The organism is Pedobacter sp. W3I1 (assembly GCF_030816015.1).
Lineage (GTDB): Bacteria > Bacteroidota > Bacteroidia > Sphingobacteriales > Sphingobacteriaceae > Pedobacter.
This window is the reverse complement of record NZ_JAUSXN010000001.1, coordinates 4958284-5015954: the sequence shown is the minus strand read 5'-3', so window position 1 is coordinate 5015954 and position 57671 is coordinate 4958284. Positions and strand designations below refer to the sequence as shown.

General features: G+C 37.2%; 60 protein-coding genes and 1 pseudogene (2 of these 61 only partly in view). 31 read left to right on the top strand and 30 right to left on the bottom strand.

Translation table 11 applies throughout. The annotated features are described in order from the left end of the window. The 3 genes from QF042_RS20485 to QF042_RS20475 all read right to left on the bottom strand — a co-directional run. A protein-coding gene (locus QF042_RS20485; protein ID WP_307531868.1) for a hypothetical protein crosses the window boundary here: on the bottom strand, positions 1-64 show its 5' end (the start). Its footprint begins 410 nt before the window's first position; only the first 64 of its 474 coding nucleotides appear in the window; it begins with the start codon at positions 62-64; its stop codon lies off the left edge, out of view. 133 nt (positions 65-197) lie between these two features. Further along, positions 198-1328 carry a 4-hydroxyphenylpyruvate dioxygenase gene (gene hppD, locus QF042_RS20480; protein ID WP_307531866.1) on the bottom strand — a complete coding sequence of 377 codons (1131 nt, stop codon included), beginning with the start codon at positions 1326-1328 and terminating at the stop codon, positions 198-200. Between the two features lie 177 nt (positions 1329-1505). Next, complete coding sequence (locus tag QF042_RS20475; protein ID WP_307531864.1) at positions 1506-2666, bottom strand: homogentisate 1,2-dioxygenase; 1161 nt, start codon at positions 2664-2666, stop codon at positions 1506-1508. A 280-nt stretch (positions 2667-2946) separates the two neighbouring features. Here QF042_RS20475 and QF042_RS20470 point away from each other — a divergent pair, with 280 nt between their 5' ends. The 5 genes from QF042_RS20470 to QF042_RS20450 all read left to right on the top strand — a co-directional run bounded on the left by QF042_RS20470 (position 2947) and on the right by QF042_RS20450 (position 6684). After that, positions 2947-3402: a hypothetical protein gene (locus QF042_RS20470; RefSeq protein ID WP_307531862.1), complete on the top strand. Its 456-nt coding sequence runs from the start codon at positions 2947-2949 to the stop codon at positions 3400-3402. A gap of 67 nt (positions 3403-3469) precedes the next feature. Further along, entirely contained in the window at positions 3470-4468 is a 999-nt protein-coding gene (locus QF042_RS20465; protein ID WP_307531860.1) for a fumarylacetoacetate hydrolase family protein, read from the top strand. A gap of 146 nt (positions 4469-4614) precedes the next feature. Further along, positions 4615-5013, top strand: a complete 399-nt coding sequence (locus QF042_RS20460; protein ID WP_307531858.1) for a four helix bundle protein — start codon at positions 4615-4617, stop codon at positions 5011-5013. Between the two features lie 153 nt (positions 5014-5166). Then, positions 5167-6054, top strand: coding sequence for a flavin reductase family protein (locus tag QF042_RS20455; RefSeq protein ID WP_307531857.1), 888 nt, complete (start codon positions 5167-5169; stop codon positions 6052-6054). Positions 6055-6078: 24 nt separating this feature from the next. Continuing rightward, positions 6079-6684, top strand: a complete 606-nt coding sequence (locus QF042_RS20450; RefSeq protein ID WP_307531855.1) for a YdeI family protein — start codon at positions 6079-6081, stop codon at positions 6682-6684. A gap of 1 nt (position 6685) precedes the next feature. On the opposite strand, the gene QF042_RS20445 is transcribed toward QF042_RS20450, so the two are convergent. The 6 genes from QF042_RS20445 to QF042_RS20420 form a co-directional block, all read right to left on the bottom strand. Then, a complete protein-coding gene (locus QF042_RS20445) occupies positions 6686-7228 on the bottom strand; it encodes a C40 family peptidase (RefSeq protein WP_307531853.1) in 543 nt (180 codons plus the stop codon). A gap of 115 nt (positions 7229-7343) precedes the next feature. Beyond that, the gene (locus QF042_RS20440; protein WP_307531852.1) at positions 7344-7706 is read right to left on the bottom strand and encodes a DUF4870 domain-containing protein; all 363 of its coding nucleotides are present in this window, start codon (positions 7704-7706) and stop codon (positions 7344-7346) included. 53 nt (positions 7707-7759) lie between these two features. After that, entirely contained in the window at positions 7760-8461 is a 702-nt protein-coding gene (locus tag QF042_RS20435; RefSeq protein ID WP_307531850.1) for an SDR family oxidoreductase, read from the bottom strand. 120 nt (positions 8462-8581) lie between these two features. After that, the gene (locus QF042_RS20430; RefSeq protein WP_307531847.1) at positions 8582-8962 is read right to left on the bottom strand and encodes a type II toxin-antitoxin system VapC family toxin; all 381 of its coding nucleotides are present in this window, start codon (positions 8960-8962) and stop codon (positions 8582-8584) included. Further along, a complete protein-coding gene (locus QF042_RS20425) occupies positions 8940-9194 on the bottom strand; it encodes a hypothetical protein (RefSeq protein WP_307531845.1) in 255 nt (84 codons plus the stop codon). The genes QF042_RS20430 and QF042_RS20425 overlap by 23 nt, the downstream gene beginning before the upstream one ends. Before the next feature lie 31 nt (positions 9195-9225). After that, entirely contained in the window at positions 9226-11004 is a 1779-nt protein-coding gene (locus tag QF042_RS20420) for an aromatic amino acid hydroxylase (RefSeq protein ID WP_307531843.1), read from the bottom strand. Between the two features lie 1504 nt (positions 11005-12508). Here QF042_RS20420 and QF042_RS20415 point away from each other — a divergent pair. Beyond that, positions 12509-13531 carry an IS110 family transposase gene (locus QF042_RS20415; protein ID WP_307525625.1) on the top strand — a complete coding sequence of 341 codons (1023 nt, stop codon included), beginning with the start codon at positions 12509-12511 and terminating at the stop codon, positions 13529-13531. 195 nt (positions 13532-13726) lie between these two features. Here QF042_RS20415 and QF042_RS20410 read toward each other — a convergent pair whose 3' ends face one another. The 7 genes from QF042_RS20410 to QF042_RS20380 form a co-directional block, all read right to left on the bottom strand. Continuing rightward, on the bottom strand, positions 13727-14236 hold the full coding sequence (locus QF042_RS20410) for a GtrA family protein (RefSeq protein WP_307531842.1): 510 nt from the start codon (positions 14234-14236) through the stop codon (positions 13727-13729). A 233-nt stretch (positions 14237-14469) separates the two neighbouring features. Beyond that, a complete protein-coding gene (locus QF042_RS20405; protein ID WP_307531840.1) occupies positions 14470-15159 on the bottom strand; it encodes a CAP domain-containing protein in 690 nt (229 codons plus the stop codon). 191 nt (positions 15160-15350) lie between these two features. Beyond that, a complete protein-coding gene (locus QF042_RS20400) occupies positions 15351-16115 on the bottom strand; it encodes an SDR family oxidoreductase (RefSeq protein ID WP_307531838.1) in 765 nt (254 codons plus the stop codon). 86 nt (positions 16116-16201) lie between these two features. After that, the gene (locus QF042_RS20395) at positions 16202-16609 is read right to left on the bottom strand and encodes an AraC family transcriptional regulator (protein WP_057932418.1); all 408 of its coding nucleotides are present in this window, start codon (positions 16607-16609) and stop codon (positions 16202-16204) included. Between the two features lie 119 nt (positions 16610-16728). After that, positions 16729-17571: a ThuA domain-containing protein gene (locus tag QF042_RS20390; RefSeq protein WP_307531836.1), complete on the bottom strand. Its 843-nt coding sequence runs from the start codon at positions 17569-17571 to the stop codon at positions 16729-16731. A 106-nt stretch (positions 17572-17677) separates the two neighbouring features. Then, on the bottom strand, positions 17678-18361 hold the full coding sequence (locus QF042_RS20385) for a 2'-5' RNA ligase family protein (RefSeq protein WP_307531834.1): 684 nt from the start codon (positions 18359-18361) through the stop codon (positions 17678-17680). Positions 18362-18547: 186 nt separating this feature from the next. Further along, a complete protein-coding gene (locus tag QF042_RS20380; RefSeq protein WP_307531832.1) occupies positions 18548-20191 on the bottom strand; it encodes a glycine--tRNA ligase in 1644 nt (547 codons plus the stop codon). 362 nt (positions 20192-20553) lie between these two features. On the opposite strand from QF042_RS20380, the gene QF042_RS26405 reads away from it, so the two are divergent. The 12 genes from QF042_RS26405 (at position 20554) to QF042_RS20325 (ending at position 30844) form a co-directional block, all read left to right on the top strand. Then, entirely contained in the window at positions 20554-20706 is a 153-nt protein-coding gene (locus QF042_RS26405) for a LuxR C-terminal-related transcriptional regulator (protein ID WP_373459090.1), read from the top strand. Between the two features lie 87 nt (positions 20707-20793). Next, positions 20794-21714, top strand: a complete 921-nt coding sequence (locus QF042_RS20375) for a glycerophosphodiester phosphodiesterase family protein (RefSeq protein ID WP_307531830.1) — start codon at positions 20794-20796, stop codon at positions 21712-21714. 144 nt (positions 21715-21858) lie between these two features. Beyond that, a complete protein-coding gene (locus tag QF042_RS20370; protein WP_307531828.1) occupies positions 21859-22566 on the top strand; it encodes an ATP-binding cassette domain-containing protein in 708 nt (235 codons plus the stop codon). A gap of 4 nt (positions 22567-22570) precedes the next feature. Then, on the top strand, positions 22571-23113 hold the full coding sequence (locus QF042_RS20365) for a hypothetical protein (RefSeq protein ID WP_307531826.1): 543 nt from the start codon (positions 22571-22573) through the stop codon (positions 23111-23113). Between the two features lie 223 nt (positions 23114-23336). Continuing rightward, on the top strand, positions 23337-23867 hold the full coding sequence (locus tag QF042_RS20360) for a hypothetical protein (RefSeq protein ID WP_307531825.1): 531 nt from the start codon (positions 23337-23339) through the stop codon (positions 23865-23867). Between the two features lie 205 nt (positions 23868-24072). Then, a complete protein-coding gene (locus tag QF042_RS20355) occupies positions 24073-24729 on the top strand; it encodes a porin family protein (RefSeq protein ID WP_307531823.1) in 657 nt (218 codons plus the stop codon). A gap of 271 nt (positions 24730-25000) precedes the next feature. Continuing rightward, positions 25001-25726, top strand: coding sequence for a gliding motility-associated ABC transporter permease subunit GldF (gldF, locus tag QF042_RS20350; RefSeq protein ID WP_307531820.1), 726 nt, complete (start codon positions 25001-25003; stop codon positions 25724-25726). Further along, entirely contained in the window at positions 25726-27411 is a 1686-nt protein-coding gene (gene gldG / locus QF042_RS20345) for a gliding motility-associated ABC transporter substrate-binding protein GldG (RefSeq protein ID WP_307531818.1), read from the top strand. The genes gldF and gldG overlap by 1 nt, the downstream gene beginning before the upstream one ends. Before the next feature lie 33 nt (positions 27412-27444). After that, on the top strand, positions 27445-28569 hold the full coding sequence (gene dnaN / locus QF042_RS20340; protein ID WP_086545224.1) for a DNA polymerase III subunit beta: 1125 nt from the start codon (positions 27445-27447) through the stop codon (positions 28567-28569). A gap of 84 nt (positions 28570-28653) precedes the next feature. Beyond that, complete coding sequence (locus QF042_RS20335) at positions 28654-29331, top strand: DUF4397 domain-containing protein (RefSeq protein WP_307531815.1); 678 nt, start codon at positions 28654-28656, stop codon at positions 29329-29331. Between the two features lie 60 nt (positions 29332-29391). Then, positions 29392-30093, top strand: coding sequence for a DUF4397 domain-containing protein (locus QF042_RS20330; RefSeq protein ID WP_307531813.1), 702 nt, complete (start codon positions 29392-29394; stop codon positions 30091-30093). A gap of 64 nt (positions 30094-30157) precedes the next feature. Next, entirely contained in the window at positions 30158-30844 is a 687-nt protein-coding gene (locus QF042_RS20325; protein ID WP_307531811.1) for a DedA family protein, read from the top strand. Here the strand turns inward: QF042_RS20325 and QF042_RS20320 are convergent, their stop codons facing one another. Next, positions 30845-31801 carry a zinc dependent phospholipase C family protein gene (locus QF042_RS20320; protein ID WP_307531809.1) on the bottom strand — a complete coding sequence of 319 codons (957 nt, stop codon included), beginning with the start codon at positions 31799-31801 and terminating at the stop codon, positions 30845-30847. A 53-nt stretch (positions 31802-31854) separates the two neighbouring features. Continuing rightward, positions 31855-32280 carry a VOC family protein gene (locus tag QF042_RS20315; RefSeq protein ID WP_307531807.1) on the bottom strand — a complete coding sequence of 142 codons (426 nt, stop codon included), beginning with the start codon at positions 32278-32280 and terminating at the stop codon, positions 31855-31857. A 373-nt stretch (positions 32281-32653) separates the two neighbouring features. On the opposite strand from QF042_RS20315, the gene QF042_RS20310 reads away from it, so the two are divergent. Further along, positions 32654-33097 carry a DUF4395 domain-containing protein gene (locus QF042_RS20310; RefSeq protein WP_307531805.1) on the top strand — a complete coding sequence of 148 codons (444 nt, stop codon included), beginning with the start codon at positions 32654-32656 and terminating at the stop codon, positions 33095-33097. A 1-nt stretch (position 33098) separates the two neighbouring features. On the opposite strand, the gene QF042_RS20305 is transcribed toward QF042_RS20310, so the two are convergent. From QF042_RS20305 to QF042_RS20290, 4 genes are all read right to left on the bottom strand, one after another. Beyond that, positions 33099-34130: an LLM class flavin-dependent oxidoreductase gene (locus QF042_RS20305; RefSeq protein ID WP_307531803.1), complete on the bottom strand. Its 1032-nt coding sequence runs from the start codon at positions 34128-34130 to the stop codon at positions 33099-33101. 86 nt (positions 34131-34216) lie between these two features. Beyond that, entirely contained in the window at positions 34217-34657 is a 441-nt protein-coding gene (locus QF042_RS20300; RefSeq protein WP_307531801.1) for a hypothetical protein, read from the bottom strand. A gap of 486 nt (positions 34658-35143) precedes the next feature. Continuing rightward, entirely contained in the window at positions 35144-37000 is a 1857-nt protein-coding gene (gene hscA / locus QF042_RS20295) for a Fe-S protein assembly chaperone HscA (RefSeq protein ID WP_307531799.1), read from the bottom strand. Between the two features lie 164 nt (positions 37001-37164). Continuing rightward, the gene (locus QF042_RS20290; protein ID WP_307531798.1) at positions 37165-38400 is read right to left on the bottom strand and encodes a glycosyltransferase; all 1236 of its coding nucleotides are present in this window, start codon (positions 38398-38400) and stop codon (positions 37165-37167) included. 154 nt (positions 38401-38554) lie between these two features. On the opposite strand from QF042_RS20290, the gene QF042_RS20285 reads away from it, so the two are divergent. Next, entirely contained in the window at positions 38555-39136 is a 582-nt protein-coding gene (locus QF042_RS20285) for a tRNA-(ms[2]io[6]A)-hydroxylase (RefSeq protein ID WP_307531796.1), read from the top strand. Between the two features lie 28 nt (positions 39137-39164). Here QF042_RS20285 and QF042_RS20280 read toward each other — a convergent pair whose 3' ends face one another. The 3 genes from QF042_RS20280 to QF042_RS20270 are packed head-to-tail and all read right to left on the bottom strand — an operon-like array spanning position 39165 to position 41841. Continuing rightward, complete coding sequence (locus tag QF042_RS20280) at positions 39165-40241, bottom strand: DUF3810 domain-containing protein (protein WP_307531793.1); 1077 nt, start codon at positions 40239-40241, stop codon at positions 39165-39167. 33 nt (positions 40242-40274) lie between these two features. Further along, a complete protein-coding gene (locus QF042_RS20275; protein WP_307531792.1) occupies positions 40275-40472 on the bottom strand; it encodes a DUF2683 family protein in 198 nt (65 codons plus the stop codon). 34 nt (positions 40473-40506) lie between these two features. After that, on the bottom strand, positions 40507-41841 hold the full coding sequence (locus QF042_RS20270; protein ID WP_307531790.1) for a dihydroorotase: 1335 nt from the start codon (positions 41839-41841) through the stop codon (positions 40507-40509). A gap of 255 nt (positions 41842-42096) precedes the next feature. Between QF042_RS20270 and QF042_RS20265 the strand changes: the two genes are divergently transcribed. The 4 genes from QF042_RS20265 (at position 42097) to QF042_RS20250 (ending at position 44697) form a co-directional block, all read left to right on the top strand. Next, a complete protein-coding gene (locus QF042_RS20265; RefSeq protein ID WP_307531788.1) occupies positions 42097-43443 on the top strand; it encodes a DEAD/DEAH box helicase in 1347 nt (448 codons plus the stop codon). Then, positions 43443-43715 (top strand): hypothetical protein, encoded by a 273-nt coding sequence (locus QF042_RS20260; protein WP_307531786.1) that lies wholly within the window; start codon positions 43443-43445, stop codon positions 43713-43715. Before QF042_RS20265 ends, QF042_RS20260 begins: the two co-directional genes overlap by 1 nt. A 139-nt stretch (positions 43716-43854) precedes the next feature. Continuing rightward, on the top strand, positions 43855-44190 hold the full coding sequence (gene gldC / locus QF042_RS20255) for a gliding motility protein GldC (protein WP_057932380.1): 336 nt from the start codon (positions 43855-43857) through the stop codon (positions 44188-44190). 108 nt (positions 44191-44298) lie between these two features. Then, the gene (locus QF042_RS20250; protein ID WP_307531782.1) at positions 44299-44697 is read left to right on the top strand and encodes a hypothetical protein; all 399 of its coding nucleotides are present in this window, start codon (positions 44299-44301) and stop codon (positions 44695-44697) included. 41 nt (positions 44698-44738) lie between these two features. Here QF042_RS20250 and QF042_RS20245 read toward each other — a convergent pair whose 3' ends face one another. Then, the gene (locus QF042_RS20245; RefSeq protein ID WP_307531780.1) at positions 44739-45128 is read right to left on the bottom strand and encodes a hypothetical protein; all 390 of its coding nucleotides are present in this window, start codon (positions 45126-45128) and stop codon (positions 44739-44741) included. Between the two features lie 20 nt (positions 45129-45148). Next, positions 45149-45628, bottom strand: coding sequence for a methylated-DNA--[protein]-cysteine S-methyltransferase (locus QF042_RS20240; protein WP_307531778.1), 480 nt, complete (start codon positions 45626-45628; stop codon positions 45149-45151). 233 nt (positions 45629-45861) lie between these two features. On the opposite strand from QF042_RS20240, the gene QF042_RS20235 reads away from it, so the two are divergent. From QF042_RS20235 to QF042_RS20220, 4 genes and pseudogenes are all read left to right on the top strand, one after another. Then, positions 45862-46527, top strand: a complete 666-nt coding sequence (locus QF042_RS20235) for a heme exporter protein CcmB (RefSeq protein WP_307531777.1) — start codon at positions 45862-45864, stop codon at positions 46525-46527. Positions 46528-46677: 150 nt separating this feature from the next. Beyond that, on the top strand, positions 46678-47427 hold the full coding sequence (ccsA, locus tag QF042_RS20230) for a cytochrome c biogenesis protein CcsA (RefSeq protein ID WP_307531776.1): 750 nt from the start codon (positions 46678-46680) through the stop codon (positions 47425-47427). A gap of 2 nt (positions 47428-47429) precedes the next feature. Further along, the gene (locus tag QF042_RS20225) at positions 47430-47648 is read left to right on the top strand and encodes a CcmD family protein (protein WP_307531775.1); all 219 of its coding nucleotides are present in this window, start codon (positions 47430-47432) and stop codon (positions 47646-47648) included. A gap of 438 nt (positions 47649-48086) precedes the next feature. Beyond that, positions 48087-49509 (top strand): annotated as a pseudogene (locus QF042_RS20220) (Glu/Leu/Phe/Val dehydrogenase). A 499-nt stretch (positions 49510-50008) separates the two neighbouring features. Here the strand turns inward: QF042_RS20220 and QF042_RS20215 are convergent. The 3 genes from QF042_RS20215 to QF042_RS20205 form a co-directional block, all read right to left on the bottom strand. Continuing rightward, positions 50009-51409: a hypothetical protein gene (locus tag QF042_RS20215; RefSeq protein WP_307531774.1), complete on the bottom strand. Its 1401-nt coding sequence runs from the start codon at positions 51407-51409 to the stop codon at positions 50009-50011. Between the two features lie 73 nt (positions 51410-51482). Beyond that, positions 51483-53507: a hypothetical protein gene (locus QF042_RS20210; RefSeq protein ID WP_307531773.1), complete on the bottom strand. Its 2025-nt coding sequence runs from the start codon at positions 53505-53507 to the stop codon at positions 51483-51485. 145 nt (positions 53508-53652) lie between these two features. Then, positions 53653-54333 (bottom strand): hypothetical protein, encoded by a 681-nt coding sequence (locus QF042_RS20205; RefSeq protein ID WP_307531772.1) that lies wholly within the window; start codon positions 54331-54333, stop codon positions 53653-53655. Positions 54334-54588: 255 nt separating this feature from the next. On the opposite strand from QF042_RS20205, the gene QF042_RS20200 reads away from it, so the two are divergent. The 3 genes in view from QF042_RS20200 to QF042_RS20190 are tightly spaced (at most 5 nt apart) and all read left to right on the top strand, a layout consistent with a single transcriptional unit that may run on beyond the window. Further along, entirely contained in the window at positions 54589-55023 is a 435-nt protein-coding gene (locus QF042_RS20200; protein WP_307531771.1) for a cytochrome c maturation protein CcmE, read from the top strand. Positions 55024-55028: 5 nt separating this feature from the next. Beyond that, positions 55029-57494 carry a heme lyase CcmF/NrfE family subunit gene (locus QF042_RS20195; RefSeq protein WP_307531770.1) on the top strand — a complete coding sequence of 822 codons (2466 nt, stop codon included), beginning with the start codon at positions 55029-55031 and terminating at the stop codon, positions 57492-57494. Between the two features lie 4 nt (positions 57495-57498). Continuing rightward, on the top strand, positions 57499-57671 hold the start of the coding sequence (locus QF042_RS20190) for a Rossmann-like and DUF2520 domain-containing protein (protein ID WP_307531769.1). It continues 592 nt past the right edge of the window; 173 of the gene's 765 nt are visible here — the first part of the coding sequence; it begins with the start codon at positions 57499-57501; the stop codon falls past the right edge of the window.

Sequence of the window (57671 nt, the reverse complement as noted above, 5' to 3'; positions counted from 1 at the left end):
GTTGCGCGAAACTGCCAAATGATCCAGCCAGTAATAATAATACCAGCATTAGTTGTGTTTTCATAATTCTTTAAGGTTAAATATTTGTGTGTAACTAAATTTAGTTATTTTATTGGTTTAATTATATACCTAAAAATGAGTAAATAAAAAAGGCAACCAGATTTACTGATTGCCTTTAACTTATATCGCTAATAGTATTACAAATTACCTCTCAATTCCTGTTCGCGCTCTAAAGATTCAAATAAGGCTTTAAAGTTACCTGCGCCAAAGCTTTGTGCACCTTTACGTTGAATAATTTCGAAGAAAAGAGTAGGTCGATCTTCTACTGGTTTAGTGAAAATCTGTAATAAATATCCTTCTTCATCGCAGTCGACCAAAATGCCCAGGCTTTCCAGTAGCGAGATTTCCTCATCAATTTTGCCCACACGTTGTGGCATCATATCATAATAAGCCTCTGGTGGGGCACTTAGAAACTCTACACCACGTGCTTTTAATTCTTTAACTGTTTTAACAATATCTTTAGTGGCAACAGCAATGTGCTGAACGCCTTCACCTTCATAATATTCCAGGTATTCTTCAATTTGCGATTTCTTTTTGCCTTCAGCAGGTTCATTAATCGGAAATTTCGAAAAGCCATTCCCATTACTCATCACCTTACTCATCAAAGCCGAATATTCGGTGTTAATCTGCTTATCATCAAAAGATAAAATGTTCACAAAACCCATTACATCCTCATACCATTGCACAGCTTCGTTCATGCGGTTCCAGCCTACATTACCAACACAATGATCGATATATAAAAGGCCGGCATCGGCAGGTTGATAATCGCTTTCCCATACCCGGTAACCTGGCATAAAAGTTCCAGTATAATTTTTACGCTCAATAAACATGTGTACGGTTTCGCCATAAGTATAAATGCCACTCATCCTAACTTCGCCATTTTCATCTGTTAAAGTTTTAGGCTCCATATAAGTTTTCGCACCACGTTTTGTGGTTTCTTCGAAGGCACTGTAAGCATCGTCTACCCAAAGCGCTAATACTTTTACGCCATCGCCATGTTTTTTTACGTGCTCTGCTATTGGATGATCTGATTTTAATGCTGTGGTTAAGATCAATCTGATTTTACCCTGTTGCAATACATATGATGAACGGTCACGTACACCAGTTTCTGGTCCGGCATAAGCCAGGCTTTGAAACCCAAATGCGGTTTTGTAGTAGTGAGCCGCTTGTTTAGCATTGCCTACATAAAATTCGATATAGTCTGTTCCGTTAATAGGCAGAAAATCTGGTGCTTTTGATATTTTTTCTGCAAATGTTTGTGTTTCCATTGTTGTTATTATTGAGTCCGAGGTCGGAAGTCCGAAGTCGGGTGTGATATGTTGTTGTTAAATATTGTAAAGTTTAAATGTTGTAAAGTTTGAATGTTGGATGATTGTTTAACACGTATTTCACCTGCTCTTTATCTTCGGACCTCGGTCTCCGGACTTCCAACTCAAGACTCCAAACTACCCCTCCTGCCAGCTTTTGTGATAATTCTCGTCCTCAATAGCCAGGGCATCCTGTGTAAGCATTAAAGGTTTAAAAGGATCGATCATTACCGCCAGCTCGTCTGTTTTTTCTTTTCCGATTGATTTTTCTACCGTACCGGGATGTGGCCCATGCGGAATGCCTCCAGGGTGTAAGGTAATCTGCCCCTTAACCACGCTCTTACGGCTCATAAAATCACCGTCTACATAATAAAGCACTTCATCGCTATCTACGTTGCTATGGTTATATGGTGCCGGAATAGAATCGGGGTGGTAATCGTATTTGCGGGGAACAAAAGAGCAAACCACAAAATTGTGCCCTTCGAAAGTTTGATGAACCGGAGGTGGTTGGTGCAACCGGCCTGTTATCGGCTCAAAATCGTGGATAGAGAAGGCATATGGATAATGATAACCGTCCCAGCCTACATAATCAAAAGGATGTGTACCATAGGTATATGGATAAATTAATCCCTGTTTTTTAATCAGCACTTTAAAATCGCCGTACTCATCGTTTGTTTGAAGATTTTCAGGCAGTCTTAAATCGCGTTCACAATAAGGTGCATGTTCCATTAACTGTCCAAACTGGTTTAAATATCTTTTTGGTGGCCTTAACGGACTAAAACTTTCTACAATGAACAGCCTATTTTGTTCAGTATCAAACTCCATCTGATAAATGGTTCCTCTTGGGATGATCAGATAATCGCCATATGCAAACTTAATTTCTCCAAAGCCTGTTTTAAGCTTTCCTGAACCTTCATGTACGAAGATCATTTCGTCGGCCTGGCTGTTTTTGTAAAAATAATCGGTCATCGATTTTCTTGGCGCTGCCAAAACGATGTGCAGGTCGCTATTCACCAGCACTGCTTTTCTGCTTTTTAGAAAATCATCTTCGGGTTTAATATTAAAACCGATCAAACTCGTGTGTTTCAGGTGTTTTTCGCGAGCAATTATTGGCTCGACACTATATGGTTCACCTAAATGTTTTACAATGGTTGGTGGATGACAATGATAAACCAATGAATATAAACTCGAAAAACCTTCGGTTGAAACTAATTCTTCGGCATAAAGATTTCCATCAGGTTTACGAAAAACCGTATGACGTTTAGCTGGAACCTGCCCCAATTTATGATAAATAGGCATAATTAAATGATGTTATGGTTAGAAAAGAAAAAATCCTAATGAATTAACAATTAAAACGGTAATGCGTTTCAATTAAAAGAAGGGGTGAATGAAAATTACAGCGAATATTGAGCCATGATCAGCTTGGATAGCATCTTATAACGACGGGCTGCAATAGCGTCGTTTACCAGATTAATATGTAATGCTTTTAAGATCATGGTTTTAATGGTACCAAGGTAAGTATTTTATTTAAAAGTTGAAATTTTAATTATCTTTAATTACTTACTATACAATCATCCCAATGAAATTTATTTTTACATGTTTAACTTTTTTAGCCTTGAGCTATAGCACTTTCGCGCAACAAAGGGCCAGGTACACCATTAGGGTTATAGACCGAAGTGGAAACGCAACAAGAGGTTCTTTTTACGCTGCAACAGATGATGGCTTAACCATTATCAGAAACCGGAAGGATACCATAAAATTAAGCGCCGATAGCATCAGTGCATTATACATACACCGCAAAGGGATTGCTGTACCGCTGGCCATTGCCGGAGGGCTAACATTTTTTGTATTGGCCGCCAAAAGCGATAAGTTGGTAGAATCAGTAGTGCTTATTGCTGCAGGGGTACCTGTTGGGGTATCGGGTGGATTATTTATTGGTGGATTACTCTCCAATAAAAAGCACTATAAGGCACTCCAGGCAAAAGATTTTCCTTTAATTAAATCAAACCTTCAGAAATATACTGTGTTAAAATAATAACGCTTAAGTTTTATTTTGAATAGCCTAATTGCTTAGCTTTACCGCGTATTTAACCAAATTGTATATGAAACTAGTATCTTATAAAACCGAAGACAGGGAGCATCTTGGTATATTTATCAATGGGCATATCTATAATTTAAATAGCTGTGATAAGCTTATTCCTGATAACATGAGCGGATTTTTGCAAGGTGGAGAAGTGTTAATGGAAAGAGCAAAACGGATTGATGATCAAATAAAAGATGGTAGTTTAGCCGCTAAAGAAGAAATTTTTTACGAGATTTTGGCACCTGTTCCACATCCTACCAGTTGTCGCGATGGATACGCTTTCAGGCAGCATGTTGCTGCGGCGCGCAGAAACAGAAAGGTTGATATGATTCCTCAATTTGATGAGTATCCGATCTTTTATTTCACCAATCACAATGCTATTCAGGGTACCGGCGAAATTGAATGTATGCCAGATCATTTTGATAAACTGGATTTCGAATTGGAGCTTGCCATTGTTATTGGTAAAAAAGGTAGAAATATTAAAGCTGCCGAGGCAGATGAATACATTGCCGGTTATATGGTGATGAACGATATGAGTGCTCGTACCTTACAGATGGAAGAAATGCTACTGAATTTAGGCCCTGCAAAAGGAAAAGATTTTTCTACCGTAATTGGTCCGTGGTTGGTAACTCCTGATGAATTACTGCAATATAAAGTTGCGCCTAAAGAAGGGCATGTGGGTAATGCTTACGATCTTAAAATGACCTGTAGAGTAAATGGTATCGAAGTTTCTAAAGGGAATGCTGCTGATATGGACTGGACTTTTGCCGAAATTATCGAACGTTGTGCTTACGGTGTAGATATCCTTCCTGGTGATGTAATTGGCTCAGGAACAGTGGGAACGGGTTGTTTCTTAGAATTAAACGGTACCGGTTTACTTAACGATCCAAATTATAAGGTGCAATGGTTACAACCAGGCGATGTGGTAGAAATGGAAATTACAGGACTAGGGGCGCTAACCAACACGATTACTAAAGCAGATACCGATTTTTCGATCTTGGCGCTGAAGAAATTGTAAAGTAAACTGTTGTAAAGTTCTAAGTTGGAAAGTTGAAATGTTCTGGGCGTATATCGATTATGCGTTAATTACAATAGTTGGAAAGTTGAAATGTTCTGGGTGTAAACCAATAATATTTTAATATTTTCACCTATACAATTTTGATAATGGCAAAAGTAGAGAAGTTTGAAGATTTAGAGATTTGGCAACTAGCTAAACAAGTTGGTGTTGAAGCCTACAGGATCTCTGATTTAGAACCAATGAAATCTGATTTTGGGTTAAAGGATCAATTTAGAAGAGCCGCAATGTCAATGTCTGATAATGTTGCAGAAGGATTTGAATATAACAACAATCCAGATTTCATTCGCTTTTTAGTTTACGCAAAAGGCTCGTCAGGGGAGTTTAGGAATAAAATTATAATATTAGAAGAAGCTAAAAAACTCTCTACAGCAGATTATAAACTTCTTTACGAGAAATGCATAGAATTTTCATCCAAAACAAAAAGATTTATTGATTACTTAAGAGATTTCGAAAAGAAAAAGAAAGCTTTAAAAAAGGGAACATAATTTTTTTACTTTGCACCTAGAACTCCAGCCTGAACAAATCGCTCTATTTTATACCCAAACTTTCCAACTTTTAAGTTTTATATTAGACAGTTTTCTATGTACACCCAAAACTTTACAACATTTCAACTTTCCAATATTTAACCTATCAAAACCTTGCTAACTTTAAAAACTTCCGATTTAACGCCTGTTGAACTGCAAAATTATTTGCAATATGCTATCGCTCCGCGACCGATCTGCTTTGCCTCCACTATTGATACGGAAGGGAATATTAATTTAAGTCCCTTCAGTTTCTTTAATATGTTTAGTACAAATCCACCGATCTGTATTTTTTCTCCGTCGAGGAGGGTGCGTGATAATACTACCAAACATAGCCTGGAAAATGTACTGCAGGTTAAAGAATGTGTCATCAATATTGTAAATTATGATATGGTGCAGCAAATGAGTTTGGCCAGTACCGAATATGCTAAAGGTGTAAACGAGTTCGAGAAAGCGGGATTTACCATGTTAAAATCTGACTTGGTTACACCGCCAAGAGTTGCCGAAGCTCCAGTGCAGTTTGAATGTGTTGTAAATGAGGTGATTTCATTAGGTGATCGTCATGGTGCAGGGAACCTGGTTCTGGCCGAAATAAAAGTGATTCATATTAATGAAGCTATTTTAGATGAGAGTGGTAGGATCGATCAGCATAAGATTGACCTTGTAGCCCGTTTAGGAGGCGATTGGTATTGTAGAGTTACGGGCGACAATTTGTTTAAAGTAGCAAAACCCCTGACTAAATTGGGCATAGGCATAGATCGTTTACCGCATTCTGTCCGGTTTTCTAAAGTGTTGTCTGGAAATGATCTGGGAATGTTAGGAAACGTTGAATATTTACCAAGTGACGAAGAAATCGATTTGATCAGTACCCATGCCGAGGTGAAAGAAGTGCTCGATGCTACTATAGGTGATACAACCAACCGTGAAAGAGAGCTGCACGAACTGGCAAAAAAGTTTCTGAGTAATGGAGATGTAGCGCTTGCTTTAAAGGTTGTTTTGCTTTAAATTTATTAAGCCAATTTTTAAGCTATGCATACAATTGTTCAGGTAGATCAGTACATCATTAATTCGGCAGAATTTGCAATCCCTATTTTAGATCATTTAAGGAATCTGGTACATAAGGCCGATGCGCGCATTGAAGAGAAGATTAAATGGGGAATGCCGTTTTTTGATTTCAAAGGCACGGTTTGCCATATGGCGTCCTTCAAACACCATTGTGCATTCGGCTTTTGGAAAGGTTCGTTAATGCAAGATGAATATGGCATTTTCAAAGAACGTTCTGAAGCAATGGGTTTATTGGGTAAAATAACATCTTTGGAAGATTTGCCTTCAGATGAGATCCTGATTGCTTATATACAACAGGCCATTCAATTAAATGAGGATAATGTAAAATTGCCGGCAAAACCAAAGTCTATAGAAAAGAAAGAACTAATTATCCCAGCATATTTAATAGAAGCCTTGCAGGAAGATCCCGAAGCATTAGCGGTTTTTCAGAATTTTAGCACGTCCAATAAAAAAGATTATGTAATGTGGCTTGAAGAAGCTAAAACGGAAACTACCAGGCAGAAAAGATTGGTAACCACATTGGTATGGCTTGCCGAAGGCAAAACAAGAATGTGGAAGTATAAAAAGTAAATTATATAATACTTACAATTTTCATGAAGCGGGCCTTATAGTGGCCATTAAAATCGGTGATGGTTACCCCATGTGCTTTGCCCGATGAAGCGTGGATAAATTTGATTCCGTTTTCATCAATAGAATAAACAATTCCAACATGGCCGATTCTTCTTATTCTTGAATTACTCCCCGTAAAAATAAGTACGTCTCCAACCTTTGCGTTTTCTAAACTGGTTTCTTTGCCTGTTGCACTAAACTCTCGTGAAGAACGGGGAACTTTAAAACCAAAATTACTGAAGACATAACTTACAAAACCTGAACAGTCGAAACCAACTTTCGGATTGCTAGTGGCGTAACGATAGGGGATACCTAGCATACTTTTGGCAAAATCGATAAGTGAGGTTGAATTTGTGGTATTGTTTTCGTTAACGGTTACCGCTTTCGGAAGGTTGGCAACCAGTTTTTTTACCAGTTCCTGGTATTGCGCGGGTAAGATTGTTTGGGCTTTTCCTGCCGTGGCAGACAAAATGAAAAACAGAATCGGGACTATTATTTTCTTCATATGTAGGAACCAAAGATATAAAAAATATCCAAAGTCGGTTAAAATGTTGAAAATGAGTCAAAACAAAAAAGTCTGGTCAGTTGGCCCAGACTCTGATTAAAATATTTGGTTTTGATTATATACTTGGGAACATGGTTTGTGCTTTATCACCAATGAGTGGCAAAGGTTTCTGCTCGCTATTGTTTGCGCTTACGGCACCCAAAATGATAAAAATAATGTAAAGAATGTAAACCAGATAGCTCAAGTATCCAAAAAGTGCAGTAGGCACAATCATGATAATGATAGTTATAGCCACATTAAGTACAATCATACCTAAATGAAGTAATAAAGACTGCCTTAAATGATAGCTTGATAAAGCTGTTTTGTTGTCTTTGTACATCGCAAAGTACGATACTAACCATCCAATAAGAAAAATGTAACTAACAATTGCTGCATTTTTACCACTGTCGGCTGTCTTGAAAGGGGAATTCGTTTCCATAGATTTTTTTTAGTTTTTCGATTTAGGGCGTAAATTACTAAAAAATGTGAACATTAGGGCGTAGTAACAGCAACAGGTAAAATCTTGCCATTAAAAAATTTATGTCCGGTTTTAGCAAAATCGGCAACATATTTACCCATTTCGAAGGCCATAACCGGGCTTTGGTACCCGGGGAAAGCAGCCTCGAGCATTTCGGTCTGTGCCGATCCCAATGCAAGACAATTGATTTTAATTCCTGTTTCAGCCAATTCAAATGCCAAACACTCGGTTAAGGTATGCAATGCTGCTTTACTTGCTGAGTAAGCGGAAAGGCCCGGGAATTTAACGCTGCCTTGAAAACCGCCCATACTTCCAATGTTTACAATATGGCTTCCAGCTTGCATTAAAGGTAAAACATGCTGGATCATCCTGAAATGTGAAATCACATTGCTCTGTAACATTTCTCCCAGGTCAACTTCTGTGGTTTCTAAAAAAGGTTTATTAATTAAAGCTCCTGCATTGTTAATCAAGATATCAACAGATCCTAACCGTTCCTTTAAAAATGGAATTAATGCAGCGTAATCATCATTTACAATGTCGAATTCTACTGGTAAAAGCGTACAGTTGGGATTAATGCCTTTAGCAATTTCTAAAAGTTTACGCAGTTTATCTGCCGACCGGGCAATGGCTATAACTTTGTTCTCTTTCTGTAAGCTAAACTCTAAAGCAGTTTCGAAACCGATTCCGCTACTTGCACCTGTAATTATAATGTTCATTAAAAAATGTTAAAAATTGTTGTAAAGTTTGAAGTATAAAATAGTCCTCGTTTGTAACGAGGATTGATGAGAAAAGCGATTTCATCGCTTAATTCTTCATCATATTGCAAATCAATCGTCTTATGAAATTAAAGGATTAAATAGTTCAACATTACCGTTTACCTTTTCAAAATCTGAAATATTATTGGTTAAAAGTTTACCATTCATTACTTGTGCAGTAGCATAAACAATAGCATCTGGCAGTTTTATCCTGTTGTTTTTTCTTATCTCAATTGTAGCATGTACTACCTCATCGCTTAATGAGACAATATTTAAAGAATCAATTAATTTGATGATATACTTTTCTTCTACGCTATTTTTAAATGAATAGCCCAATAATTCCATTTTTGAGATAATAGAGATAGAATAAAAAATATTCGAAAAGAATATTTTTTCTGGGGATAAAATTTTCTTGGATAAATAAATAACAATATTCGTATCAAATATTACGTTCCCACTCATCTCTTAAATCACTTTGCCATTTAGACGGATCTTTAATATCTTTAAACATTAGATTGCCTTCGGTATTATCAATTGCCTTTTTTAATTTCTGGTACGATCCTTTTGGCTCTTCCACCATATTTGGCTGATGGTTTTTAATATCAACATCTTCTACAAAAGATAATGCCTTAAGCATCTTTTCCAGAAGCGCAGCATTTTGTTCGTTATCTACTTGTACTGTGATGGTTGTCATAACGTAAAGTTAATGAAATTAAAGAGATAAATCAATCTGTAATCAGTTGGCTTACCGGGTTTTTAATTACATGTAAACCATCGCTGATCAATTTCGTGTGATCTAATTCTCTGCCAGCTTTGATTTCCAGATAGACCTGGATTTCCTTTTCCAGCTGATGATAAATCTTTTTATGGTAAATAATTTCCAGAATTTCCAATGCACAAAGCCAATCCTGCCTGTGGTTCGTTTTAAGCTGTGCAAAGATCTCAGCAAGTTTATCCAACCCTTCACCACTTTCCCTAATCGCTCTAACTGTTTGGTATAAGCTGTGCAGTTTTAACGTTTTATCATCATAAGTAATCTGATGTGTTTTCTCCTTACTAATTAGTGTAATCTCCTCATAAGCGTCTTTATCGGCAGCCCCATTAAAAACTGAAACGATCGTTTCACCTATAGCCATATCGTAAATGCCCCATTCAGGTTTAAACAGGATGTTCCCATTGCTTTCTGTAACCGTACAATCTTTAAAGGCAATTAAAAGGAGTTTATCGTTTTCTGTAATAATATTCTTAACTGTACCAGCTACTTTAATGCCGCTTTCAAATATAAATTCAGCCTTTTCACCTGAGATTATCCCTAAAGTTTGTAAATCAATAGTGTTATAATCTTCTAATGCCTTTACAGCATCTTTTAACCGACCAACCGGAGATGAAAAACCGTCGGCATGGTAATGTTTACCATGGCCTGCCAATTGTTTTCCATTAAATGCCAACGCCGAAGGACCAGTTGTTTTAATAAAGGTTACCTCATCTTTTGTACCAACGCCTACATCGGTAAATACACCACTTACCTGTAAGCCTGAGCTATAAACGGCTGTAGCCACATTTTTACAGGCAATTGCTTTCATAATACTTTCTGTTCCGCCTTTTCTAAAGGCCATGGTATTGGCAAAAGTTTCCAAAACATCAATCAGGTTTTGGAAAGTTTCGGTCACAAAAAGCTGTGGTTGTGGTTTGGTAATATCGTAAGCGTAGTTAATCGTATCGATGTTGTACCAAAGTTTCTGCACATCATTTTGCATGCAGGTTGCACTTTCACCAATCGAAGAAAGCAAACCAGCGCCATAAATTTTTGGGTTTTCTAAAGTACCAATCAAACCATACTCAACTGTCCACCAGTGTAAGCGGCCAAGTAAAGCCATTTCAGAGGGCTCGCCCATATTCTCATTAATGTAGCGCAATTCCTTTTCAGCCTTTGCAATCTGAAATTCATCAGCATCCACAGCTTCTTTTAAAATCGATAGTTTCCTGATGGCTTCGTAAAGCTCAAAATCTTTGGCAGAAAACATGGCTTTTGTGCCAATCGAGCCAAAATAACTTAAATAATTATTGTAATCCGTATCGGCAATAATAGGGGCGTGGCCAGCACTTTCATGTATTATATCTGGTGCTGGTGTATATTCGATGTGGTTAATCTGGCGGATATCGGCAGCAATTACCAGTACACGATAAGCCTGATACTCCATAAATGCAGCTGGCGGAATAAAACCATCAACGGTAACAGCGCCCCAGCCAATCTTGCCCAGGTTATCGTTCATTGTCTGCAGGTCAGGAATGTGTTCGATACTCAAACCCGCTCGCTGTAAGCCTTTTATGTAAGGGTAATAAGCAACATTTTTAAGATAGCTATAATTCTGACGCATCACATAACGCCACACCGCCTGATCGATTGGTGTGTATTTTTCGTAATTCTGGTCAACAATAAATTGCTTTAAATGATTGGGCAATTTTGCTACCTGCGCATTATTAAAATCATTAAAATGGCTCATGGTTAATCTGAAAATAAGTTGGTCGGCAGCTAAGTTAGGGTGTTGTTTTTATCTTATCAAGAAAGCAGCTGCATAAATTAACAGGTTAAAGTAATAAAGGTTTGGTTGAATAAAAAATGTACTTAATTTATTGGAAAAGGTGCAGTGGCATTTTATAGGAAAGGTTCTGTCGGGCTGTTTGCTATATCTTTTGCTGCCCTTCGACTCCGCTCAGGCTGACAGCAAAAGGATACCGCTTCCATTCCGTTTATTTACAAAGGCTCGTGCTGATGAACGTGGTTTTCCTGCATTTTGCTAAATTTCAAAAACTACCTAAATCAGTAAAACTGACTCTTATATTTTGAAAGGTGCTGTAGCATTTTATAGGGAAGGTTCGGCCGGGCTGTTTGCTATATCTTTTGCTGGCCTTCGACTCCGCTCAGGCTGACAGCAAAAGGATACCGCTTCCATTCCGTTTAAGAACAAAAGCTGGTGCTGATGAACTTGATTTTCCTGCATTTTGCTAAAAAAACGAAAATAGTAGCAAAATATTGGCCACCTAAACCCGACTGGAACGGAAAGCCCGGAACGAGGTACGAGTGAGAACTTGAAGTGAGGGCGGGACTAAAGAAACCAAAGTGCTTATGCAATTGCTTTCCCAAAAGAATTCAATAATAAAGGTTTGGTTTACCAAAAAATGTCTTTAATTTATTGGAAAAGGTGCTGTAGTATTTCATCGGTGAGGTTCGGCCGGGCTGTTCGCTATATCTTTTACTGCCCTTCGACTCCGCTCAGGCTGACAGCAAAAAGGATACCGCTTCCATTCCGTTTATTTACAAAGGCTCGTGCTGATGAACGTGGTTTTCCTGCATTTTGCTAAATTTCAAAAACTACCTAAATCAGTAAAACTGACTCTTATTATTTTGAAAGGTGCTGTAGCATTTTATAGGGAAGGTTCGGCCGGGCTGTTTGCTATATCTTTTGCTGGCCTTCGACTCCGCTCAGGCTGACAGCAAAAGGATACCGCTTCCATCCCGTTTATTTACAAAGGCTGGTGCTGATGAACGTGGTTTTCCTGCATGTTGCTAAAAAAAAAACGAAAATAGGAGCAATGTTGTGGCCACCTAAACCCGACTGGAACGGAAAGCCCGGAACGAGGTACGAGTGAGGACTTGATTGAAGGCGGGACTAAAGAAACCAAAGTGCTTGGGCAACTGCTTTCCAAAAATAGATATGATTAAAAGTAATTTATAACAGATCCAGTAGAAAGTCGTCCTTTAGATTTGTTTTGATATTTTATTTAAGGATAATAACTATTTACTTTGCTTAAATTATAAATCAGATTACCTAAAACGGTAGCGGCACATTAAAAGTTCGTCAAGGTTTTTATACCTATGAGATGATGCAATCCGCTACCGTTTTTTCCCTTAGTGACCAGATAACAATTAGGGCAATACCCATTATTAAGGACTAGGATCGATGGGGTAAAAATTAGGTAACCACTACAAACATAAAAAATAACAGGATGATTGGCACTACAAAATTTTTTATCGGGATTGATGTTTCCAAACCTTACTTCGATGTTGCATTGATGGCCGTTGTGAACCATGTAAAACAGGAGATAGCAACCGCACGGTTTGACAACACAGCACCAGGGATAAAGCTATTTGAGAAGTGGTTGAAATCGCAGAAAACCACGTTCAATGAGGACTCCTTGATTGTCATAGAAAATACCGGGATCTATCACCGTTTAATATGGACTTTCTGCAGCAACAGAAATCTGCCCATCCATATTGGCAATGCAGCCCATATCAAATGGAGCTTTGGGATAGCAAGGGGTAAAAATGATAAAATAGACAGCATACGTTTATGCAACTATGCATTTAAGGAAGCGGATGATCTAAAGGCGACAGCTGCCCTGGATCCCGAGCTGATGCTCCTGAAAGATCTGATATCAGCTCGGACAAAGCTGCTCAAACAAAGGTCTGGCATTAGCGTTTCGGTAAAAGAACTTGGTAATGTCAATGGTAAAGAACATCAGAAACTGATTGAAAAAGCACTTAAAAATGCAATTGAGGGTATAGCCAAATCAATCAAGAACCTCGAAGATCAGATCAAAAAAATCATTACAGGAAACCAGGATTTCAAGCAGAACTACAAATTATTGCTCAGTATCCCTGGGATAGGGCATGTTACAGCAGTATACCTGATTGGCTGCACGGGAAATTTTGCAGGGCGGCCCAGCGGAAAAGAACTGGCCTGTTATGCAGGGGTTGCTCCATTTGAACACAGCAGTGGTATAAGTATCAAAGGTAAATCCAAGGTACACCGGATGGCCAATAAAGAACTTAAAAGATTGCTGCATATGTGTGCATTATCTCTAATTCAACACAATCAGGAATTCAAGACATATTACAATAGAAAAAAGGATGAAGGGAAGCACAGCATGAGCATAATTAATGCCGTTAGAAACAAGATAGCATTAAGAGTTGCTGCAGTTATAAAAAATCAAGCTAGCTATAAAAATAATTATAATATAGCTGCTTAAAATTTGTTTTTATCATAACAATCATCTCGACCGAAGCACCGCGGAGTGGAGAGATCATTAAACTATGTTATTGAAATCAAATTTAAAGATTTGCTTCGCAGAGCCTTCGGGTTCTCCACTACGGTCGAAATGACGATACTTCTGATCTACCCAACTCTTTTCATCCGTGTCTCCGTGGCAACAATTACTGGGTTATTAATGTTTCTTTGCTTTTTTTCCTCCGATTTTTTTTACACTAAATGTAAAGTAGTGCTGATATAGGTAACTGAAAAGTGCCATTAAAACCGAAACCAGTATTCTCGAAAGCATTGCCAAAGTTGGATAGTCTCTTAAAAGTTCCAGCAAAAACTTCAATAAAACATAATTGGCCAGTATGTTAATAAACTGAAGGTTTAAAAACCTAAAAAGCTGAACCCTGCCCTTTAATTCGCTATGTGTAAATATTACATATTTGTTGAGTAAGAAACTGGTTGGGATGGCAATGGTATAATCGACCAATAATGATGCGGTTTCTCTCTGAAGCACAATTACTCCAAAATCTACCTCTTCGGTTTTAAAAATGAAAAAGTAAGCAAAATAATAACTTAAGATTCCTAACAGCAAAGTACCGCCACCAGTGGCTAGGTATCTAAAATTATGTAAGGAAATAAACTTTTCAAAAGGAGGGTAAAAAAAATCTATTACGGCTAAAATTATTTTGCGCATTACTTAAAACTGTTCGTTGTTGTTATTTGGCGTACACCAAATTGCATAAGCGGTCGTCATCCTGATCCAATAGCTATTGGATTTATTTCAGGGTCTTTCCTGCAATAAAGATGCTGAAACGAGTTCAGCAGGACTTGATGGCTTTGAAATATGCAATTTATTGTGAATCCGTAGTTATTTGGCGCAATTTACAATTAATTTTTATTGCTGCGGTAATTAGATAATTTAAGCAATTACTCATTGTTGGTGTAAAATGTAGGTTGCGCAACAAAATCAATCACTGCACACCAGGTATAAGAGGGGTGGGGCTGTATGCTTACACCAACGGTATTGAGCTTGTATTTTTGATCGAGTAAATTAAAGCGGTGGCCGAGGGACGGTACGCCACAATCTAACAACAAGTGGCAAACAATATCTAGACTGTTCGAGTAACCGAAATCGATATTTTCGCTCATCGCCTTATTGGGAAAGTACCTGGATAAACGTTTCGAAAATTTATCTCCGTTACTGCTTTCGTGTGTATCGAGATTATTCCTGTTTAAATCTTGTGCATGGCCCCGGCTTAACGAAGCTAATTTATCATCAGGATAAAACATTTGCAGGTTTTTTACGCCACGTAAATGTTTAAGTAAAGAAGTATAGTAAGAATTATTTCTGGTAATCCGGAGTTCATTGTAATTCCTATACTTCCGCACTTTAGCATTGTAGTTATTGATGTAGTCTTCCAGGAAAGTATAATAAAACTTTTCACCATCAATGCGAATCAGGTTTATATACATCACAATGTTTTTTTCCTCATTGCTTAAATAAGAAGCATTTGCTGCGGTATTGGCTTTGCGGAATTCGGCATTAGTCCATTTTTGAGCATTAACCTGACTGGAAAAAATGAAGAGTAAAAGGGTAGGTAGAAGTATTTTAAACATAGGATGATTTTCATGATAACGTCTTTTAAGGCAGATTATTTTTCGGTTAGGGGTTTAGGTAGTATTTTGCACATGGCGTTTAGCGGTTAGCGTTGACGAGCTACAACAAAAAAATAACCACCAAGGCACTAAAAACACAAATAAATTAATCTTTGTGCCTCCGTGTCCTGGTGGTTAAAATTGCGAATGGTTTATAAAAACATACCACCAGATGCTTCAATGCGCTGTGCATTAATCCATCTGGCATCTTCAGTACATAAAAAGGCCACCACGCCACCAATATCATCAGGCACGCCTACGCGGCCCAAAGCTGTTTGCGAAGCAATTCCAGCATTAAGCTGATCGTTATCGCGCACTACACCACCACCAAAATCGGTTTCAATGGCGCCAGGAGCAACAATGTTTGATCTAATTCCCCTTGCACCTAATTCTTTTGCCTGGTATTTGGTTAAAGTTTCCATTGCACCTTTCATCGAGGCATAAGCTGCATAGCCAGGGGTAGCAAAACGCGCCAAACCAGTAGAAAGATTAATAATCCCACTGCCATCATTTAATAAGGTTAAAGCCTTTTGGGTTAAAAAGAAAGCTCCCTTGTAGTGGATGTTTACCAAAGTATCAAATTGTTCTTCAGTTGTTTCTGCAAATGAAGCATGAATGCCGATACCCGCATTATTAATTAAAAAATCGAATTTTTCGGCATTAAAAACAGATTTCAATACAGTTTTAACTGCTGCGAAAAAGGCATCGAAAGTTTTAGTATCGGCTACGTTTAACTGTAATGCTGCAGCCTGTACACCTAGCTGTTTTATTTCGTTAACCGTATCTTCTGCTTCTTCTTTTTTAGATTGATAAGTAACAATTACTCCAATTCCTTTTGCTGCAATTTTTAAAGCAGCATTCTTCCCTAATCCGCGGCTACCACCGGTTACCAGGGCAATTTTATTTTGTGTTTCCATTTTCTTTTAATTTGTTAAACAAAGTTAGCTGGAAACCCGCTGTAAAAATGGTGACAGCTTAAGTAAAAATGGTGACTGTTTAAGTTTTATATGGTGACAATTTCCTTATTTGCAGCTAAAGACTGAAAATAAGCTTCTCTGTACTGTTTTGGTGTTTGGCCAGAGAAATGTTTAAAAAACTTGGTAAAGTTAGATGGATCATAAGTTAGTGTCCTTGCTATTTCTGCAATAGGCATGCTCACATTTTGTAACATCGATTTTGAAATCTCCATTAAACGTTCTTCAAAGAAATAACAAGGCGAATGGCCTGTAGCCGATTTAATGGTATTGCTTAAGTGCGTAGGGTGAACGTGAATAAGCTCGGCAAAATCTCTTACTTCAAACATCTCGGTTGCCCTGCCCGATACCACATCATCCAAATGTTTATCCAGCTCTTTCAAAAAATCGGCTGCGATTTCATGTTGACGGGCAAAAAACTTCTGTGGGATTTTCATATTAAAGTGAGTGCTGTTTAAACAAATATAATATTCACACAAATGAATATGAAATCTGGAACCTATGGTAATCATATTTGTGACCAAAGGATTACGCATTACAAGATAGTTTATGGCGCTTATTTAATTTTTTTCCTTCCTAACCAAAATAAACTATTGATAACCATTTTGTTCTGTGTTTCGTTGTCGAAGGTATAAGAGAGTGTGCTATTGCTTTTGCCGTACTTGTGCTCGTAATCGATATCATTATGACCCATGTTTAAGTAAACCATTTTGAATTTTTTATTACTCCAAACCACTGGGTAATATCCATTATGCCATATTTCGTGTGCTTTTGGCCCGGTACCAAGTGGGAAACTCGAGGGGTCTATTGATAGTAAAATCTGGATGTCTGGATTTTTTCTTAAATCGTTCTGCCAACGGTACCATTCGTTGGGTTGTGTTTTAAAGGTTTTGGGCAGGTTTTTGGTTACCGGATGTTTTTTGTTTTCTACTTTAAGTATTGCCGATGTTGGTCGCCAGGTATTACTGCCATATTCCCCCGACCCCAAAAAAGTATAGTGGTACCAGTCCCAGTTTTGATCGAAAGCTGATTTTGATAGCGCAAAAGCAGAGAAATGAAAACCCATCCATGCACCACCATTTTCCATATATTTTTCAAAAGCTTTGCGTTGTTCGGGTGCTTCTGGCCGGGTATCTAAAAACAAAACAACCTGATATTTAGCTAGAAACTTGGGATTTAAATTACTCCAATTGGCTGTAGAGTCGTAACTGAAGCGATATTTTTCAGCCATTTTAGGGAACCATTTATTCGCCTCATGAACAAAACTGATATGTGCCTGGTCATTTTTCGCGGTGTAAAAAGCAATGACATTAAATTTTGGTTTACCCTGCGCTATAGCGATTGATATGCTGAAAAAAACAGCTAAAATGGTGAGTGTTGATTTTTTTGCGCTATACATTTGGTCAGATTAGCTTACTAAATTAATAAAACGCTGTTTAATTGAATTTCGTTAAGTATACATCAAGTCCAAAATGTGGTTTTACAAACGGTTCAATCGATTGATATTATGATCCCAATTCAAACACCTGTAGTTTTTTCACAAATCTTTCCCGTTGATACCAATCATTATAAACCAGTTCTATTTGTTTCACTTCGAAAGTGCCGAAATCAAAGTCCCTGTACTTTTCGATAAGACTAAGGAAACTGTCTTTATGCTTAAGTTCCGATCTGAAACGGATCACCGTAGCGTGGGCGGTTTGGATGGCATAACGTTTATCGATACTCTGTTGCAGGTCTGAATTTTTAAAGCCTGCACGCAAATCATCTCTGATTTCGTTTAAGGTATCTGTTAAAAAACCTTGAATTAAAATGCAGGATGGTGATGCAGTAAGCCCTTTAAACTGAATCTTGAAACGCTTATGCCTACTTAATATCTGTTGGATAAGCTGAATATAATCCTCAACTTCGATATCCTTTAAATCGAAACCCTCATAACAGGAAATGATAGACATTAAGGTAATGTGAATATCCGGATTTTGATAATAATACTGATCAGGCTCAATCGCTTTTGCTTCAGTTAAAAACTGCTGAATCTTACTGTTCGTTGCAGCATTAGGTCTGATTATCAAAGTGATTCCGAAACGCTGATCGGTATCCGAGTCGATTAAATGATCTATCTCATAATTTCCGGCTAATATCTTTGCGATTGACTCGGTATAAAGTTTATGGTAATGCTCGGCTAAATTCATTATTTATACACAAAAAGAAAGCGTATCACCAATACAGAATTGTCATCCTGAGCCCGTCGAAGGACATACTTAGATTTGTTGTAAAGCGTTTCGACAGGCTCAACGTGACAGATTGAGGGAAAATAAACTTTATGATATGCCCTTAAATATTATAAATCAAATTTAGATGCACTAATATGGTTAAAATTATGCCAACAAAGTTTTCCAGCTTACTGCCGAGCCAATAATATTACTTAAATCAGCAATGGCTACACGTTCTTGTTCCATGCTATCGCGGTGGCGAATGGTAACCGTGTTATCTTCTAAACTCTGGTGGTCAACCGTGATACAGAAAGGCGTACCAACAGCATCCTGGCGACGGTAGCGTTTCCCAATGGCATCTTTCTCTTCATAAATACAGTTGAAATCAAATTTCAAGGTATCCATAATCTCGCGAGCCTTTTCAGGTAAACCATCTTTTTTGGTTAATGGGAAAATCGCAACTTTGTACGGCGCCAATGCAGGGTGTAAACGTAATAAAGTACGGCTATCCTGTTTATCTTCAGTGCTTAAATCCTGCTCTTCAAATGCATTAATCATGGTTAACAAGAACATACGGTCTAAACCGATAGAAGTTTCGATTACATAAGGAACGTAGTTGCCATAGGGTTTGCCTTCTTCATTTAAATCGTTATCGAAATACTGCATTTTCTTGCCAGAAAATTCCTGGTGCTGCGTTAAATCGAAATCGGTACGACTGTGGATCCCTTCAACCTCCTTAAATCCGAATGGGAATTCGAATTCAATGTCAGTAGCCGCATTAGCATAATGTGCTAATTTAACATGGTCGTGGTAACGGTATTTTTCAGGAGCGGTTCCTAAAGCTTTATGCCATTTTAAACGTGCTTCTTTCCAGTATTCGAACCATTTTTTATCTTCACCCGGGCGAACAAAAAATTGCATTTCCATTTGCTCAAACTCACGCATCCGCATAATAAACTGGCGGGCAATTACTTCATTTCTGAAAGCCTTGCCAATCTGCGCAATACCGAAAGGAATTTTCATTCTTCCAGATTTTTGAACATTTAAAAAGTTTACAAAAATACCCTGCGCAGTCTCCGGACGAAGATAAACTTCATCACTTCCTTCAGCCATTGCACCGAATTGGGTGCTAAACATCAGGTTAAACTGGCGTACATCAGTCCAGTTTGAAGTTTTAGAAATCGGGCAAATTACTTTATAATCAACAATTAAATCTTTTAGCTGACCTAAATTCTCAGATTTAAGCGCAAGATTCATTTCTACCTCAAGCGTTAAACCCTTTTTAACAAATCTCCAGCTCGCTTCCTCCACAAAAGGGTATTTATCATGATCTAAAATTGTTTCCTCATCTTTAAATGTTGGCACCCAGCTTGCCTGGCCTTCATCACTTAAACCCAATATTTCCTGTTGAAATTCTTCAAATTTCGCCTTATTGTCTGCGCTGAAATTAGCCAGTTCCGAATATAGCTCATCAATTTTATTCTCCAATAACTGATCGGCACGGTAACGTTTTTTAGAATCTTTGTTGTCAATCATCGGGTCGTTAAAACCATCAACGTGTCCGCTAGCTTTCCAAACCTTAGGGTGCATAAAAATTGCAGAGTCAATCCCCACAATGTTTTCATGCATTTGTACCATAGCTTTCCACCAATAGGTTTTAATGTTGTTTTTTAATTCGGCACCCAATTGGCCATAATCGTAAACAGCACTTAAGCCATCATATATTTCGCTGCTCTGGAATACAAAACCGTATTCTTTAGCGTGTGATATTACATTTTTAAATTGTTCGTCGTTATTCTTTTGAGCCATAATGCAGCAAAGATAATAAAAAGGCGGAGGGTTTAAAGGTATAAGGCTGAAGGTTTTTGATCAATGGCAAAGGAACTGTAGATTTTAGAATTTCTTCCTCCAACTTAGGTGTGCTAAGGTGTCTTAAGTGGTCGAAAACTAACGAAGGTGCCTTGCCAGTCAGCTTATAAGCACTTAAATTTCTTATACAGTTCAAAATGATTTGAAAAGCAATTGCAGTGCTAATCGGTTTAATCAATCCCTGCTTTCCGCTTTACTTCGTTACACTCGTGCCCGCTGCAATCAGGTTTAGGTGGCTAATATAGTGCTGCTATTTTCGTTTTAACAGCAGATTGCAGAAAAAAAGATGATTAGCACCAACCATGGTAACTAACTATAAAGAAATAGTCGATAAAATGTTATGTAGCCCAAGGACTGTCGAAAGCTATCGCGATCAACTATGTGAAAAACTTGAACTTAAAACCCGGGTGGGATTGGCGGTTTTGCCATTAAGAATGGATTTGCATAAAGGCTAATTGTATATAATATTTAGTTAGGTCAACTGATATGATGGCACGATTAACCGATTTCAACAATTAACCAATTAACCTTACTTTTGAAGCATGAAATTTCATCATTTGCTATTCTTGGTTATTGTTACAGTTTTGACCTCATGCAAACCAGAAGAAAAAAGCCATCAATATATTAAGTTTAATACATTAGCGGAGTTGTATCAATTCTTAAAATGGTCGCCAGAAAACCGTTTTCCATTAATTAGTGCCCATCGTGGAGGCCCAATGCCTGGGTTTCCTGAAAACTGCATCGAAACATTCAACAATGCCACTACCTATAATCCAGTAATAATCGAATTCGACATTGCCTATAGTAAAGATTCGGTCATGGTGATTATGCACGATGACAAGCTCGATCGGACTTCGACAGGAAAAGGGCTGATTGGCAATTATACTTACGAGGAGTTGAAAGCCTTTAATCTTAAAGATGATGAGGGTAAAGAAACAAAATTTAAAATCCCGACTTTAGATAGTGTATTAAGCTGGAGCAAAGGAAAAGTTTTATTAACAATCGACTTAAAAAAAGGTGTTTCTTACTCAAAAGTGATTGAAAAGGTAAGGCAGTATAAAGTAGAAAGTAATTCAATTATCATTACCTATACCGCAGATCAGGCTAAGGAGGTACATCGATTGGCACCCGAGTTAATGATTTCAGCCTCTATTCAAAAGAGAGCAGAATTGAAACGTTTAAATAACTTGGGGATTCCTAACAACCGTATTGTAGCTTTTGTTGGTGTTTCTGCTCCAGGTAAAGAATTGTATCAATACCTGCACAACAAAGGTATTACCACTATTTTAGGCACCATGGGAAATATAGATAAAAGTGCAATTACAACTCCTGCAAAGATGGTTTATTACCACTTGGTTAATAATGGTGCAGATATTTTGTCGGGCGATAATTTACCTCAGGCATCAGAAGAACTGGATAAGTTTCGGTATAATAAAAAGTTAAGTTCATCGCATATAAACTAACCTGTTCGTTATTGCGAGGCACGAAGCAATCCTACTATAGTTTATTGCGAACGCTTTAAAATTGCTTCGTGTCTCGCAATGACGATAGTTCTAAACGTTACCTTTGCGAAAACCTTTGTGTTCTTTGCGGTTAAACATACAGATATGAGTATTTCAGTTAAAAATCTTTCTAAACATTACGATAAGCAAAAGGCAGTCGACTCCATTAGTTTTGAAGCCAAACCAGGTCGTATTTTAGGTTTTCTTGGTCCTAATGGAGCTGGTAAATCTACCACTATGCGTATGCTTACCGGTTATTTAGTACCTACATCTGGTGAGGCTGAAATTTCTGGTAAAAGTATTCTTTCAGAAGCTATAGAAGCTAAAAAACATATTGGCTATCTTCCTGAAAATACCCCGCTTTACGCCGATATGTATGTGAAGGAGTTTTTAAATTTTGTTGGTCAAACTTATAAACTCATCAATTTGCCTGCCCGGATTGATGAAGTCATCAAAATGGTCGGTTTAACACCCGAACAGCATAAAAAAATTGGCATGTTATCTAAAGGTTATCGCCAAAGGGTAGGTCTGGCGCAGGCGATAATCCATAACCCAGCGGTTTTAATTTTAGATGAGCCGACGTCTGGTTTAGATCCAAATCAACTGGTCGACATCAGGCAACTGATCAAAACATTAGGAACGGCTAAAACGGTTGTCATTTCTACACACATTATGCAAGAGGTGGAAGCCATTTGTGATGACATCATCATTATTAGCAAAGGCAAAATCGTAGCTAACGACTCGCTTGAAGGTTTGAAAAAAGCTCACCAACAGCAATCACTGGAAGATATTTTTAGAAAACTTACCGCTTAACTTCATGTCTGGCTCAAAAAACGCAATTTTATTCATCGCCCTTTTATTTTCAAGTCCCATACTATTAAAAGCTCAAAACAGCGCTAACATTGGCATAGCTGCAGAACTTGGCTTACCATCAGGCAATTTCTCCGGCATGTCGGGAATTGGGCTGGGCGCATCTGTAAAAGCTGATCTTCCTGTTGCAGAAAATTTTGCATTAACGTTAAATGTAGGCTTTATGAACTTTTTCGGTCGGCGGAATCAACTTTTCAATGTTCAGGATTTAACTTATATACCCGCTAAAGCTGGCTTGAAATATCAACTGGGAGAAAGCTTTTACGCAGAAGGGCAGTTAGGTGCAGCATTGTCATTAAATAACGGACAAAAAACTTTATTTGTTTGGTCGCCTGGCATTGGTAATCAGTTTAAGTTATCTGGCGAAAATAAACTCGATTTAGGCATAAGATATGAAGCATGGACAGGCAAAAATGAGTTTTCCGATTTAAATAAAACAAATACTAAAGGTTTTGTTGGAATCAGATTTGCCTATGTATTTGGGCTGTGAAACAATTTTTGTGTTTAATTGTTTGGTTTATTAGTCAAAAAATACAGTACTTACAAATCTTATAACTTAATACAACGTTTTAGAATAAATTATTTTTTATTTAACCTTCAGTTAATCAGAATGTTATGTTTTATAAATTTTGTTTCTGATTTTATTTGTAACGTTTTTGGCATCATGATTGTCTAAATCCCGAAATAATTAACGAACAATAATTTAAAAAACAATGAAAAAAGTATTACTATCTTTATTAATGGTTGCAGGCCTGGGCTTTGCAGCTTCAGCTCAAACAGAAGGGGCAGTTCAAAAACTAAGCATTGGTGCTGAGTTTGGCTTACCAACAGAAAAAAATTCAAATACATTAATCGTAGGTGGTTCATTACAGTACGAACATCCGGTGGCTAAAGATTTAAATTTAACTGGTTCTGCTGGTTATTTATCATTAATGGCTACAGGAGATGCTAAAGATTTTCTGAAATCTATTGGGGCAAAAACGAGTTATGGTGTTATTCCGTTAAAAGCTGGTGCCAAATATTATTTTGGTGGTAATTTTTATGGCGCTGGTGAACTAGGTGCAGCAATTAGCACTGAAACTGGTGGCAGCACTTTATTTGCAATTGCACCAACTTTAGGCGCATCGTTTTCTGTTGCCGATAAATCTAGTTTAGATTTCGGTTTACGTTATGAAAACTGGTCAGGAAATGGCGGCTCTACAGGCTTTATTGGCTTGCGTGCTGCATTTGCATTCGGTTTATAGTATTAAACCATGATTTTATTTCAAAGCCTCCAAGAAATTGGGGGCTTTTGTTTTTTCTAAGCGATTTAAAATCTATGAGTTAATAAAATAATTTAACGATTACTTTATTAACTATCAAATTAGTTTTTTATCATTGTACGTTTTCTCCTGATAGGTGAAGACACGGAAACTAAAAATAATTTTCAAAAACAACTCTCAAAATCAGATGAAAAAACTAGTATTATCTTTATTAACAGTTGCAGGTTTAGGCTTTGCAGCTTCAGCTCAAACAAGCAAACCTGTAATTTTTGGCGTTAAAGCCGGAATAGCTTTTCCAAACATGACAATCTCATCAGGGAGCGCATCAGTAAGTTTTGATGCAAAAACATCTTATTATGTTGGCGGTACAGCCGAATTTGTATTGTCTGATGTAATCTCAATTCAACCCGGTTTAACCTTTATAAATAAGGGAACAAAACTGACAAGCGGGGACATTGATTTCGAAGGCAATGACATTACAACTACTGATGAAGCAACATTAAATTTTAAATATCTGGAGTTGCCGGTAAATTTATTGGCGAATTTCAAATTAGGAAGCGCTGGTAAGGTATTTCTAGGTGCAGGACCTTATTTCGCGTATGCATTAAGTGCGAATGGCAAATACGGATCGATAAAAGAAGATATTAAATTTGGCGAGGCAGAATCAGAATTTAAACGGACTGATTTTGGATTAAACTTTCTGGCCGGTTATCAATTAAATAATGGCTTTAATATCCACGCTGGTTATGGATTGGGGTTAAGCAGTATTGCAGATACTGATCTCTCGGATGAGATTACCTTTAAAAATAAAGTTTTCTCAGTTGGGGTAGGCTTTTCTTTCTAACCGAACTGAGACATAAAGAAGAGGTTGTATCATAAAAACAATTTCTCCTCAGATTTTGTCATGTTGATCTTCCCGATGAAAACCGGGACTAGTCGTCGAAACACATAAAAGGTTATTTAACTAAGTCCTTCGACAGGCTCAGGATGACAATGCGAATTATGATATGGCCTCTTTTTAAATTTAAATATTGCTGATTTGATAATACATTCATTTAATCAATTCCTTTTAAATTTGCAGGAATAAATGGTTAACTTCGGCGTTTTAATAGCACATGTACGCAGTTTTTAAACGCGAGTTATTCAGTTTCTTAAGTTCGATGGTTGCTTATATTACCATCGGTATTTTTCTATTGGTTTCTGGCCTGTTACTTTGGTTTTTTCCTGATACCTCGATACTTGATTATGGTTATGCCGAACTTGATGGTTTTTTCAGTTTGGTGCCTTATCTTTTTATGTTTCTTATTCCTGCCGTTACCATGAGGTCTTTTGCCGAAGAACGGAGAGAAGGAACGTACGAACTTTTAATCACACGCCCCATCCAGATCTGGCAGATCATCGTAGCAAAGTATCTGGCAAGTTTGGTTTTGGTATTATTTGCCTTAATTCCAACACTAATTTATTACTATAGCATTTCAAAGCTGGGTTTTCCTGAAGGGAATATCGATTCAGGATCGGTAATTGGCTCCTATATCGGTTTATTTTTACTAGGGGCAGCCTTTACCTCCATTGGGATTTTCTCTTCTGCACTAACTAAAAATCAGGTGATTGCCTTTGTGATCGGTGCAGCTTTATGTGCATTCGCTTTTTTAGGCTTCGATTATAGCAGTCAACTTGCTGCATTTCAAAGTATTGGGAATATCATCAGCAGTTTAGGGATTAATCAACATTATACCTCGATAAGCCGTGGTGTTTTAGACACCAGAGATCTCATTTATTTTATTACGTTTTCCGTGCTGTTTTTATTAGTCACCAAATTGATAATAGGAGGGAAACGGTAATGAAGCTGAAGAATAAGTGGATTAATTCTATCGTCGTTATAGCCGCATTAATTATTTTAAATATTGTGGGGCAGTATGCTTTTCATCGCTTTGATTTTACGGCCGATAAACGTTTTACGCTGAGTGAAAAAACAGAAACATTATTACAGCAAAATAAAAAACCGGTAATCATTACTGTGTTTTTAGCGGGAGAGTTGCCACCTGCTTTTAAACGGCTGCAAGCTGCGGTATCTGATATTTTATCCGATTACCAGGCTTATGCCAAAACCGAAGTTAAGGTAGTTTTCGTTGATCCGATAGCAGGGCTTAATCAGGCCGATCAGGATACAGTAATCAATAATTTGTACGAAAGAGGCATAGAAGCAACCAATTTAAGTGTTAAAACTGAAAGTGGATTAACGCAGAAACTCGTATTTCCGATGGCGATGATGGAAAGCGAAGGGAAGGAATTCCCCATTAAACTCTTTCAAAATTTAGATACCCGTGGAAATTACGAAGACAATATAAACCGCTCTATTGAAAATCTGGAATATATTTTTACTTCGAGTTTAAAGAAAGTACTTTCTGGTGATAACCCCCGGATTGGCTTTTCAGAATCAAACGGTGAACTTTCCGATTTACAGCTGGCTGATGCCATTCACACCCTATCGAGCAGTTATTTGGTTGGCCGTATTGATTTAAATAGTATTGATAAAACAGGACTTGATAAATTGAAAATGCTGATTATCGCCAAACCTAAGAAGCCTTTTACAGAAACAGAGAAATACAAAATCAACTATTTTGTAATGAACGGCGGGAGGGTACTTTGGAGCATTGATCAGGTAAATGCCGAATTGGATAGTTTGCGGGGAAAAAGCGGACAGATGGCTGTTAATAGTAATTTAAATCTGGATGATATGCTTTTTATGTATGGTGCTAGGGTTAATTATAATATTATTGCCGATCCGGCAAACAGTGCTGAAATTCCGGTTTCTACAGGTGTGGTAGGCGGGCAGAACCAAATGCAATTGGTACCCTGGATTTATTACCCGATTTTATTACCCGATACTGTAGAAAATGTTGTGAAAAAATTGGATGGTGTAAAATCTGAATTTCCAAGTACAGTAGATACTATTGGTGTTAAAGGCGTAAAGAAATCGTACATTTTAGCTACATCTCCTTATAATAAAGTATATAATGTGCCGAAATTGTTTAGCTTGCAAATGGTAAGCGAACAGTTAGATCCACGATCTTTCCAAAGTAAACCACAGCATGTTGGTTTGATGTTAGAAGGTAATTTTCCATCGGTTTTTGCCGGGCGACCTTTACCAGCTACCATTACGCAACCTTATACCTTAGAAAGTACAAGTAAACCGGCTAAAATGATCGTGATAGGAGATGGCGATATTTTTAAAAACCAGGTATCGGAGCAAAATGGAACGCCCTTTCCCTTAGGTTTCGATCGTTATTCGCAGCGTACCTTTGGAAATAAGGCCTTATTGCTCAATATTGTTGATTATTTTACGGATAATGACAACTTAATTGCGCTGCGAAATAAAGAAGTTAAAATTAGATTGTTGGATAAAGCCAAAATTAAACTCGAAAAAACAAAATGGCAATTTATAAATGTGGTAGCACCCTTGCTATTGTTAATATTCTTTGCGATTTTTCAACATTATTACCGCAAATACAAGTACGCTAAATAATTTTTATATTTTTGAAGAAGACTAAATAATATCATGAGATTTATTGTATCCACATCAACTCTATTAAAACACTTACAAACCGTAAATGGTGCATCAAGCAGCAGTACGGTTTTGCCTATATTAGAAAATTTTCTCTTCGAAATTAAAGATGGAAACTTAACTATCTCTGCTACTGATCTGCAAACCAGCATGACAACTGCTTTGGCTGTAGAATCAAAGGAAGAAGGTAAAGTTGCTGTTCCATCTAAAATTTTATTAGATACACTTAAAACATTGCCAGATCAACCGATCGCATTTAATATCGATGATAGTACTTTTGCAATCGAGATCAGTGCAGGAGATGGTAAATATAAATTGAGTGGTGAAAATGGTGATGATTTTCCGAAGATTCCTGTAGTAGAAAATGCATCTTCTGTAAACTTACCTGCATCAGTTTTAACTGAAGCCATTACGAAAACTATTTTTGCTGTAAGTAACGATGAATTGCGCCCGGCTATGACAGGTGTATTCTGCCAGTTATCTCCTCAGCACATCACCTTTGTGGCTACCGATGCACATAAATTGGTGAGGTATCGCCGTATGGATAGCAAAGCAGATAAAGCAACATCATTTATTCTCCCTAAAAAAGCATTAACCCTTTTAAAAGCCGCTCTACCTTCAACAGATATTAATGTATCAGTTGATTATAATGCAACCAGCGCTTTCTTTAAATTCGAAAATATCAATTTAGTGTGTCGTTTAATAGACGAGCGCTATCCTGATTATGAGGCGGTAATTCCGACCAATAATCCGAATAAATTAATTATCGATAGAAGTTTGTTTTTAAACACCCTTCGTAGGGTTGTAATTTTTGCGAATAAGACGACACATCAGGTAAGATTGAAAATTAGCGGAAGCGAGTTAAATATCTCTTCTGAAGATTTGGATTTTGCTAACGAGGCGCACGAGCGTTTAAGTTGCCAATACGATGGCGAAGACCTTGAAATAGGCTTCAATGCACGCTTTTTGATCGAAATGTTGAGTAATTTAAGTGGTGATGAAGTTACTTTAGAACTTTCGACACCAAATAGAGCAGGACTTTTAATTCCACAAACTAATGATGAAAACGAAGACGTTTTAATGTTAGTGATGCCTGTGATGCTAAACAATAGTTATTAAAAAAAAAACTAACTTATTAGTTTTCATAAGAAAATGGCTTGGTTTTTGACCGAGCCATTTTGTTTTTAGTCAACTAACAAACCAATGAAAATCTATAACAATCTCTCGAAATCACTGATTTTGCTTATCTGCTTATGTAGTATAGGCATATCATCCTGTAAAAAGGATAATCCAGATGAAGTAGTAAAAGGCCAGGCCAAGGTAAAAATGGTCAACGCATCGCAGGCCGGCGTGCATCAGGATGTTTATTTAGATAACGAAAAACTAACTACTGTAGCTTTAGCTTTTGGCGAAACCAGTGATTACGTAAAAATACCTTCTGGTAATAGAAGCGTTTCTTATGCCGGCACAAATAATACAACTACTGATACTTCTTTAAACTTTACGCCATCTATTACCTACACTACTTTTTTAGTCACCAATAAAAAAGGAGAGATGGAAATAGTGAGTTACGAAGATAACCTAAGTAATAATGAGGCAGATAAAGCTAAAATTAAACTGATTAACCTGACACCAAATTTTGCTACAGGCATAAATGTTATGGTACAGGGTGGTGTTCAGTTTGTTAATGGACTGGCTTTTAAAGAAGCATCGAACTATTTTACGGTAGATACTGGTGTAAATTTAAGATATTCGGTGGTAGGCTCTGGCAGCCTTAAAACCATTGATAAAACGAGTTTAGAAGGAGGTAAAATTTACACGATTTGGTTTAGTGGTACTACGGCTGCAACATTAGAAGCGCATATCATTACCGATAATTAATTTCAAAGTTTAATATGCTTTCTGCTATCTTTACGTTTTTATTAGCATCAGCGATTAATTATGAAAAACAAAGTATTGTTTCCTAAAATATTTCTTCTTCTTACACTTACCGTTTTAATCAGCTCCTGCATCAAAAATGATAATTTAATTGAAGGTGATGCTAAAGTGCGGTTTTTTCAAGCCGCTTCAACTGATACAACCCAAACTTTCTATTTAAATGGGGTCCAAATTGGGACACCAGTTGCTCACGGTACAAATACAAGTTATGTGGTAGTTGCTGGCGATGCTGCTTATAATATAGCTTCGCGTAATATAAATACTGGTGTTGATGTAGCTTCGTTAGCAGATCAAACATTTAAAATTGGACAGAATTATTCTGTTTTTTATTATAAAGAAAAAACTGGCGATCCTGCAAAATTGAAAGTTTATACTGATGATGTAAAACCAGATCTTGATTCAGCTAAGCTAACTTTTTTAAACCTTGGTTACACGCTAGGTTCAAGTGTTGTAATTACGGATAGCACGAATACGGCCAAACCTGTCGAATCTACAATTGCATATGGAGCTATTAAAACTTTAAAGGTTAAAGTTAATAAAAACATGAAATTTGCTTTTAAACTAACTAATCCTACTGCAACAAATCCACCGCCTGTGGTACCACGCTTAGATTCTCTTAATATTAATAATGGTAGAGTTTACCTTATCTTATTGGATGGTGATAAAAAGGGAGAACTTAAAAATCGAATCATTTCTGCCAACTAATTTTATTGCATTATACTAGCATTTAATCCCTTTGATATTCATACTTTTGCCCAAAATTAGATAAATGGAACTACTACAGCAGCTCATAGATTTTATTCTTCATATAGACGTACATTTAGCTGAAATTGTTAATGAATATCGTACCTGGACTTACCTCATTTTATTTCTGATCATATTTGCCGAAACAGGTTTTGTGGTTACACCATTTCTTCCCGGCGATTCGCTGCTTTTTGCAATGGGTGCTTTAATTGCAGGCGAACATGAAACTGGTTTAAACATCTGGATCATGCTTGTTATTTTAATTGTTGCAGCAATTTTAGGAAATACCCTTAACTATAAACTCGGGAGTTTTTTAGGTGCAGGGGTGTTTAAGGAAAAGAACAAAATTTTGAAGCTTAAATATTATCATCAATCTCACGAATTTTTTGAGAAACACGGTGGTAAGGCCATTATGTTAAGCAGGTTTCTTCCAATTTTTAGAACCATTGCACCATTTGTAGCAGGAATAGCCAAAATGCCTTTCGGTCGTTTTACTTATTATAACATTGTAGGTGGTGTTGCCTGGATAGTTGCATTATTGTTAGGAGGCTATCTGTTAGGACAAATCCCGGTAATTAAAAATAACTTTGAACTGGTTATTATTTTTATTGCTGTGGTAACGTTTGTTCCTGCCATCTGGGCAGCCATCAGAAGTCGTTTTCAGCCTAAAAAGATTGAGGCAATTATTGAAGGAGAGGACACAAAATCATAATTAAAGTTCCCTGCCAATTAGGGAACCGTTTTGAAATTTCCTTTCTATCTCTTCACTTTCTTTTTTTTCATCAGGTACTATCGCTGTTTTAATCAGGTTTTTGAGCACTGGCTGACCTGCATCAACCCAGGCAGAATACCAGAATGAACCTGTCTCTAAGATAGCCGCACGCATTTGTTTTTCTACCATGTTATTCATTTTAGTATGGTAGGCTTTCGAATAGGCCGTAGCGTATTGTTTAAGCACAGTATTATTCCTTTCAGAAAAACTATACTTTTTGTCGGAAGGAAATGATGCGCTCAGTTCCGCTTCGAAAGTTAATACGGTATCAACCAAACTGTGCGTGTGTTTAAGTATTTTCCAGATTTCTTGCAATGGGTTTTCAATATAATATGCCTTGCCAACAACAAAATTGTATTGAGTGGAAAACAATTCGGGTAAACGGCTTTCCCAAAAAGCGTGGATACCAACCTGATTAGTGAGTTGCCCATTATGGTTAGCCGTAGTATGTAAAGGAACATGTGCATCGCCAATGTAATGGCCCAGATCTGCAGAGTATTTTAAGATTTTTACCGAATCACGCATTTTAAAGGCTTTAACTAAACCATAATAGCTGCGCTGTATTTGCCAGGGGATAATACCATCAGTGTTCAGTTTTTTCAGGCCATATTTAGCCAGGGCATCATCCCATTTTTCGGGAATACTATCTATATTTTTCTCGTAGTTTTCCACATCGAGGTAATGCCGTGGTGCTTCCAAGGTATCGGCATATCTGCGTTTATCTGGGTCAACAGCATGTTCGGTAATGTATTTGATATTCTTTTTATAGAAACCGATCATATCAGAAGGCAAAGTGAAAACAGCAAGGTTATTTATCCTTTGATGTGCAAAGAAACCCCAGGAGGTACAAAGAAATATAGGGATGATTAACGCGGTTAAAATCGTTAATCTTTTCATATACCGAAGATATGCAATTTTCTTTGTAACCCTAAGGGTTTAAAAGCCAAAAATTATGCATTTTCCATTTTTTTCATATCAAGCTTTTTCATCTGCATCACCACATCCATAACTCTTTTTGCTCTTTCGGGATCTGCCATTAGCTCACCGATGTTTGATGGAACAATCTGCCATGAAAGTCCGAATTTATCTTTTAACCATCCGCAAGCACTCTCTGTACCGCCATCATTTATAAAAGTATCCCAGTAATAGTCTATTTCATCCTGACTATCGCAGTTTACCATAAGAGAAATGGCTTCATCGAACTTAAATTGCGGACCGCCGTTAAGGCCCATAAATTTATTTCCATTTAATTCGAAAGTAACTACCATGGGAGTAACCTGCGTAATTTTAGAATCTTTAAATACTGTACAATAGTATTTTGCTGCTGCTTCGGCTTGTCCGTCAAACCAAAGACATGTTACAAGTGGTTTTGTCATTTTATATAAGTCTTTTTGTTGCCACAAGTTAGGCAAGATTTTTAGGCTGCGTAAGGTTTAAAAGTGACGATTTAAGGGGGCGATTTGGACAATAATTTTAATTTAATTTTACTTAGTTTTCCACCCCTTGCCCCTCCTAAAACAGGAGGGGAGTAGGAACTGCTGAGGCAAGATCTGTTCCTGTTATTAGAGTTTATAGTTTGAACCCTTTTGCTATACATTTTACAAGATGAAATAGCTCCCTTCCAAAGATGTGCGGGTTAGTCGTTGGAATGAACATTTTGCTGTATATAATTTACTAGGTGAATCAGCTCCCCTCCTTATTTTCAAGGAGGGGTTGGGGGTGGTTAATAAATTTGTTAAATTTATCCCCATGGAATTATCTTGCCCAATATCTGCAGAAAGAGTAAATGAGAATGTAGTTAGGATTATTGCCTTAATGGTTGCGGTGATCGCAATTACTTGTGTTGTGTTTTCAAATTATTGGGCAATTGTTTTTCTGATATTTGATTTTGCCTTGAGAGCATTTACAACAGGTAAATTTAGTTTGTTGAAATTTATCGCCATTAAAATATCTGCCGGACTTTCGCTTTCACCGAAAATGAAGGATCTGGCCCCAAAAAAGTTCGCGGCAACCTTAGGCTTTATATTTTGCCTTCTAATTACCGCGGTATTTTTATTTGATTTTTATAATGCAGCGCTAATTTTTACCTCCATCATGATCGTTTTCGCTTTGTTAGAGAGCTTATTCGCCGTTTGTGTAGGCTGTTATATCTATTCTTTTTTGCAGATTTTCACTAAAAAGAAAGAGGCTTAATTTATTTATTTAAAGCTTCGCGTACTTTAGGTGCAATCTTGCTACCGAATAACTCAATTGATTTCATCAAAGCTGCATGAGATGGCCCGCCTACGTCCATGTGTGCGGAGAAACGTGTTAAACCAAAAGTTTCTTCCATGGCTAAAATCTTCTCCACCGATTCGTTTACATCGCCAATAATTAACGCACCGCTACTGCTCCGGCCAGTATCGAACTGGTTGCGTTGATAAGGTGCCCAACCGCGCGATTTTCCAATCCTGTTCATCTGGGCTGAATAAAGTGGATAATAATAATCGGCAATTGCATTACTGTCCTCACCAAATAAGGAATGCATGTGAACGCCTACTTCGAACTTTTTCATGTCATGTCCATAAGCTTCATAAACTCTTTTATAGTAATCGAAAAGCGGCTTAAACTGAATGGGCTGACCGCCGATGATGGCAAACATTACAGGTAAGCCTAATCTACCAGCACGTTCTACTGATTCTGGTGTTCCACCAACGGCCACCCATATCTTTAGCTTGTCGTTTATAGCTCTTGGCAATACTTCCTGGTTATTCAACTCTGGTCTGAATTTACCTTTCCAAGTAATTTTGGGCGCTGCGTTTATTTTAAGGAGTAAATCTAACTTCTCTTCGTAAAGCTCGTCGTAATCTTGAAGATTGTAGCCAAACAGGGGAAACGACTCAATAAAACTGCCGCGACCAGCCATTAATTCGGCCCTGCCATTTGAGATTAAATCTATTGTGGCAAAATTTTGATACAATTTAACCGGATCGGATGAACTTAAAACCGAAACCGCACTGCTTAGTTTGATGTTTTTGGTAACAGTAGCTGCGGCAGCCAATATAATTTCAGGACTCGATACGGCGTAATCAGGGCGATGGTGTTCGCCAATGCCATAGAAATCTAAACCAACCTCGTCCATTAGTTTTATTTCTGCTATAATTTCCTGAAGTCTTTGCTGCGCGGGTTGAATTTCTCCTTTTGCATTAATCTGCAAATCGCCAAACATACCGATACCTAATTCCATAATATTAATAATTTCAACAAAGTTAATGGATAAGGGTTTGGTGGTTTTTGATGTATGGTAAGAAAAGAGATGAAAGGATTTATAATTTAATCGCCCAGTTTACCTAAAGTTTTAAAAATGCTTTCAAGTTCATGGTTGGGATAATCGAAATTGGTCGCATTGATCATGAAGTTTTTCCCATTTAATAATGAAATGTCAAGAAATTTGCTCCTATTTTTATCAATTAATAGGTTGTATTCAGTTTTAGCTTTAATACTTCTAATCTCTGACCATTTATAAGTGCCAAGATCTTTAAAAGAGATTTCATGCGCTGTGGCTGTAATCGCATAAACTTCTTCTTGGTTCTTTAGATACTTTAATACAAGGATTAAGTATCCAGTATATAGAATTACCAAGATAATAAGGGTTAAAATATAATTAAAGTCTATCAAAGAGGCTATGCCCATAAAGACTAAGGGGAACACACAAAATGGAATTACTATAAGTGCCAAGTTCGCATTGTCTTTAACTTTTATTGATGTGATCATGTTTGACATAAGGGTTGACTTTTACAGCTTCATAGAAATAAATCCGTTATAAACACCATCAATTACTTTGCTCATCCTTTGAGATTTTAATTTGATTCATAGGTTAAACAGCAGGGGATGCATGGACTGATCCTTAACCGAAGATAATTATTGTTTTTAGTTTATGCACAATGCAACCTCGGTTTTTTATGCCTACCCGGGTTAGCTAAACCCGATTATAGCGAGCATCCCGATCTTTTCATCGGGATAAAGCGGTAAGCGGGGCTTTCGGAGCCAAGGAGCATTGGCATTGCTTTCCAAATAAAAGTTCGGAATGAAGATCTTAAGCTTATTCGAACCATATAAGGAACATAAGATCATTCAGCTTATATCTGGAAAGATTCTGAAACAAGTTCAGAATGACGACTGCTCCTGGAATACTAAGAAAGATCCTGAAACAAATTCAGGATGACGTGTCGAGGTTGAAAACTGACAATTGAAAACTGGCTACTCTATCTTTTTACCTTTCATTGCTGTAGAAATCGCTGCGTCCATTACCCGTTCGGCAAAAGGGCGGGTAAATTCGTTCAGCTCGTCTGCTTTCTTCAAAATGGTATCTTTTTCTTGAGTAGCTAAAGCCGTTTTAAGTGCTTCGATGTGTACTTTGGTTTCTGCAATTTCGGTCGCCGTTAAATGCTCAGCATGTTTTTCGATAAAACGTTCTGCTGTGTAAAGCAATTGTTCGCCCTCGCTTCTCGCTTCAATAAGCATACGTTGTTCTACATCACTTTTAGCATGTTCTATGCTATCAAGGAGCATTTTCTCTACGGTATCGTCACTTAAGCCATAACTTGGCGTAATTTCTATCTCTTGTTTAACACCGGAACGTAACTCAATGGCCTGCACGGTTAAAATTCCATCGGCATTCAGTAAAAAATTGATGTCGACTTTTGGTAAACCAGCAGGCATTGCAGGGATTCCTTTTAAGTCGAACTCAGCCAATTTTCTATTTTCTTTCACTAAATCGCGTTCTCCCTGGTAAACAGAGATCTTCATATTTACCTGTCCATCTACAGAAGTAGTGTATTGGCGACCCGCTTTAGTAGGTACTTTGCTGTTACGGGCAATAATTACATCCATCAGGCCACCCATGGTTTCGATACCTAAAGAAAGTGGTGTAACATCTAACAATAAAATATCAGAACGGTTTCCGGCCAAAACATCGGCCTGAATGGCTGCACCAAGTGCTACTACCTCATCAGGATTAATGTTGTCTTGTGGTTTTTTACCAAAGAAATTTTCTACAGCCTGTTTTACATAAGGTGTACGGGTAGAACCTCCCACTAAAATTACCTCATCTATATCACTGGCAGATAAATCTGCATCCTTTAATGCATTTTTACAGGCGGTGATGGTCTCCTCAACCTTTGCTGAAATTAACTGCTCAAAGGTTTGTTTATCCAATGTACACCAAATCTCGCCAACCTTTTCGTTGTATAAATTCTGGGTTGATAATGCTTTTTTAGCAGCCTCAGCCTGTAGGCGTAAAGTTTGCATCAAAATATTGTCTTGAGCAACTACAGCTACATCAAGGTTGTTTTTCGTAAGCCAATAATTTAAAATGGCGCGGTCGAAATCATCGCCCCCTAAATAAGTATTTCCGTTTGTCGCCAAAACTTCAAAAATTCCATTTTGGATCTGTAGAATAGAAACATCAAATGTTCCTCCGCCTAAGTCGTATACCGCAATTGTTTTTTGTTGCGATGGATCTAAGCCGATTCCATAAGCCAAACTTGCTGCGGTAGGTTCGTTTACAATACGCATGACATCTAAACCGGCCAGTTTTCCAGCATCTCTGGTGGCCTGGCGCTGACTATCATTAAAATATGCCGGAACAGTGATTACAGCTCTGTTAACAGGAGTTTTTAGAGCGTGTTCTGCTCTTGCTTTAAGCTCTTTCAAAATTTCTGCTGATAATTCGATAGGGGTGTAGAAACGATCGCCTGCATGGATTTTCACCAAAGCATCACTATCATCGTCTATAATTTTGTAAGAGAAAATATCCTTATGTTCGGCTACGTCTTTATAAGAACGGCCAAGTAATCTTTTTACCGAAAAAATAGTGTTTGAAGGATCGGTGGTTAAGTATTCTTTAGCCTCGTTACCCACAATGGCTTCGTTCTGGTTGTTAAAATATACCACAGAAGGTACTAATATTCCTTTACCTGCATCGTTAATTACCTGCGGATTCTTATCTGGATTGATAAATGCGACCAAACTATTGGTTGTACCTAAATCTATTCCAACTATAATTTCTTCCTTCTGAAACGAACCTGTAGCAAGGTTAATTGATATTTTTGCCATGGCTGCAAATTTACAATAATGTTGTGCTAAAATTGTTGTTAAGTTGTAAGTTTTAGTTGAAAAAGTCCGGGGTCGGAGGTCAGAAAGTTGGAAGACTAGGGGCTTTATTAGTACTACTATATCTTCGGACTTCCGACTCCCGACTTCGGACTAAAGACTCTGGACTATCTCTTATTCTTCTCTTCAATCCACAAACTCATGTATTTGGTGCTCTGTGCCGTGTGGTGATTTAATATCTGTCCGAAAAAATTATTTTGTCTGTGTGCAATTAAATCTAAAGATAACCTTTCAATTTCTTCTATGAATGGGTCGGCAAAATATTTCGCCGAATACCTTTGGTTAATAATCTGTACGCCATTCTGTTGTGCAATTCTCCAGGCATTTTGATCCTGGTATAACTTCACAGCTTCATCTATAAACAGTTCTAAATCATCTTCGATGCTACCATTCCAATCTAAATTGCCTCTCATGGCTTCTGCACCAACGGATGTGGTAACCGATGGCGTACCAACGCACATGGCATCAATAAATTTACCTTTTACACCTGCGCCAAACTGAATTGGAGCTAGCAATATTTTATGTTTTGAAATGGTTTCCTTTGCGTCTATAGCTCTTCCTTTAATTAAGAATCTTTCACTTTTATTATCCAGTTGCAAAATTTTCTGCGATGCATAAGATCCATATATATTCATACTCGCATTAGGAATTTTTTTGCGAAGTGAAGGCCAGATCTTGGTTTTTAAAACCTGAACGGTATTCCAGTTGGGTTCGTGAAGGAAATTGCCAATGAAAACAAAATCTGTCCGATTTTCAAAGGGAATCCATTTTTCGATAACCTGCTGATCGATTTCTTCTTCGAGAAAGGGTAAATAATAGATCAGTGAAGGATCGATTTTAAATTGATTTTTCAGGATATCTATCTCCACTTCTGAAATCATTATAGATAAATCGCAACGTAAAATTGAAGCAATTTCTCTTTTAGCCGTATCTGAAAATAAATCTAAAACTTGTTTTTTCTTGTCGCTTTGTTGTCGGGCACTTCTCAGGCAATGTAAATCTTCGGTGTCTAAAACCCTAAGTGCATTAGGGCATTCCTGTTGCACCCGCCAGCCATATTGTTCTTCTACCATAAAGCGGTCGAACAGTACCATTTCCGGGTTTAATTCTTTCAGAAATACATTAAAACTTTCATCGTTTAGTTTGATTTGTTGCTCAACAATACTAATCTTACTAAAATCATAACTGAATTCGCTTTTCGATGCTGCCGATGCAAAAGTGATTTGATAATCTTTTGACAGAAATAGATCAACCAATTGGATCATCCTTGTGCCTGCCGCCGATGAAGTGGGTTCGGGCCAGACCAATCCAATTATTAATAATTTCTTAGCACTTGTATTCATTTCCCTGCAAAATAAGTTCTTTTTTTTGGCTCCCGTAGATAAATGTGATTTTCGCGGAGTGAAATGTAAAATCTGCATAATCTTTTAAATCTGCGGGAGATATTAAACGTATCTTAAATATTATTAATTTTGCAGCTCAATTACAAAGCATCAGATGTTAGGATTAAAATTATTGACAGACCCGCGTTGGGCAAATATTGCAGAATCGAATTTAGAAGAAATTTTATCTGACCATGCCTGGTGTGAACAAAAAGCGGCAACCAATGCGATTACATTAATTACTCAAAACTCTGAATACCAGGATCTGGTAGATGAACTAACTGCCATTGCCATAGAAGAAATGCAACATTTCCAGATGGTAATTGAAATTATAAAAAAACGTGGTTATACCTTAAGCCGCGAGCGGAAAGATGATTATGTAGGGCGTTTGGTAAAATTCAGTAAAAAAGACGGAAGCCGGAATATGGCTTTTATTGACAGGTTATTGTTTGCGGCAATGATTGAAGCCAGAAGTTGTGAACGTTTCAGGGTACTTTCGTTAAATATTAAAGATCAGGAACTGGCCAAGTTTTATCACGAACTGATGGTTTCGGAAGCCGGGCATTACACCACATTTTTAAATTTTGCGCGTAAGTATAGTACCGATGTTGATGTAGATAAACGCTGGAAAGAATGGTTAGATTTTGAGGGCGAACTGATCCAGAGTTTCGGAACGAGAGAAGCCATTCACGGCTAGTTCAGTTTGCAGTTTTTATCATTAACTGTTAATTGGCAACTGTCAACTCCTTTTTATGTATATTCCATAACCAAATTACAATGTCCTGATAACTATCGATTCCTTTTTTCTGGTTGTTCAATTTTAAAAAACTATCGAAGGCGGCATCCATATAACCGAACATATTGCCATTATATTTTCGCCAAAATTCCTTTTCGGTTTTAAAATCGGCTAAAACCTGTGGTAAGAGTTTTAAATAAAGTAATTTATAATCGTCAGGAGATTTCATTCTGATCTCGAATAAAATATACCGCAACATTTCATAATTGGCAGAATATTGGTAATTCACATCAGGGCTGTTGCTGGCTGTTAGATAGCCCAAAAGATTAGCTTCGTCTTCATAAGCAATGCCTAGCTGATGTCCAATTTCGTGGCAGCTTACATAAGGTTTTACGAAGTCGGGTAAATTCATATTCATATTGGCTTCACCCGAAAGCGGTGCGTAATAACCTTCGATTCCAATCTTACTAATCATCCAGGCGTTTAAAACCGATTTCAAACAAGGGTTTTGATACCGGAATAATTGATTTTTTCGCGACATAAGCGAATAAGCTGCTGCCGACTTTGATTCCAGTTCATTGATTGTGTAAACTGGGATTTTGCCTTGCTTCAGTTTCAGATTATTGGTTTTTTTAATGAAATAGTCGCCAAGAATAACCAATTCTTTAACGCTATATTTTTCATTGCCTATGCCCAGCGCTTCGCTAACACTAGGCCGACTGTAGTTTAAACCCCATACCATTTTGAATATGACATAGAGAATCAAGAAGAAGTTAATGACCTGTAAAGGAATAAGAATTCTATCCTGTCTTTTTAGCAATTTTCGTTGTTTATAAAATCTCACGATTTTATAAAGTACAAAGCCAATCAATAAGGCATAAATGATATCGCCAATGGCGAAAGGAAAAATAGATGATATAAATCTTAATGCGGAAGAAATGTAAAGATAAAAGCCTGTGGAATAATATTTTTGGACAAGACCAGGGTAAAAGCCAAAGAGGTAAATAAGTATAGCGAGGCTGACTAAAATAATCAGTTTTGTATGTTCAGAATGCTTAATCACCATTAATAATGGCCTCAATTGCCTTTGGAGCAAATATTACTTCCATAAATCTTCGACTGCAATTTTTACGCCTTTTCTTTCTTTCATTTGCTCTTGACTTCTTTTTATCTTAGCAACAAACTCCGGATTATATGGGCTTTTTTCAGTCTCGAAATCAATCTTCAAAACTTTCATAACAGCTTTTAAAGCAGTTGATTGTTCTTCATTTTTTGGATGTACGATTAGTGTTTCCATGTTATTTCATTGTGATAAAACAAATATAACAAATCTATCTTGCAAAAGTTAGGCGTTTTCCAATCTGATCGGTCGTGAATTTGCCATTTTGATAAGCCAGATTGCCTGAAACGAAAGTGTGGGTAATACTTGCCTGGAAGGTATCTCCATCAAAGGGGCTCCAGCCGCATTTGTAGAAATTGTTAAGCTTGGTTACTTTCCAGGAATCTTTCAGGTTTACCAGCACTACATCTGCCCAGTACCCTTCACGAATGAAACCGCGTTTTTCGATATCAAAACAGATAGCCAGGTTATGTGCTGTTTTTTCGACAATTTTCTCCAAAGATATTTTACCCTGTAAATGCATTTCTAACAGTGCTGGTAAGGCATGCTGTACCAACGGACCGCCAGATGGAGCTTGCGAATAAGGTTGCTGTTTTTCTTCCAGTGTATGTGGCGCATGATCTGTTGCAATTACATCAATATAATCTTCAAGAACGCCTTTGAGCACGCCTTTTTGATCATCTTCTGTTTTAACAGCAGGGTTCCATTTTATAAAATTTCCTTTTGAAGCATAATCTTTATCATTAAACCAAAGGTGATGTATGCAAGCTTCAGCAGTTATTTTTTTATCCTTTAAAGGCGTAAGGTTATCAAACAGCGCGATTTCTTTTGCAGTAGAAATATGTAGGATATGCAAACGCGTTTGATAAGTTTTTGCCAGTTCGACCGCTAGTGATGACGATTTATAACAGGCCTCTGCGCTGCGGATCAAAGGATGCATCTCTATGGTTAAATCTTCGCCGTATTTGGCTTTGAATTCAGTCAGGTTTTGGCGGATGGTGGCTTCATCTTCGCAATGTGTAGCAACTAATATTGGTGCTTTGCTAAAGATGTTTTCTAAAGTTTTTTCGTTATCCACCAGCATATTTCCGGTTGATGAACCCATGAAAACCTTAATTCCGCAAACATTTTTAGGATCTGTTTTTAAAACCTCTTCAATATTGTCATTACTGGCCCCCATGTAAAAAGAGTAATTGGCCAATGAAGTTTGAGCTGCAATTTCATATTTATCAGCCAATAAATTCTGGGTTAAAGTGTTGGGTACGGTGTTGGGCATTTCCATAAAAGAGGTAATCCCTCCAGCTACAGCGGCCATACTTTCAGTAAAAATATCGGCTTTATGGGTTAAACCAGGCTCGCGGAAATGGACTTGGTCATCAATCATCCCTGGTAAAAGGTATTGTCCTTCTGCATTAATTTCTTGTGCATCAGGTACAGATAGATTTTGACCGATTTTGGCTATTAATCCATCTTTTATCAATACATCGGCAACAATTTTTTGTCCCTCGTTTACAATTGTGGCGGCTTTTATCAGGTAAGAATTCATGGTTTCAAAGGTAGTAATTTAGTGTTAAGTAGCTAGTATCAAGTAGCAAGATTTTGATGCTGTGGATAGGGGGAATTGAGTTTTATGTTACTGTTTTAGATTAAATAAACCCGACAGTAGCGGACACGAAGTAAAGCGAATGGCGGGGCTTTCGGTAACGAAGAATTACTGGTTTTGCTTTTCTAAATAGCCTTGGCCTTTCTGCTTTAGACTTGCTTTTAAGCTTTCCGCTTAAAAAGCCTATCTTTGTGCGCTATGGCAAAATCGTTCGAAGAATTTAAGTTAAACAGGCAAATTTTAAATGCAGTTGCCGATGCAGGTTATACCGTTGCCACGCCGATACAGGAAAAAGCAATTGCACCAGTATTATCTGGACAGGATATTTTTGGTATCGCCGAAACTGGTACAGGAAAAACCGCGGCTTTTGTTTTGCCCATTTTAATGCAATTAAAATATGCTCAGGGCGATAATCCAAGGGCGCTGATTTTATCTCCAACACGCGAACTGGCCATGCAGATTGCAGAGCAGGTAAAGTTATTTTCTACTTATACTGATTTACGTTCTTTAGTGATTTTTGGCGGAATCGGTCCGAAAACTCAGAAAGAGCAGATTGCAAAAGGCGTTGATATTTTGATTGCTACGCCTGGAAGATTCCTGGATTTATATTTGGCAGGTGATATCAATACACAAAGCCTAAAGTTTTTGGTATTGGATGAAGCCGATAAAATGATGGATATGGGCTTTATTGGCTCTATTCACCGGATTTTAGAAATTGTTCCGCGTAAACGCCAGAATTTGTTATTCTCTGCAACGATGAGCGATTTGGTGCAGAAAATTGCGGGCGATTTCTTGAATAATCCGCTTGTGATTGAGGCATCTACGCAAGCAACCCCTGCTGCAAACGTAACGCAGGCTTTATATTATGTTCCCAACTTCAAAACAAAAATTAATTTACTGCAGCATTTGCTGAAAAATGATGAGGCTTTTAACCGCCTGATCATTTTCTGTAAAACAAAAACCGTTGCAGATAATATTTACAGTTTTATTGAGCGCAGATATGGTGCTGAGAATGTTCGTGTGATCCACGCTAATAAAGGACAAAACACCAGAATTAACTCAATAAATAGTTTCAAAGAAGGTAATATCAGGGTTCTAGTAGCTACAGATGTTGCCAGTAGGGGGATTGATGTGAGTGATGTAAGTCATGTGATCAATTTCGATGTGCCTATCATTATTGAAGATTATGTACACCGTATTGGCCGTACCGGTAGGGCTTTTGCCAAAGGTGATGCGATTACTTTTGCTACGGATGCCGAAAAATATTATATCCGCAAGATCGAAAAATTGATCCGCCAGTATATTCCGGTGGCCGAGATTCCGGAAGGTGTTTTCATCGATGAAACTCCTTACGAAGAGCGCCAGCATATTGCGAAAGAAATTGATATGCAGAAACGCAAGGAAGATCCTGATTTTCAAGGAGCCTTCCACGAGAAAAAACATGCTGCCGCGATAGAGAAAAAGGTGCGGGAAAAAGCCAAAGCAAAGGCCGGAAAGCAGGTAAAGAGTTTTAAAAAAGGTAAAAAATTCGATAAGAAAAAGTAATGAGCTTAAGGATCACGCCTTTAAATATCGTTAGTGCCATCGGTTTAGGTTTGGTAACTGTAAGTCTTCTTTCAGACAAAGCTACAGCACCCCGCCAAGTAAATATGAGTGGTTTTTATCTCCTTATTTTAGGTTGCCTCATTCTGGTAACCTTTATTACCGATTTAGTTTTCCGATTTACGTTGAAAGATATTAAACGGATCTGGGTGATAGAGCTGATATTTATCATTATTGCGGCTGTTTTGATGCTGATACTTCAAAAAGTAGCGTAATTAAATCGTAAAAATTCTCAACAATCCTTATCGGTGCAATCAACCAATCTGTGGAATCAAATTAAATAAGCATCTTTGCATCCGGAAAAATTAACTGGTAAATCCGTGTAATCCTTTTATCGGTGTAATCAATTTAAAAATGAAAAAAGCAGAAATTAAAATAACCGTTGAGTTAGATGAAGGCAATAACCCAGATAATATACTTTGGGAGAGTACAGATGCTGGAAACGCTGATAAAGTACCTGCAAAGGCCATGTTTTTATCGGTTTGGGACCACAATTATAAAAATACATTAAAGATAGATCTTTGGACAAAAGATATGCCCGTTGATGAGATGAAACGTTTTTTCTATGAAACTTTGCAAACCATGGGCGATAGCTTTTTAAAAGCCACAAACGAAACTTTGATTGTTGAAGATTTACGCGATTACTGTGCCCACTTTGCAGATAAGATGGGGATTATTGAGGGACAATAGTTTAGTTAGCAGTTTTCAATTTACAGTTAAACAAATTAACCAAAATCGGTGTAATCTCTAAATCAGTATAATCAAACCGAAGGAAAATCAGTGTAATCATTTTAAACTATGTTAGTATTAAATAAATTCAGGGCCTGGTTAGGCATTTTGTTATGCGTTATTGCAGGTTTCTGTCCCATATTAAAAGTGCCGATTAAAGGCAACTGGAACTTGTATCAATCTGATGCGCGTTTGTTTATGATTACTTATGCCATTATCGCCATTTCTGTACTGTTTCTTTTTATCAGAAAAGTAGGGGCCTTTAGGTTTATGAGTTTTGTAATGGCTATCTGGTATGTTTTAGCAGTAGTTGCTGTTTATTTTACTGCAAATAATTATACTAAATATGGTTTTGCCAATAAACTTATCGGTAAAGTTGTTCATTTTCAGTGGGGCTGGATTGTGCTTTTAGTAGGGGTTATATTTATGCTTTTTAGCGTTAAGCGAGGGGAGAAGATTACAGCTTAAGCCTTTTCATGCCATGAGAGGTTAGCTGGTTATGGTAAATGTTAATCTAGGATGAAATAATCATCCGTATCCTCTTCCAATGGGATATAGATTCTTTCCCACTCATTGCCGTCTACAATTTCCCAGGTGTGCCCTTCTCCGGCTGTATCATTGGCAATGAGGGTAATCCCCGGCTCGATGATGAAAGTTTCACCATTGCTTACCGTAAACTTCAGTTTACCTTTAAGCGTAATTACATATTGCCTCCTCGGTGCAGGGTGGGGAATTTTCTCTAAAGTTGATACATCGGTTTGGGCAAAAAAATAATTCGCATTAATATGCTGGCGGATCGGGATTCTGCCCGTTTCAAAAGCGCATTTGTCGTCTTCAATGTTAATTAAACGGATGGCTTTTAGGTAATTTTTAATTGTTCCGGCTTGATCTGTATTCATCTGCAAAAAAAAAATATAGTTTAAAATTTTAATTCTGTTTGTCCTTTTTGGGCAACTTCTCGTTCATGCTGTAGCAGCCATTGCTTACGCCATAAACCACCTGCATAACCAACCAGTTTACCGTTACTGCCAATTACCCGGTGACATGGCACTACAATGGCAATATTATTTTTTCCGTTTGCAGCAGCAATAGCCCGTATCGCTAGTGGATGGTGTGCAGAAAATTTGGCATACGAAGTGGTTTCGCCAAAAGGTATGGTCAATAAATTCTGCCAAACCTCCTGCTGAAATTCAGTTCCTTTTTGCTTTATTGGAAAATCGAAATCCTTTAGATCGCCTTTGAAATAATCATTTAACTGATTGGCTACCTTTACCGTAAGTGCGTTTTCTGATAATCCAGTAATATCCTTTTCAGCAAAAGTAATTACATGTACAAATTCGTCATCAGCTAAGATGGTTATTGGGCCAACAGGGGATTCTATAACTGATGCGTAGTTCATATTATAATAGCTTTAATCACAGATTGTTGTACGCATTTTTTTAGTTACACATCTAATTTAGACTTTCAGAATATTTGTAAGCTCATTTGTGATGCTACGAAAAAATGCCATCTGTGTTTATCTTCTTCATCTGTGGTTTAAAACTTTTTTCTGCCACCTAAACTTTAAACAAAATTACAACAATACAACAATTTAAGCATGCAATATTTATCAATAAAAGTATCTTTGCGGTTATGCAATTGGCCAAAGAGGTTAAATATTTAATTCACAAGGAAGTATTGTTAGAGTGGCGCTCCAAATATACCATTAACGGTGTATTACTCTATGTGGTTTCTACTATTTTTACCTGTTACCTCTCTTTTGTTAGCCTGGGCGATAAATTAACATGGAATGCCTTATTTTGGATCATCATGCTTTTTGCCTCAATCAATGGTGTATCAAAAAGTTTTTTGCAGGAAACCAAAGGCCAGCAGTTGTATAGTTACATTTTAGCGAGTCCGGCTGCGGTTTTAATTTCTAAAACGGTTTACAACATCCTCCTCATGTTGGTGCTTACTACAATTGCTTTAGGTTTTTATACACTGGTTTTCGATTCTTTTACCCCACCCGATTTAGTAATGTATTACATAGCCGTGGTATTGGGTAGCATCAGTTTTTCTACTGTATTTACAATGGTTTCGGCAATCGCAAGCAAAGCGGGTAATGGTGGAATGTTGATGGCGATTTTAAGCTTTCCAATCATTATTCCGGTGTTGATCTTGTTAATTAAACTGGCCAAAAATGCTGTTGATGGCTTGCCATGGGAGAATAGTTACGATGAAATAGCGATGTTACTGGTGGTAAATGTATTGATGGTGGCAACGTCTTTATTGTTATTTCCTTACCTTTGGAGGGATTAAGATTAGTGATTGAATGAGAGAAGGATTAAATGAGAGAATGATTGAATTATAGAATGAGAAATTCGTAAGTATTAAATCCTTGATGATTATTAAGGCATAAGAAAAGAACATTCTCTCATTCAAAACTCAATCATTCAAAATTATATATGTATGAATAAAACTTGGTGGAAAATTTTAGGTTCAGTTTTGGTAATTTATACTGCAATAGCGGGTTTGTTACTAGGCGTACCACATCTGGCTATTTTGAACGAAACCATCCGTAATCTGTATTTCCATGTCCCGATGTGGTTTGCCATGATTATTCTTTTTTCGATCTCTGTTTTTTACAGCGTAAAATCATTGAGTAGCAAAAGTGAAATCGACGATATCAAAGCAGTAGAAAGCGTTAATGCAGGGATTGTTTTTGGTATTTTAGGTTTAGTTACCGGTGCCATCTGGGCTAAATATACCTGGGGACAGTTTTGGAGCTTCGATCCTAAACAGAATTTTGCTGCTATTTCAATTTTGCTCTACTTTGCTTACCTCATTCTCCGCAATGCAATAGACGAAGAGCAGAAAAGGGCCAAGATTTCGGCCATTTACAATATTTTTGCTTTCCCAATGATGGTCGTATTACTTTTTGTTTTACCCCGGTTAAAAGATTCGTTGCACCCAGGCAATGGTGGTAATCCTGGTTTTAACAGTTACGATTTAGACAGCCGCATGCGTATGGTATTTTATCCTGCATGTTTAGGCTGGATATTAATCGGTTACTGGGTATACACTATCCGTTTCAGAATACGTAATATTGAAACCATCATGAACACACCCGATCACGATGAGATAAAAGGTGTTCGTGATAGCTTCGTTACCGCTGAAAATCAATCAATAACAAACGAAAACAAACAACAACATAACTAAAAATGAAGAAGATATTTTTCTCCCTGATATTAATGATGACAGCCCTGCAGTTATTTGCCCAGGATAATGGAGTAGAAATGGCTGATAGCCTTCGCAGCAGCGGAAAAATTTACGTTGTGGTAATCTGTATCGTAATTATACTAGTTGGCTTGCTTGCCTATCTTTTCTCTATTGACAAAAGATTGAAGAAAATCGAAAAAGAAAACCATATCGAAAAATAACATAAATTGGATGATGATTACGGTTTGTCCGGATTAAATTTTAAAGGAGATCAAATTATTTGATCTCCTTTTTTTACGCCTTATTTCTGATGAAAAATTTATAATATTCGTAATTATAAAGGCATTTTTGTGTTTCAAATAATTAGTCTCATAATAAAATGCCCTTGTGAATATTTTTTTTATAATTTTTTTTGATCAAAATAAGTCGTAATGAAACCTATAAAGATAGTCGTTTTTATGGGGCTTATTAAACAAGATACCTGCATTTAAAGGTGTTTAAGTATGGTTTTTGAACAGTTTTCTATTATGGGTATAAAAGCTATTATTAGGCTAAAATAGAGTGGTGTTTGCTTTACACTAAGTCTTTTTCCATTTGGATATGTGCGGTTTTTTTAGGCAATTTTGCATCGAAAACTTATTCAATATAAAAAATAAATAATGGCTAATCTAGCAGACGAGAACAAGTTCTTTGCAGATGTTTGTAAGAACTTTGACAGTGCGGCTCAATTCACCAATCATCCGGAAGGTTTATTGAACCAGATTAAAACATGTAATAGTGTATATCGTTTCCAGTTCCCAATCCGCCGCGGAAACGGTTTTGAAGTAATTGATGCCTGGCGTGTAGAACACTCTCATCACATGAGCCCTACAAAGGGTGGTATCCGTTACAGTGAAATGGTAAACGAAGATGAGGTGATGGCACTTGCAGCCTTAATGACCTACAAGTGTGCCATTGTTAACGTTCCATTTGGTGGCGCAAAAGGTGGCATTAAAATTAACACTAAACAATACAGTGTTGCCGAATTAGAAACCATCACCCGCCCGTTATACAACAGAATTAATTAAGAAAAACTTTATTGGCCCTGGTATTGATGTTCCTGCTCCTGACTATGGGTCGGGTGAACGCGAAATGAGCTGGATAGCCGACACCTATATGACCATGAATCCTGGTCAGTTAGATGCATTAGGTTGTGTAACTGGTAAGCCAATTGCTTTACACGGAATCCGTGGTCGTAAAGAAGCTACTGGGCGTGGCGTGGCTTATGCCGTACGTGAATGTGTAGATGTAGCTGAGGATATGGCTAAAATCGGTTTTAAAGCTGGCTTAGGCGATAAAAGAGTAATTGTTCAGGGATTAGGTAATGTGGGCTACCACTCGGCTAAATTCTTAGCCGAATTTGGTGCTACCATTGTAGGTTTATGCGAGTTTGAAGGGGCTATTTATAATGCCGACGGATTAAATGTGGATGAGGTTTTTGCACACCGTAAAAACACCGGATCGATTTTAGGCTTCCCTGGTGCTAAAGACTTTAAAAACTCGATGGAAGGTTTAGAACAAGATTGTGATATCATTGTTCCTGCTGCTCTTGAAAATCAATTCACCGAGCTTAATATCCGTAATATCAAGGCGAAAATTATTGCTGAAGGTGCAAATGGTCCAACTACACCAGAGGCCGAAACCATATTTACCGAAATGGGCGGTATCATCATTCCTGATATGTATTGCAATGCAGGTGGTGTTACGGTTTCTTATTTCGAATGGCTGAAAAATCTTTCTCACGTGGCCTTTGGCCGTATGGAGAACCGTTATGCAGCCAACTCAAATGCGAATCTAATTAATACTTTAGAAAACTTAACCGGTAAAACTATCCTTCCTGAGCACCGTTTAATGATTGTTAAAGGCGCATCTGAAATGGAACTGGTAAATTCGGGTTTAGAAGATACTATGATTCATTCTTATCACGAGATCCGCGAAACGTTAATGAACAAACCAGCAACCCAAACCTTGCGGACAGCTGCTTTTGTAAATTCAATCGATAAAATTGCAGTTTCTTATATGAATTTAGGCGTTTGGCCATAATCAACTAATCGTCATTGCGAATCCCGATCCTTTATCGGGATGTGGCAATCTTATTATGAAGCCTTGCAGGGTTAAACTGCAGGGCTTTTTTGTGACAAAGTTCGCTATCACAAACTCCGGTCTGAATCTTTAGCTGACTGTGTAAACCATTTCTAGCTTTTTTTGCTTTGGAAATGAATGGCCTGTATTGCATAGGGGTGGGTTGGTCCCGCTGTACCTCCTGCCGATGAAGGATCGGCATCCGTCCCATCAGGTTTAGATACAAAGGGCAATTACCGAATCCTTGTTTGGTGGCTTACCAAACAAGTGAATGTATAAAAATCAATTAAAATAACATGAGATTTTAAGGAGATAAATCTTCTCAGATTATCGTCATTGCGAGGAGGAACTTTCTATTAGAATCTGTCATTGGATAGCCTGTAGAAGGACTAATGTTATTTTTATTGATACCGCAAACAATTATAGTCTGCGTAAATCATCTTAAATCTGCGGGAAAACCTTACTTGCTTGCCGGACTACCAACAGAAAAATTAAAATTTAAAGTATTGTTGAGGCCATTTCTAAATGTTTTTAAAAGTTGGATCAAGGCGTTGGCATCCTTGTTTAAAAATGAAAGTTCCGATTCCAATTTGACTTTGTCTTTTCCTATGCCTTTAGCTTTGATCTCCAGTTGACTAAAAGTACCCAGTTTATCAGCAATTACGGGCATTGGAGTTTGTTTAATCAACTTTTTAAAATCTACTTTAAAATAGAAGAAATCGTTTGATAATGCCCTTTTTAGATCAGGTTTAGCGCTTTTTACAGTACTTAACAGAACATTACCATTGTTACCTTTAAAGTAAACCTGGTACAACGGAATGATAGCGCTGCTAATCTTTCCTGTCGACTGATCCAACGCGCCTAATGATTTAAGGTAATCGCTTACTTCCCGGTCATTAGCAGCCACATTCATGGAGATATAAGGAATCTTACGGTCCTGAAGTATTTTTTTTTCAACCCTTTCAAAATCATCATTATATTCATACCCAACAACAGTGTCTACCTGCGTAATGGTATTTGTCCATTCAAAATCCAGGTAATCCTTGTAAAACCTGAAAAAATTATTTTTAGAAAAGAGAGCAGAACTTCCGGTTTGATTTTTCTTAAGTGAATCGGATTTAAACTTTGCATTTAGCCACATGCTTACCGTACTTTCTGGATTTAGAACCCGGTGTTGGGGCTTAGCGGCTGGCTCGATCAATTGATTGATAAACTCATTGCTGAAATTAATTTTTCCATCAGTAAAATTAATTTTGCTAAAGTTCTCGGTATTTTGAAACGAAATATGATCGGAAAGGTTTACAAGTTCGTTAAATCGACTATCGCCAACTTTAATCATGTTTTTTGGGTTCAGTATTTCTACCAGCGTAGTTTTTACCTGTTCTTTTTTAGGAGTATAGGCAAAAGCGACAGTTGTTTTGTTAAATAAGATAAAGAAGGTCGAATCTTTGGATTGAAAGAAATTACTATCTTTTTTGATCAATGGCAAAAAAGATTTTTTTTGGATAAAAAGATGAAATGCTAAAGTATCTGCTATTTCAAAAGTCGAAAAAAAAGTAGTTTTTACCTTTCCTTTTAAACTATATAGGTAGATGCTTGCCGGGATTTTCAACCCTGTATTTAAATCGTTTACCTTTTCTTTGATACCTTTTTTATCTGCCCCCGAATATTGATTTGGATGTTTTATATAACTCACAGCAATGGTTTTGTACAACTCATCAACATTTATTTTAAGCAAGGCATTGGTTGAAACCGGAATTGATATGTTGTTAGCCTGAATTTCTCTATACTTAAAAAAGCAGAAGTAGGAAAGCAGCAGCAATATTACTATCGCTGCTGTTATTATTAAGAATTTCTTCATAGAAAAGGTTAACTGTTTAAATTGGTTAATCGGTTAACTGTAAATTGTAAACTGCCAATAACTGCCAACTGATCTACTTAGCCGCATTTTCAATTAACGAGAACAAATATTTCAATGCATTTTCATGTCCGTTCGGAATTTCAGCACTAATATCTGCCGAAACCAACCTACCTTTTATCGGGTTCGATTTCATATACACGTTGCCCATTTTTTCTAAGGTGCTGTTAAACTTCTTAGCGGTTTCCTCACCACCAATTTCCGAATCCGGCACTTTGTCCACCAGGTTTTTGGCATTAAACAAAAAGCTGAAATTATTTTTGCTCAATAGTTGTTTGTGCAGTTTACTTAATTTGTTGCCGTTGTACTGGTTGTTGCTAATACCCTGCATTTCAGTTAACGAATTACCGAAAAATACAATACCATCTTTAATGATAAAGTAAATATCAATCGGACTTTTCTTTTCCTGTATTTTATAAATGTTGTTCTCAACAGATACATAATTTTTGTTTACGCCATATTTAATCAGTTTGTTGATCAATCTGTGATCTTCTGATGAAAACATGAAAAGGAAATCAGGTAACGTTTCTTTTTTGGTTTTAGTTACCTCTTTCTGTTTGTAATCATCATCATATTCGTAAGTGGTGTAGGTAACGTCTTTTGTATTTAATCCATTAATTACAAATAAGGCATCGCCTTTAATTACTTTGCTAACAGCTTCTTCATCTAACAAAAGAGAGAGCAGTTCAGCGCCCAGGTCAATTTCTTCATCCATTTTAGCCCCCAGGAAAGAACCATAGGTCTGTTTCATTAATTTAGGGAATTCTTCCAGATAAGCTTTGGTATCGATAGAATAGCTCATAAAACCAAGGGCTTTTTCGCTGTTTACATATTTCAAAAAGTTTTTGTTTAACTTTCTGTTCATGATTTTTTTATAAGCATCTGCTTGTTCCTGCGCCAATTCTAAGCCTGTAGAGATGCGGAAACTTTTATCATCCATAAAAAGTTTTGCATTTAAACTGCCATACCCTTTCATTAACCCTGCTTTACCATAAGCACCAAATTCAGGAGAAATCGCATTATAAACATCTTGAAGACTCGACACCCATAGTTCTGCAATGGCTTTGTTATCTAAACTCGCGGTGTATGATTTATTGTTTTCGATAGACTCGTACGTACCATTGAAAATCTGATCAGCCTGAGTGGTCATCCAGGTAAAAGCCAATCTCTTTTTCTTAGCATCTTGCTCTGCACGTTCTTGCTGGTAAGCATCATATTGTTCATCTACTACACCGTGAACTGGAGTCATGGCACTCGCAGTATCCACATATGCATCATCAACGGTTGCCACTGCATCATCATGTTGATACTGCGGTTTTAAAGGGATTTTTTTCTTTAATACTTTTTTCTTTTTACTGGTAGTTTTTTTAGCGTTCTTTTTTACGGCCGACTTTTTCCGAACTTTTACTTTTTCAATAACCGGGGCATCAACTGCCTCTACCATAGGCTCATCTGTCGTTGCATAAGTAGAATCTACAGCCACAGCCGCGCTATCAGCAGCTATTGCATCGTCACTTTGGAACCTAATATCCTTAATTCCATAACGGGCAGATTTAACTGAATCGGCAAAAAAAGAACTGCTGATGCTTCCTGTTACAAAATACATCATGTTATTGTTCCACTTAATAACACTCGTACTATCAGGCAAAATCATCGTGCGAACGTCGCCTTCCTTTTTAAATTTATTCTCTTTGTTGTTAATTAAACTTTCGAACTTAGTCGCATCTTTTATCGGGATCAGAAAACAGTTATAGGTAATACTATCGCTTAACTGATTAAAATAATACATGTTTTTCTCCAGGTTGATGCCGAAGTCTTCTATACTGGTAAAGTTTTTATCAAGCGATTTTGAAGTTTCGGTCAATAATTTCTTGCCTAGAAAAGATTCGTTAAAATCTTTCACAAACATTAACTTAAATATATTATCACCTTTAATGGTGGCAACGGTGAAAGCATTTGAAGGTATTTTCTTAACCAGATCCTGGGCTTTAGCCAGGTTGAACGATAAGAAAAGAGAGATGGTAATTAGAATTTTTTTCATTAGTATAATTTGTTTTTTAATGGTTATGAAGCTATCATGAGCATATTCATCTCGGTTTGTGAACGGTATGCGCATGATGGTTTCATTAGAATATAATTTGTTTTCAGTGGAGGTGAAACTATCGCGAATACACGATGGTTTCATTTTATTTAGATAATTGTATAGAATTAGATACGTTAATTTTTCCATTAATTAAATCCATGATACTGCTTTTTAACATCACTGCTTTTTTAGATTTCGATACATTTGATGCCGGATTGGTACTACTTGTTACAGGCGATTCGAAACGATAAATGCTGGTGTAGGTTGCGCCGTTAAAAACCGCCTTGTCTTTTGCCTTTAATTTATTGAATTCCGTTTTAGCAGTACCTATTGCCTGATATTTTCGGCTAAAGGTTTTAGTGGCTTTGTTATAAGCGTACGAGGAAGTATTGGTGGCCTTAATTTTTTGCTGAGCAAGAATGTTTTTGGTGATGTTATTGATATTCGAAACATCTTTAAAAGAAAAACTAATGGTTGCGATATAATTATTAAAATCACTCGTGCTTTTTACATTCGAAATTCCTTCCGATTTTCTTAAATAGGCAACGGCTTCATTTAATTCCTGTTGAATTTTTTGCTTACTGGGTACTTTATAGCCTTGTACGCTATCCAAAAGCATTACCGAAGCTACCTTGGTTTTGCTCTGGCTTAGGTTTATGGTAAGTACTACATTGCCAGTTCCGTCGTTTTTCATGGCAATTTCTTCAATTACCTCAAAACAAGAGCTTAAAATGGGTATCAAAAAGATAAATAACAAAAGCTTATAAAGCTGTTTCAAGTTCATATTAATCCGGTTTATGTTTTATTGAGGGATGTAAAAAAGGAATGATTATCTGACAGGCCAAACTTAATAATTTCAAGGCGAATTTTTAAGCGATTTAAGATATTCCTTAAGATCGGTTATAAATAGGCCTTCGGAAAAAATATTTCTTCTTCAAAAATCAGATAATTGTCAATATAAAGACAAGAAAAATGTAAAAGAATGCTGGCTAAGCCTATTTTTCTATCTTTGTTGCCAGCTTTTACAATTAGTATAACCATGAAGAAAAGTGCAATCATTGGATTAATTACCATCGCAATTTCCGTAGGGATTTTATTTAGCTTAAATGCAAATACCGATACCTATTCTAACTTCAAACAGGCAACCCTTTCTGAGAAAGAGGAGCATGTTATGGGTTATTGGGTAAAATCAATGGGCACTTACTACGATGCCGTAAAAGATGCTAACCATTTTTCATTCCACATGAAAGATGAAAAGGGAGAAGTGAGAGAGGTAATTTACGCTGGTACCAAGCCACAGGATTTCGAAAAATCTGAAAAATTGGTGTTGATCGGCAAGATGAACAAAGACAAGTTTTACGCATCGAAAATTTTAATGAAATGCCCATCTAAATATAACGATAACCTGGTAGAGGTTAATAAAGATGGCAAAGTAGACACCGTAGGGAAGTACGGCGAAAAAAAATATAACTAATTTTAATGGATATTCAATTTGTAGGCGAACACCTGTTACCAGGTAAAATCGGACAGTTTTTTATTGTTTTGGCATTTAGTGCATCATTACTATCAACAATATCGTATTTTTTTGCCAGTCGCGATAAAAACTTTGAAGAAAAATCCTGGCGGAACTTAGGCCGCATTGGATACCTTGTTAACTTTGCTAGTATTATAGGTATCGGAGCAATTTTATTCTATCTGGTGCTTGGTCATTATTTTGAATACTATTACGTTCAATCTCACTCTTCAAAACAACTTCCAGTATACTACATTATATCTGCCTTTTGGGAAGGACAGGAAGGTAGTTTTTGGCTTTGGGCTTTCTGGCAGTCGTTTTTGGGGGCATTGTTAATCTGGAAAGCTAAATCGTGGGAAAGTCCGGTAATGACTGTTGTGGCTTTCTCGCAAGTGTTTTTAACTTCAATGCTTTTAGGCGTAGAAATTTTAGGCGAGCGTGTTGGAAGTTCTCCTTTCATCCTTTTAAGAGATGCGATGGATTTAAAAGCACAGGCACCTGTGGTTTTTGCAAATCCTGAAAATTATAAAAATTACCTTAAGTTCATCACGGATGGTAAAGGATTAAATCCTTTATTGCAAAATTATTGGATGGTTATCCATCCGCCAACTTTGTTTTTGGGCTTTGCCAGTATGGTTGTGCCATTCGCTTACGGAATTGCGGCTTTATGGCAAAAAAGATATAAGGAATGGATTAAGCCTGCTATGCCCTGGACACTTTTTGCAGTAATGGTTTTGGGTACAGGCATTATTATGGGCTCGTTCTGGGCCTACGAAGCGCTAAACTTTGGCGGTTTCTGGGCCTGGGATCCTGTAGAAAATGCATCATTAATTCCGTGGTTAACCCTAATTGGTGCTGTACACGTCATGATTGCTTATAAGAATACTGGTCATGCTTATTTTACCGCAATTGCTTTAGTATTCTTAAGTTTCTTATTGGTGCTTTATGCCTCGTTTTTAACCCGAAGCGGAATTTTAGGTGATACATCAGTTCACTCCTTTACCGATATGGGCATGTTTGGGCACTTGATTTTATACAATGTTGTTTTCGCTGTTTTAGCGATTGTGCTCATTGTAATAAGATGGAAAGAATTGCCAATTACTACTAAAGATGAAGAAACCTATTCTCGTGAATTCTGGATGTTTATTGGAGCTTTAGTAGTAACTATCGCTTGTATCCAGGTAATATTCTCCACTTCGGTACCTGTATTTAACAAAGCCTTTGGAACTAACTTTTCTCCTCCAATCGATGCGGTAAAATACTACAATCAATGGCAGGCACCTTTCGCGGTATTGATCACCCTAATTTCAGGTTTCTCTCAATATTTAAAATACAAAAGGACCGATCCGCGCAAATTTTATAGCAGTCTGGTATCGGCAATTATTTTCTCCATTGTATTAACAGCGGGTTTGGTATATGTAGCAGATATTTATACCAACACCATGTACATCCTGATTACTTTCAGTTGTTTATTTGCAGTGCTTTCTAACGCGGCAGTGTTATATCAGGCTTTCGGTGGTAAGGCAAAATTGGCCGGATCTGCAATTGCACACATTGGTTTTGCTTTCCTGATCTTGGGTGCATTAATTTCTGCAGCTACCAATAAACCTTTATCCATCAACGCGAATAAATTTATCCCGGTAAAGGATTTCGAAAAAACGGAAAAACCAGGTGAAAACATTATGTTATACAAAAACGAACCTAAGAAAATGGGTAAGTACACCGTAACATATGTAGCCGATACTACAGTAGCACCCAATACCATTTACACCCTTAATTTTAAAGTTTTAGATAAAGAAGGTAAAGTTAAGGAAGATTTTAACTTGCATCCACATGTGCAGGATAATGAAAAGATGGGTTTAATTGCTTCTCCTGACACCAAGCATTATTTAACTTACGATGTTTATACACACATTACCAGCGCTGCTATTAAAAAAGAATCGCACGATGATCATGAAGGTCATTCTGATGATGAAAATTATAAAGCACCGCGTATTGTTAAGGTTTCGGTAGGGGATACCATTCACACCTCAAGTGGCATTGTTACGGTTAAAGATTTAAACAGAAAACCTACTGCAAAAGATTTAGTTTTGGGCCAGGGAGATTATGCGGTTGGTTTACCATTAGAGATTAATGCTGCCGGTAAAGTTTATAACACAGAGCCTATTTTCTTGATTAAAGGAAATAATACTTTCGATTTCGCCCGTAAGGTGGATGAGTTGGATTTGAAATTCCGTTTCTCCAGAGTATTGCCAGATGAGAAAAAAGTGGAGCTCCAGATTTTTGAAAAACCTCAGCAGGCTAAAGACTGGGTAGTTTTTAAAGCGATAGAATTTCCTTTCATCAATTTATATTGGGCAGGTACCATTGTAATGGTTGTTGGTTTCTTACTTTCAATTTTCAGAAGAAGAAAAGAGGCCAAAGCCGCATAGAATCATGAAGATTGTTTTATTAGGTTCGGGGAATGTTGCCACACACTTAGCAAAAGCATTAAAAGTGAAAGGTGAAGATGTGGTGCAGGTGTATAGCCCAAATCTTAATCATGCAAACTTATTGGCTCATTTAATAGCAGCTGAAGCTATAAACGATTTAAATGAGGTTAAACAAGA

Bases quoted from the DNA above. Each gene is read 5' to 3' on its own strand.
- QF042_RS20425 (WP_307531845.1), bottom strand. From the start codon at position 9,194: ATGACAACCATCACAGTACAAGTAGATAACGAACAAAATGCTGCGCTT.
- QF042_RS20210 (WP_307531773.1), bottom strand. From the start codon at position 53,507: ATGAAAAAAATTCTAATTACCATCTCTCTTTTCTTATCGTTCAACCTG.
- QF042_RS20400 (WP_307531838.1), bottom strand. From the start codon at position 16,115: ATGGAAACACAAAATAAAATTGCCCTGGTAACCGGTGGTAGCCGCGGA.
- QF042_RS20285 (WP_307531796.1), top strand. From the start codon at position 38,555: ATGTTAGGATTAAAATTATTGACAGACCCGCGTTGGGCAAATATTGCA.
- QF042_RS20415 (WP_307525625.1), top strand. From the start codon at position 12,509: ATGATTGGCACTACAAAATTTTTTATCGGGATTGATGTTTCCAAACCT.
- gldC (WP_057932380.1), top strand. From the start codon at position 43,855: ATGAAAAAAGCAGAAATTAAAATAACCGTTGAGTTAGATGAAGGCAAT.
- QF042_RS20420 (WP_307531843.1), bottom strand. From the start codon at position 11,004: ATGAGCCATTTTAATGATTTTAATAATGCGCAGGTAGCAAAATTGCCC.
- QF042_RS20200 (WP_307531771.1), top strand. From the start codon at position 54,589: ATGAAGAAAAGTGCAATCATTGGATTAATTACCATCGCAATTTCCGTA.
- QF042_RS20390 (WP_307531836.1), bottom strand. From the start codon at position 17,571: ATGTATAGCGCAAAAAAATCAACACTCACCATTTTAGCTGTTTTTTTC.
- QF042_RS20240 (WP_307531778.1), bottom strand. From the start codon at position 45,628: ATGAACTACGCATCAGTTATAGAATCCCCTGTTGGCCCAATAACCATC.
- QF042_RS20280 (WP_307531793.1), bottom strand. From the start codon at position 40,241: ATGGTGATTAAGCATTCTGAACATACAAAACTGATTATTTTAGTCAGC.
- QF042_RS20215 (WP_307531774.1), bottom strand. From the start codon at position 51,409: ATGAAGAAATTCTTAATAATAACAGCAGCGATAGTAATATTGCTGCTG.
- QF042_RS20440 (WP_307531852.1), bottom strand. From the start codon at position 7,706: ATGGAAACGAATTCCCCTTTCAAGACAGCCGACAGTGGTAAAAATGCA.
- QF042_RS20365 (WP_307531826.1), top strand. From the start codon at position 22,571: ATGTCTGGCTCAAAAAACGCAATTTTATTCATCGCCCTTTTATTTTCA.
- QF042_RS20195 (WP_307531770.1), top strand. From the start codon at position 55,029: ATGGATATTCAATTTGTAGGCGAACACCTGTTACCAGGTAAAATCGGA.
- QF042_RS20260 (WP_307531786.1), top strand. From the start codon at position 43,443: ATGAGCTTAAGGATCACGCCTTTAAATATCGTTAGTGCCATCGGTTTA.
- QF042_RS26405 (WP_373459090.1), top strand. From the start codon at position 20,554: ATGGTAACTAACTATAAAGAAATAGTCGATAAAATGTTATGTAGCCCA.
- QF042_RS20320 (WP_307531809.1), bottom strand. From the start codon at position 31,801: ATGAAAAGATTAACGATTTTAACCGCGTTAATCATCCCTATATTTCTT.
- QF042_RS20475 (WP_307531864.1), bottom strand. From the start codon at position 2,666: ATGCCTATTTATCATAAATTGGGGCAGGTTCCAGCTAAACGTCATACG.
- QF042_RS20395 (WP_057932418.1), bottom strand. From the start codon at position 16,609: ATGAAAATCCCACAGAAGTTTTTTGCCCGTCAACATGAAATCGCAGCC.
- QF042_RS20245 (WP_307531780.1), bottom strand. From the start codon at position 45,128: ATGAATACAGATCAAGCCGGAACAATTAAAAATTACCTAAAAGCCATC.
- QF042_RS20315 (WP_307531807.1), bottom strand. From the start codon at position 32,280: ATGACAAAACCACTTGTAACATGTCTTTGGTTTGACGGACAAGCCGAA.
- QF042_RS20360 (WP_307531825.1), top strand. From the start codon at position 23,337: ATGAAAAAAGTATTACTATCTTTATTAATGGTTGCAGGCCTGGGCTTT.
- hppD (WP_307531866.1), bottom strand. From the start codon at position 1,328: ATGGAAACACAAACATTTGCAGAAAAAATATCAAAAGCACCAGATTTT.
- QF042_RS20290 (WP_307531798.1), bottom strand. From the start codon at position 38,400: ATGAATACAAGTGCTAAGAAATTATTAATAATTGGATTGGTCTGGCCC.
- QF042_RS20445 (WP_307531853.1), bottom strand. From the start codon at position 7,228: ATGAAGAAAATAATAGTCCCGATTCTGTTTTTCATTTTGTCTGCCACG.
- QF042_RS20405 (WP_307531840.1), bottom strand. From the start codon at position 15,159: ATGTTTAAAATACTTCTACCTACCCTTTTACTCTTCATTTTTTCCAGT.
- QF042_RS20330 (WP_307531813.1), top strand. From the start codon at position 29,392: ATGAAAAACAAAGTATTGTTTCCTAAAATATTTCTTCTTCTTACACTT.
- QF042_RS20470 (WP_307531862.1), top strand. From the start codon at position 2,947: ATGAAATTTATTTTTACATGTTTAACTTTTTTAGCCTTGAGCTATAGC.
- QF042_RS20300 (WP_307531801.1), bottom strand. From the start codon at position 34,657: ATGATCACATCAATAAAAGTTAAAGACAATGCGAACTTGGCACTTATA.
- QF042_RS20335 (WP_307531815.1), top strand. From the start codon at position 28,654: ATGAAAATCTATAACAATCTCTCGAAATCACTGATTTTGCTTATCTGC.
- QF042_RS20310 (WP_307531805.1), top strand. From the start codon at position 32,654: ATGGAATTATCTTGCCCAATATCTGCAGAAAGAGTAAATGAGAATGTA.
- gldF (WP_307531820.1), top strand. From the start codon at position 25,001: ATGTACGCAGTTTTTAAACGCGAGTTATTCAGTTTCTTAAGTTCGATG.
- QF042_RS20435 (WP_307531850.1), bottom strand. From the start codon at position 8,461: ATGAACATTATAATTACAGGTGCAAGTAGCGGAATCGGTTTCGAAACT.
- QF042_RS20430 (WP_307531847.1), bottom strand. From the start codon at position 8,962: ATGAGTGGGAACGTAATATTTGATACGAATATTGTTATTTATTTATCC.
- QF042_RS20380 (WP_307531832.1), bottom strand. From the start codon at position 20,191: ATGGCTCAAAAGAATAACGACGAACAATTTAAAAATGTAATATCACAC.
- QF042_RS20460 (WP_307531858.1), top strand. From the start codon at position 4,615: ATGGCAAAAGTAGAGAAGTTTGAAGATTTAGAGATTTGGCAACTAGCT.
- QF042_RS20235 (WP_307531777.1), top strand. From the start codon at position 45,862: ATGCAATTGGCCAAAGAGGTTAAATATTTAATTCACAAGGAAGTATTG.
- QF042_RS20270 (WP_307531790.1), bottom strand. From the start codon at position 41,841: ATGAATTCTTACCTGATAAAAGCCGCCACAATTGTAAACGAGGGACAA.
- dnaN (WP_086545224.1), top strand. From the start codon at position 27,445: ATGAGATTTATTGTATCCACATCAACTCTATTAAAACACTTACAAACC.
- hscA (WP_307531799.1), bottom strand. From the start codon at position 37,000: ATGGCAAAAATATCAATTAACCTTGCTACAGGTTCGTTTCAGAAGGAA.
- QF042_RS20375 (WP_307531830.1), top strand. From the start codon at position 20,794: ATGAAATTTCATCATTTGCTATTCTTGGTTATTGTTACAGTTTTGACC.
- QF042_RS20370 (WP_307531828.1), top strand. From the start codon at position 21,859: ATGAGTATTTCAGTTAAAAATCTTTCTAAACATTACGATAAGCAAAAG.
- QF042_RS20465 (WP_307531860.1), top strand. From the start codon at position 3,470: ATGAAACTAGTATCTTATAAAACCGAAGACAGGGAGCATCTTGGTATA.
- QF042_RS20450 (WP_307531855.1), top strand. From the start codon at position 6,079: ATGCATACAATTGTTCAGGTAGATCAGTACATCATTAATTCGGCAGAA.
- QF042_RS20385 (WP_307531834.1), bottom strand. From the start codon at position 18,361: ATGAATTTAGCCGAGCATTACCATAAACTTTATACCGAGTCAATCGCA.
- QF042_RS20250 (WP_307531782.1), top strand. From the start codon at position 44,299: ATGTTAGTATTAAATAAATTCAGGGCCTGGTTAGGCATTTTGTTATGC.
- ccsA (WP_307531776.1), top strand. From the start codon at position 46,678: ATGAATAAAACTTGGTGGAAAATTTTAGGTTCAGTTTTGGTAATTTAT.
- QF042_RS20305 (WP_307531803.1), bottom strand. From the start codon at position 34,130: ATGGAATTAGGTATCGGTATGTTTGGCGATTTGCAGATTAATGCAAAA.
- gldG (WP_307531818.1), top strand. From the start codon at position 25,726: ATGAAGCTGAAGAATAAGTGGATTAATTCTATCGTCGTTATAGCCGCA.
- QF042_RS20410 (WP_307531842.1), bottom strand. From the start codon at position 14,236: ATGCGCAAAATAATTTTAGCCGTAATAGATTTTTTTTACCCTCCTTTT.
- QF042_RS20355 (WP_307531823.1), top strand. From the start codon at position 24,073: ATGAAAAAACTAGTATTATCTTTATTAACAGTTGCAGGTTTAGGCTTT.
- QF042_RS20225 (WP_307531775.1), top strand. From the start codon at position 47,430: ATGAAGAAGATATTTTTCTCCCTGATATTAATGATGACAGCCCTGCAG.
- QF042_RS20275 (WP_307531792.1), bottom strand. From the start codon at position 40,472: ATGGAAACACTAATCGTACATCCAAAAAATGAAGAACAATCAACTGCT.
- QF042_RS20325 (WP_307531811.1), top strand. From the start codon at position 30,158: ATGGAACTACTACAGCAGCTCATAGATTTTATTCTTCATATAGACGTA.
- QF042_RS20265 (WP_307531788.1), top strand. From the start codon at position 42,097: ATGGCAAAATCGTTCGAAGAATTTAAGTTAAACAGGCAAATTTTAAAT.
- QF042_RS20205 (WP_307531772.1), bottom strand. From the start codon at position 54,333: ATGAACTTGAAACAGCTTTATAAGCTTTTGTTATTTATCTTTTTGATA.